This is a genomic window from Streptomyces sp. NBC_01549 (assembly GCF_026339955.1).
GTDB lineage: Bacteria > Actinomycetota > Actinomycetes > Streptomycetales > Streptomycetaceae > Streptomyces.
Genome location: NZ_JAPEPW010000001.1, coordinates 461,373 through 519,043, shown reverse-complemented (window position 1 = coordinate 519,043; position 57,671 = coordinate 461,373). Strand labels below are relative to the sequence as shown.

The window sequence follows — 57,671 nt, the reverse complement described above, 5'->3', positions numbered from 1 at the left end:
ACGCACTTCTGGCCGTCGGCGCCCTCCACGAGCGGCAACGCGCCCACCCCGCCAACTCCGACGACGAGTTGGCCATGGTGCCCGTCAGCCCGCGCGAACTCCTCGCGCTATTGCGGGTCTTCGCCCTGCCAAGGCCCCGCCAGGACACCGATCCGGCACACGCCCTGCGCTGGTCGAACTGGCGTCGCCGACACCAGCATCGCGCGACGGCCTGCCACCGCCGCTGGAACAACGTCACAGCAGTGGCCATCGCATGACAGGAACCTCACGAGTCACGAACTACAGCTGCCGTGACTGAACCACAGGTCGTTCCCGTTGTCCCGGACGCCGGCGAGGCGGTCGGACTCGATCAGCGTGCCGTCCAGGATCACGTGTGTCATGCCCTCGCGTCGGCAGCGAGCGAGGACTTCGTGCAGGTCGGGGGCCTGGTCGGAGAGGACGTCGATGCCTTCGTGCAGGTAGCGGTAGCCGGTGGCCTGGGAGACGCCCGCGTCGCGGGCCAGGCAGTGCACGCAGCCGCGCTCGCGGAACCAGCGCAGTACCAGCACCGCCTGCCGGAACGGCCCGAGCGCGCGAGAGCCCTTCGGTGTACCGATCCGCCGCCGGTGGGCGGACAGCAGCCGGGCGAGGAACTCGACGGCGTGGCGTGGGACGTCGAGCGTGGCAACATAGGTGACCAACGTGAAGCCTCTGGTTCAGCAGACATGATCTTGTGGTGAGACCTGTCCTACCAGGGGCTTCACGGCTGTCCATGGCCGGGGGCACCACGCGGCGAGGTCGGCTCAGAGCGCGATGAGACCCGCGGTCGTCGGCTGGAACCCGCAGGCGTCGAAGTAGAACGACCGCAGATCGTCCTCGAAGTCGACGTGCAGCCATTCGCATCCGCCTTCCCGGGCTTGCCGGGTGGCCTCCGCGATGAGTTCGGCTCCGGCCCCCGAGCGGCGGTAGCTCTCTGCGACCACGGTGTCCAGGACGAACGCGTGAACACCGCCGTCCCACACGACGTTGACAAAGCCGATGAGGTTGCCGTCATGCCGTGCACAGACCCAGCCGAGGCTGTGGCGTTGCACCCGGGTCAGCCAGTCGACTTCCAGGGCCTGATGGTTGAAACCCGCTGCATGCAGCGCATTGACGGCTGCGTTGTCGAAGTCTCCCCGCCACTCATACGTGATCGTCATAGCGCGAGCGTAGACCGCCGCCCTTGCCCGATCCTCCTCTGCAGGCGAGATCGGAGGTGCTCAACGCTGAGAAAACCTCACTGATGCGAATCAGAATTTCACGCCGCCGCGACGCCGACATGTCCACGCGGTCGCGGCGGCTGCCGTTGTACTCGGGCATGGTCATGGTCGTGGCCGCGCTGACAACCGCCTGTTCAACGCAGGGCGGTGGCGGGGAGGACGAAGGGTCATGCGCGATCGCTGCCATGTACGGGGGCCGCACCTATACGCAGGTGGCCAACGTCGACTTCACCGTAGGCAAAGCACTCGGCCCCGCCGAGTTCCCGCCCTGCGATGACACACCGGGCCACAACGACAATGCCGCAGGGCCCGAACCAACCACGGCCTATGCCGTCGACGGCTTGAATCCACGTATCGCCATCGCGATGGGGTACACCTCGGACGAGGTCATGCTCCTCGCCGTCCAACCCGGTGGCAGCCTGCCTCCGGAGGTCAAGACCCTGACACGAGGCTAGCGGCCATGAGGCGATCACCGCAGAACGTGGGCTGCGGTCAAGACAGTGCCTCCGGCGGAGGATCGGCCGACACCGGGGTGGAGAGGGCGCCGCTTCCGACTGCGAGTCCGTAGTGGCGTGCGCGGGGTGCTCCCATCCCGTCCACCATCGACCCAGGCAGAGCCGAGCAGATGCGGCCCCTGGCGTCCAGGTCGTTCGTACAGTAGCGCGCTCCACCTGGACGCCAGGAACCACGCCCGCTCCACGGTGTGTGGGTCGACGGCGGACGGGATGGGAGCTGGGGAGGTCTGGGGTTGCTGAGGGTGGGGAACGTACGGTGTGTCTGGCTGGTCAACCAAGTAGGAGTTGCCCGTGATTCCCACCGTCGACATGGACGTTGACCCTACGTTTCCTACGGACTTGGCCATGGGACTGCCCGACGAGGAGGACGTAGACGAAGAGGGCTATGGCTACTTCCGCGACGTCTGGACCATCGGGGAGGTGAGCCACGAGGAAGCCGTCAAGATGATCGATGAGGAGAAGCGCCTTGTCAGCCTCGTAGATCAGGCAAGCCAGACCCAGGCCGAGTTCGAGGCCATAGCCAAGGCTATTGAGGTGGGGAACTCGACTACCTGCCAGCCGGCTACGCTGCAAAGCACCCAGACAGCGAGCTTGTTCGACTCGTGAGTGAGAATGCCGAGGACGGATCGCCCCTTGACGCTCTCGAACTCGGGGTGGCAGGGCTGTCGTACGCTCTGACGTCGGTCGGGTGCTTCACCTCAGCGAGCTGCCGTAGCCACTACTCCGATCACTCCTGGTCAGACCGTCCAGTGGTCTTCTTCGCTGCTGAGCGCCCCACAGTCCATTGGCTCACTTCCCTGGTTCGCCAAAGTGGGTGCGGCTTCGCGAACGGCAGCGGGCGAGCGGACAGACTGATGATCGTCGAAGCCCCCTCGATTACCAACCTCATGGATCTGGCCAGCCGCATTGTTCAGCGGGTCGAGCGGCAGAGTCCTGTCAAGTCCCCCGTTGGTGTCTGACACCAACACCTGACACCAACAACCCCGTACACGAAGGTCAAGATCCTGTACCCGAGTGGGACGACACCGCCGTGAAGGCCGAGACCGCCGCGATCCTCGCCGAGACGGGAGCAGCCGCGCCCGATCCCGTTGGGGCATTTCCACTGGCATAAAAAAGGCGGTCCAGCCATATGCCGGACCGCAAAATTTCCATAAGAACTCTAGCCAGGTTCTACATAGCTCTGGGTGATCAGTCCAGAGCGTAGTGCGAATCAATCCTATAGGCGTACGATGCGTCTTACTTAAGCTTTAATCAGTCGGAAGAGGGGCATAGAACTTCATAAACTGTACCAGTGACACGCACCACGTCTAGCGAGCATAGGCCGCCAAGATCGTGAATTCGTTCCAACTCGACTAGGGTGCCGCTCAGTACCTTAATGAGAGTGAGCGCCAAAATCACGCCACTCACGGCGGTCCCAATCTTGAACCTTCGACGAATCGAACCACCCCTATTATTCGGGGCTGGCACACTCGCAGGTTCGCTATTCTCTCTTGAGTTTTCATCGCTGTGACTGCAATCGCGACCCAATCCTAGGAGTCGCCTAACAGCTTCTTTCATCTTCATTCTTTTCTCCCTTTTACAGTGTGCGGCGAATACCGCACAGGGAGGCTCACCCGCAGATGAACCCCCTGTGCGGCACTCGCCTTCCGTAGAAGGGAGCGGCGCGAGTTACCCAAGTTACCTAGGGGGGTATTTCGCTGCCTGAAAGGTTAGCGACCTTCGAGCCTCGTGGGAATCACCCGCAGGGGTGATCCCTGATCCTCCGAGAGGTGTAGGGGATGCGTAGAGGATGCTCATACACCGGGCATGGTCGAGGATCTCGCCCTAGGCACCCGCGACCTGTACCAGCAGTCTGCCTGAACCTGGATCCACCGGCTTGATGTCTGTGGACAGTTTCTCGGGGAACGAAGAAGTGCCTTGTGACCTGCGATGATGGGGTTTCTCTAGGACCACATCAGGCACGATCAGCAAGGCACTTCCGAGATGCAATCTTCCCATGCCGCAGCGGCGGTCTCATCCGCGTTCGACGACCCGAACCTAATCGCGTACGGCGGCCTGGAGCCGGTGGTGCGGTTGGCCGAGCGGTGCGGTCTGCCCGCACTGGTCGGGGAGTACATCCGTCTGCCGGCCTCGAAGGACGGCACCGGTGCCTTCCCCACAGCGAAAGTGATGTCGCTGGTGGGCGGCATGGTCGCGGGCGCCGACAGCATCGATGACATGCACCGGCTACGGCACGGCGCGATGGGCCGCCTGTTCTCCGGTGTGCGGGCCCCGTCCACGCTGGGGTCGTTTCTGCGTTCCTTCACGCACGGGCATGTGAAGCAATTGCACGCCGTGGCCCGCCGGTTCCTTCCCGAACTGGCCCGTCACGCCCCGCTGCTGCCCGGCGCGGACCAGGTCGCCTACGTGGACATCGATGACACCATCCGCCGCACCTACGGCTACGCCAAGCAGGGCACCGGTTACGGATACAGCAAGGTCAAGGGCCTGAACGCGCTGCTCGGCATCGTCTCCACACCCCTGGCCGCCCCGGTGATCGCCGCCACGAGGCTGCGCAAGGGACCATCGAACTCCGCGCGCGGGGCGGCAGCGTTCGTCGCCGAGACCATCCGCACCGCCCGCGCCTGCGGCGCGAATGGCCTGCTGGTGATGCGCGCGGACTCGGCGTTCTACGGCGCCGATGTCGTCAACTCCTGCCGGGCGCTGGGCGCGCGGTTCTCCATCACCGTGCGGATGAACGCTTCCGTCAAGGCCGCCATCGCCCGCATCGATGAGGACGCCTGGATGCCGATCAAGTACCCCAAGGCGGTCTGGGACGAGGAGGGCCAGTGCTGGATCTCCGACGCCGAGATAGCCGAGACCGGCTACACCGCCTTCACTTCCAAGCCGAAGAAGCAGCAGGTCACCGCCCGTCTGATCGTGCGCCGCGTCAAACGCCTGAACACTGGCACCGTCCCCGCCGGACAGGGCACGCTGTTTGACACCTGGCGCAACCACGCCGCGTTCACCGACTCCCCGCTCTCCTTGAACGATGCCGAGCGTGATCACCGACGGCACGCTGTCGTCGAGCAGGTGATCGCGGATGTCAAGAACAGCGCCTTCGCCCACGCACCCTCCGGGCATTTCCAGGCCAATGCCGCGTGGCTCGCCCAGGCCGCCCTGGCGCACAACCTGACCCGCGCCGCCGGCGCACTGGCCGGCACGTTCCATGCCAGAGCGACCACCGCCACCATCCGTGACCACCTGATCAACGTGCCCGCCCGCCTGGCCCGCTCCGCCCGCCGCCTCACCCTGCACCTGCCCGAACGCTGGCCCTGGAGCACGGACTTCACCCAGCTCTTCAGCATCGTGCACGCGCCACCAGCCCCCTGACACTCCCCGACCGACCTGCCCGAAAGGGCCCGAGAACTGCGGAAAAGTGGAAAGGCTGGGCAGACCAGCGGCCACCCCACGCCCGAATCCGCAACTCAGCCCCGACACGCCCTGCACGACCCCGAACCGATCACACCACAATCAAGCCGGTGGATCCGGGCTGAAGGGGCCGCAGGACTGCTCCGGATGTAGCCGGCCTGAGCTGGTAGGTGTATTGATCACGAGCGTTGTTGACGCGAACGGGTCTTAATCATGGCGAAGACCTCCGGTGTGGTGGAGCTGTCTAGGAACACACCGCACGGAGGTCTTGAAGGACGTCGGCGCCAACAAGCCGTACGACCTGCACCTGACGCGAGGGGACGAGAAGCTTCACGTGGAGGTGAAGGGCACGACGTCCGACGGTAGACAGATCATCCTGACGCGGCCGAAGCCGAATGGCAGCGCAATTACGCGCCGGACAACGCCCTTGTGATCGTCCACTCCATCGAGCTGGACCGCACCGTCGAACCTGCGACCGCGACCGGTGGAGTCCTCCACTGCACCTCGCCGTGGACTATCGAGGACGAGACCTTGACCGTCATCTTCTACATTCACCATTCACCGAACCGGACTGTGACGCGGCTGGCGAGCGTGCGAATCGCGCGGCATACGGTGGCTTCTTGACGCTGTCGATACAGCAGCGAAGTACAGCAACTACAGCAACCGCCAACACCCCGCACTGGGCCACCACGGCCGAAGTGCGACCGGGACAGCCACAAACGACCGATCTGCATAGAGCTACGGATCAGAAGGTGCCCGTGGCCCATCCGTGCAGTGGGTGTGAGATTTGAACCCGGGATGGCTCGCGCCACGACGGTTCTCAAGATTGCTCAGTGGACCTGTAAAACCGCCAGTAGGTGACGGTTCATTTCACGGACGGCTATGGGTGTTCGCGCTCGATCTTTGAAGCGCTCGAAGCGGGCCGCGGGCGTGGCGGCGGCCGAACTCCTCGAGCTCGGCGTTGGTCCAGCGTCGGGAGGCTGTGGACACGTCAATCAGGTCGCGGGCCGCTCCGCGGTCGGCCAGGGTGCGGACCTTGGTCCCGATTACGTCTTCCTCCGCGAGGGACCGGCCCGAACGGGCTCTGGGCGACCAGCCGCCAGAAGATCTTCTTGAGGATGTCGACCTCGCCTCCTGCCCGGGGGCCGGGTCGGACACGGTGAAGCGGACAGGCAGCGGGGCGGTCTCTAGCCCGCAGGGTTTCGACCGCAGCCCAGTCCCAGAAGGCCGTCTCTTCCTCTGCTTCGATCTGGACCAGCTGCCCGGTGTCGTCCCGGACGCGGACGGGTGTTCGGTGGCCGCCGCGGGCCGCGGGCCTGCGCGGTCCGCCAACCGCCAGCCGACACTGCCCGTCCTGCTCGCCTACGAGTCCGCGGATGACCACGACCGCCGTCGGCTCACCGAGATCTTCCGCGGCGTGAGCCTGCTGGACCACGCCGTGGACACGAAGCGCGCGACCGCTGTCCCCGTACGCGGCGGGCAGGAGGAACGCTGCTTGGTGTGGGTGGTACTGGAAGCCGTGGGCGTACAGCGTCATGCGGGCGTCCACCGGCACGCTCTCGTACGGTGCGCCGAGCGCTCCGTCGCTGTACAGGGTCAGGGTGAGGACCTGGTCGACCTGTGGCGGGGCGGGCCGGTGCGGGGGGTCGGGCTGGTTCGCCGCGTTGGTGAGCACCGTCTGCAGGGCCTGCCCGTAGCGGGGCAGCAGCCTCCGGGCGACTTGTGCCGCCGCCCGCGCGACGTCCTTGGGAACGGCGATGCCATTGGGTTCCTTGACCGCGACGAAGTGGTGGGGCTTGATGCGCGTGCCGTCGGGGGCGAGCGGGTCGACGACGAACTGGTGCGGGTAGAGAGGCCGGTCGGTCACGTACAGCCGCTGGTCGGCCGGCCCGTGGAGCACGGCGTCGTGGGTGAGGACGTACTGGCTAACGATGTACTCGACGTGGCCGGTGCCCCAGAGCTGCTCGGTGCGGGGGAACTGGTCCGCGTACTGCGCGTGGCGCTGATACTCACTGGTCCAGGTGCCGGGCAGGCGGTCGGCAAGGCCGACGGCGAAAGCGGCCAGGTCGGTGCGGGGTGAGGTCATGTGTTCCTGGAGGGAGGCGGTGGTCCGGCCTCAGCGCATGTGCCGCGGCTCTGCCGGCGGGAGGGCGCGCGAGGGAAGGGAGGGCGCACGAGCCGCGGTGGAGGGGAGCCGCGGTGCTGGCACGAGCGGGGTGAGTGCCCGCATCCGGTCCTTGGCCACGTGCAGCACCTCTCCGAGATTGCGGAGCTCGGCGGCGGCGTCGGCGAGGTCGTCGGGCAGGTCGAAGTCGTCGTCCTCCTCTGCCTCCTTGGCCTTCTCCCCAGCTGCTTCGAAGAACTCGCCGAGCCGTTCGAGCAGGCCGTTGATCGGATCCAGGATCTGGTGGAGCAGGGCAGCCACATCCGCGTGCGACTCGGCTCCGTTGAGCCGGTCGGTCAGGGCGAGGATTGCGTCGCCGTAGACGTGGTTGGAAGCGTGGTCTGCTGTGTCGGGGACACCCGGGGCCTGGGGCGGGTGGGGTGTCGACTGGGCTGGGTGCACCGGTGGGCCTTCGTGGGGCACGACGGGATGCGGTAGCAGCCCGAGCTGGGTGAGGCGATGGTCGATCGCCTCCATCAGGGGTTGGGCGCTGCCGCCGTGGCGGGCTTCGGGCCGCTGCGGAGCACCGGGGTTGCCGGAGGGAGCCGAGTCGTAGAGGACCTCCAACAGGGCCTGGTCATCGGGGTGCTCTCCGTATCGGGGGAGGTGCTGCCGTACTGCGGGTAGCCATGACACGCCAGATTGCTCGTGCCGAACCGACGTACGGCCGTGACGCTCATTTGACGCTCCGGGCGCCCGCTGGCCTCATTCGGGACCCGAAAGCCTCTCTGACCTGCTGCTTTACCGCCTGCGTCCAGGGCAACATGTTTCCGATGACTCATCATGTGGAGTGCGTGGCGATTCTGGAGCCGGTGAAGGCGGGCCCCGGACCTGAAGGTCCGGCGCAGCGGCCTCGGTCCGACCCCGTCGTTGTCAGTGGTGACCACTAGTTTGGAGTCACTGGAGAACGGCCGAACCGGCCGACCGGGCCTTTGGGGAGGGGTGTGCTGTGTCCGCTGCGCAGGCACGACAGTCGGGGAACACGACGTATCTGGAGCTGTCTCAGGAGAGCGGCGGTGCCCACAAGTTCTACGAGGTGACCGTCGTGGGGACCACCGTCTCCGTGCGGTACGGACGGATCGGCGTGGACGGGCAGCGCCAGACCTCCGCCTTTCCGACCGTCGAGAAGGCGAACGCGGCGGCGGCGAAGAAGATAGCCGAGAAGGTGCGCAAGGGGTATGCGCCCGCCGTTCAGGGGCAGCGCGCGGCCCGGGCGGTGACGCGCCGTCAGGTGACGTCCGCCCCGTCCACGGCGCGGGCGACGGCTCCGGTGTTGTGGCGGTTCCGTACGGGCGCCTCGGCGTTCGGCATTCATGTGGACGAGGACCGCTGCTGGGTCGGCAACCAGCACGGCAGCGTCTACAACCTGAGCCATGACGGTGAGGTGCTGGCGCACTACTCCCTGCCCGACGGTGTGAAGTGCCTGGTGGCGGACGACTTCTGGATCTACGCGGGCTGTGACGACGGCCGGGTGTACGACCTCTCCTCGAAGGTGCCGTTCGCGGCTTACGAGATAGCGGCCGAGGTGGACATCTTCTGGCTGGACATTCACGCGGGCGTGCTGAACGTCTCCGACCGCAACGGTGGTCTGACGGTCATCGACCATGAGGACGAGCTCCAGTGGTCGCGCAACTCGTCCGGGGACAACGCGTGGATGGTGCGGGCCGACGACCACGCCGTCTACCACGGGCACAGCCGCGGTGTGACGGCCTACGCGGCGGACGGCACCAGCCAGCTCTGGCACACCGCGACCAACGGCAATGTGCTCTTCGGATGGCAGGAGGAGAACGCGGTCTACGCCGGTACGGGGCGCCGGGTCGTCCAGCGGCTCGCCAAGTCCACCGGGCTGATCGAGGCCTCCTACGCGTGCGACGCCGCGGTGTACTCGTGTGCCACGTCCCCCGGTGGGCGATACGTCTTCGCGGGCGACTCCGCCTCCTCCGTCTACTGCTTCACCGCCGACGGCACCCGGCTGTGGAAGCTCGGCACGGGCGGCGGCTCGGCGCTGTCCATGCAGTACCACGACGAACGGCTGTACATCGTCTCGACGGACGGCTCGCTCGCCTGCATCGACGCGAGCGAGGCCGCGATCAACGCCGCCCAGTCGGGTACCGTCCCGGTCGCCGCGGACATCAAACTGGCGGCCGCCCTGCCGACGTACGCACCGCTGACCACCGCCGCCTCCGTCGCCACGGTCAGCGCCGTTCCCGCACCGGGGAGCGGGGTCGTCGTGGAGTGCACTCAGGAAGGAGGCCGAGTGCGTGTGCACGTGGTCTCCGAGGGCTATGAGCCGAGTTGGAACGTCCAGTTCCCGCGTGCGATACGCCAGCCCGGCGCCCGCTATGTGGTGGACGCGCTGCACTCCTCATCAGGTGGTTTCTACCGAGTGCGCGGAGAGATCAGACGTCTGGTGTGACGGGCTGTGCGGTCGTCGCGGTACTCGTCGGCCACGTTGTGCACGGTGTACTGGGTGAGCGAACTGCTGCCGTTGCCGGTGGCCTTGCACACCGTGCTGTCGACGGTCGGACGAGGGCGGCGCAGCGGTACGACCGGCATGTCGAACAGGACGGCCCACTGGGTGGCATGGTGACTGCCGTCGCGGTTCCGGTAGCCGTACCCTAGGTACTTGGTGCCGGCTCCGTTCCAAGTCGACATGATCGTCGACATGATCTATGCCCTCCTACGCCTGAGGACCTTGCCGATCAGATCGATGGCGACACCGGCGGCAGCGTGCGTTGCCCGATGCTCCGGCCGTGATTTTCCGGTCGCACAGCTGGTAGCTGTCGTGCGCCGGCGCGGTGCCGACCTAGCGGGTACTTGCCGGGGCCTTCAGGTGTAGATCCGTGCTGGACAGCGTCATCGGCGTGGCCGAGACGGCGCGCAGGCGGATGCGTACCCCGGCGTGGGGGAGGGGGAACTTGCCGGAGGGTGGCAGGAGCTCGTAGCTGGCCGAGGCGTGCCGGGCGAGTGTGGCGGGGCCGGACTTGATGGACCAGTAGCGGCCCATGCCCTGGCCCGTGGTCAGGGTGAAGTGCGGGGTGAGGGCCGCGTCGCCGAGGTTGGTGACGCGGACGGTGAGCGCGGTCACGGCTTTGGCGGTGGTGGTCCGGCTCTCGCCGACCAGTTGCATCTTCAGGGGCGGTGAGCCCGTCACCGCCAGGGCCGAAGCGACCAGGGCGGGGGTGATCAGCAGCACGCCCGTCGCGATGCGCGCCCGCTGCCGGTGCGGGCCGCGCAGGAAGGCGGGCCGGGGCTGCCACGCCGTGGTGAAGGCCGACGGCGGCGCGGTCACGGCGGCGGCCAGCCAGAGCGGCGTCATCATCAGGTAGTAGCCGTCCTGCGAACGCGTCGCCAGGAAGAACGCGCACCAGGGCAGGACCACCGCGGCCGGCCCCAGCCGCCGCACGAAGAGCACGAAGAGCCCGAGCAGCCCCGCGGCCAGCAGCATGCTCGCGTGCGAGTACCAGGACAGTCGGCCGCTGCCGTCGGTGAAGTACAGCGAGATGCCGACCAGGCCCTGGCCGTGCAGGTTCGCCTTCTGGGTGAGCGGGAGCGCGATCCCGGAGAGCCAGCTGCGCGGCTCGCTCACGATGAAGTACGCGTTGATCAGCAGCCAGGTCAGGGAGGCCACTCCCACGATCCGGCCCACGGCGGCCGCCGCCGCGCGCGCTCCGAGGTCGCCGCGGCGCAGGGCGTAGACCCCGGCCAGCAGGAACGGCGTGAGGAACCACGGCAGCTGCTGGGAGGCGCAGGCCGCGCCCAGGCACGCGGCCCGCGCCCAGTCGCTCCATCCGCCGTAGCCCATCCGGGGCCAGCCCACCACCACCGGGATGAGGAAGGCGCAGGCGACGATCGCCGGATAGCCGAGCCGGGCGTACGCGGGCAGCAGGCCGAGGCCGAGGCAGACCAGCGTGGCCGCGGACCGCCACTGCGTCGGCAGCATCCGCCACATCACGATCGTGGCCACGATCAGGGCGCCCGTGGCGGTCAGGACCGCGGGGGCCGCCCCGTGCCCCACCCACAGCAGCGGTGCGGTGAGCAGCAGGGGCAGCGGCGGATAGCCGTACGTGTAGTCGTAGCCGCCGGTCATCGTCGGGGTGAGGGCGACCCCGTGCTGCCCGAAGAGCCAGGGCCACGGCTGGTCGTAGACCTGGTGCCCGGCGACGAACTCACGGGCTGCCTGTGCGGTGAGGACGGACTCGTCACCGCCGCCGTGGTAGATGGCGAACCCGCACACCGCGAGCGTCACGGCCGTCACCAGGACCACGAGGTCGAGGCGGGCCAGCGAGCGGCTGCGGCGCACGGTCAGCGTGAGGACGCCCGTCACCAGGATCGAGGCGTAGCAGACCGAGATCACCGCCGCGACGGCGAGCCGGTGGCTCGCGGCCGCCGTCCACATCGGGCGTGTACCGATGAAGAGGCTGATGTCGGCGAGCAGGGTCAGGACGCGGTGCCACTGCGCGGGCGTCTCGTCGGGCGACGCCTTCGTGAGGGCCTTCTGGCCGGTGGTCGACGGCCTCATTTCTGCCAAGTACACGGGATTGGACGGTAATTCCCATAGATGAAGGGCGTGATGCCGGACGTGAAGAGTCCGGTATGAGGGCGGTAAGAAGTGTGCTTATGGTCGATGTGAGGGCGTGTCGTGCGGGAGTGTCTCATATATAGGTGTCTCGTGCTTTGACGGGTCATACGAGGGTGTCTCAGGCGTTGGAGAGGGACACCTCGGTGGACTTGATGAGCGCCACGACCGCCGATCCGGCCGCCAGGCCCAGTTCGGTGACCGCGTCCTTGGTGATCGCGGAGGTCAGCTCGGCGCCCGGGACCTCGACCTTGACACGGGCCATGGCCCCGCCCGTGGAGACCTCGGTCACCGTGCCGGGGAACTGGTTGCGGATGCTCACGCCGTCGACCGGGCCGGTGGCCAGGGACACCTCCGTCGACTTGACCAGGGCGCGGACCGTGGAGCCCGTGGTGAGGCCCAGGTCCTCGACCGCCTCCGCGGTGATGGCCGCGGTGAGGTCCTGGCCGCCGTCGAGACGGACCTTGACCGTCGCCATCACCTCGCCAGGGGTGACGGAGGTGACGGTTCCGGGGAGCTGGTTGCGGATGCTCAGGCTCATGGGTACGCCTCAATGTGCGGTCCGGTCCGGTGCGGTGCGAATAGTTGAGTTTCACCAATTATGAGCAACTTGTGGCTCTCATCGGGCTCATCACACCCCGTGTCTCAGTACACGTCCCGCACGTACCGCTTCTCCGCCGCCAGCTGTTTGACGTACGCGGCGGCCTCCGCCTCGCCCAGACCGCCGTGCGCGACGGCGATGTCCCGCAGCGCCCGGTCGACGTCCTTGGCCATCCGCGAGGCGTCCCCGCACACATAGAAGCGGGCGCCGTCCTGGAGCCAGTGCCACAGCTCGGGCCCGTGCTCACGCATCCGGTCCTGGACGTAGACCTTGGCGCGCTGGTCGCGCGAGAACGCCGTGTCGAGCCGGGTGAGCGTGCCGTCGTCGAGCAGCCCGGTCAGCTCGTCCTCGTAGTAGAAGTCGGTGGCGCGGTGCTGCTCGCCGAAGAACAGCCAGTTCGGCGCCCGGTGGCCGAGTGCCCTGCGCTCCTCCAGGAATCCCACGAACGGCGCGACTCCGGTACCGGGGCCCACCATCACCATGGGCGTCGTCGCGTCCGCCGGGGGCCTGAAGTGCGGCGACCGCTGCACGAAGACCGGCACCTCCGCGTCCGGCGCGGCGTCGGCGAGGAAGGGCGAACACACCCCGCCCCGCGCCCGGCCGCCCGGATTCTCGTACCGCACGACGGAGACGGTCAGCGAGACGAGGTACGGGTCGACGAGCGGACTCGACGAGATCGAGTACAGCCGGGGCTGCAACCGCTTGAACACCTCGGTCCACTCCTGCGCCGACGCCCGCACCGGATGCTCGGCCACCACGTCCACGGCCTGCCGCCCCCACGACCAGCGCGCCAGCTCGCCCTTATTGTCCGGACGCAGCAGCTTCCTCAACTCCCGCCCGTCACGCGTCCGTTCACTGACGAAGCGCAACAGGTCCGGAGTGATGCGGGTGATGTCGGCATGCCGAAGCAGGGCCTCACGGAAGGAGGTCTCGCCGACTCCTGTCATATCGACGGCTGTTGAGCCGTCGACCCCGACAATCTCCAGCCATTCGGCAACCAGCTCGGGCGAGTTGACGGGCCGTACGCCCAGCGCGTCCCCCGCCTCGTACGGCAGCGGGCTCTCGCTGTCGCGGGTGTCGAAGGTGAACCGGCGCACCTCCTTGCCGGCGCCGGGCAGGCTGAGCAGCCGGTTGCCGGTGAGCCGGGCGGTGGTGGCGGCCGGCGCGGGCCTGGCGGGCTTGGCGGCCCGGGGCACCTCGGGCGTCGTGGTGGTCTCCGGTGTCCTGGGTGTCTCGGTCCGTCCGCCGAGCGCGGTGAGGATCTGATCCAGCCAGGCACCCGCGGACGGTTCGTAGTCCGGCTCGCAGTCCGTACGGGGAGCCAGGCGTACGGCGCCCAACTCGTCAAGGCGTGCGTCCAGCCGACGTCCGTGCCCGCAGAAGTCGTCGTACGAGGAGTCGCCGAAAGCCAGCACGGCGTAGCGCACGCCGTCCAGCCGCGGGGCCTCCTGCGCGGACAGGGTGTCCCACAGGCCGGACCCGTTGTCGGGCGCGTCGCCGTCCCCGAAGGTGCTGGTGATGAAGAGCAGATCGGCGCTGCGGGCGAGCGCGCCGACGTCCGCCTCGTCCATGCCGACCAGCCGCGCCCGGTGCCCGGTGGCGGCGAGCCGGTCGGCGGTGGCCGTCGCGAACTCCTCCGCGTTCCCGGTCTGCGAGGCCCACAGCACCACCACCTCACGGCCCGCGGACTCCGGCGCCAGGGCCACCGGGGGCGCGGAGCGCGAGTACATCCCGGCGAGCACGCCGTTCACCCACAGGGCGTGCTCGGGGTCGAAGGGGGCGTCCGGGGGCAGGACGGGTACGCCCGGGAGCCCGGAGGGGAGCCCAGCGAGAAAGCCGCTGAGGTACTGCCGCTCGACGGAGGAGAGAACGGGCGGGGGAGCCGGCTCCAGGGCGAAGCCTCCGGATGCCGTGCCGAAGCCCGCGGGCGTCGTGCCGAAGCCTCCGGGCGTCGTTTCGACTCGGTCGGGCATCCTCGATCCGTCCGGTGTCTCCGGAAGAACCCTTCGGGCGGCAACGCGCGCCAGCGACACCGCGCACACCTTGAACTCCGGCTGGAACGACACCGGATCCACCGCGTCACTGGTCACCGCGTTGATGCTCAGGTACTCCCCGAACAGGTCGTTCCAGTGAAACGGCGCGAACACGCACCCCACCCGCACCCGGTCCGTCACCACCGCAGGCAACACGGCACGCCCCCGCCGGGAGGCGACCTCCACCGAGTCCCCCTCCGCCACTCCGAGGGCGGCCGCGTCCTGCGGATGCAGCTCCACGAACGGCCCGGGATTGAGCTTGTTGAGCTTCGCGACCTTCCCCGTCTTGGTCAGCGTGTGCCACTGGTGCTGCAGGCGCCCGGTGTTGAGGACGAACGGAAAGTCGTCGTCGGGCATCTCCGCGGGCGGCAGATGGGGCCGCGCGTGGAAGACGGCCCGCCCGCTCGCGGTGGGAAACGACAGCTCGCCGTCCCCCTCCCCGTCCACATACCGGATCGGATTGCGCGCGGGCCCGTCCTCCCGCGCGACCGGCCACTGCACGGGCCCGCCGCGCAGCCGCTCGTAGGAGGCGCCCCGCAGATCCCACCCGGTCTTCGGATTCCACGCCCCCTTGATCTCCTCGAAGATCTGCTCGGCACTGTCGTACGAGAACCCCTTCTCGTACCCCATGGCGCGGGCGACGGCCGCGATGATCCGCCAGTCCGCCCGTGCCTCCCCGGGCGGGTCGACGACGGGCCGTGCCAGGGTCAGCGTCCGCTCGCTGTTGACCAGGACGCCCTCGGCCTCCGTCCACAGCGCGCCGGGGAGCACGACATCGGCGTACGCGTTGGTCTCGGTCTCGGCGAAGACGTCCTGGGTGACGACGAACTCGGCGGCTTCCAGCCCCTCGATGACGGTCCGGCGATTGGCGACCGAGGCGACAGGGTTGGTGCAGATGATCCAGCAGGCCTTGATGTCCCCCTCGGCCATCTTCCGGAACATCTCGACGGTGCCCTGCCCCACCCCGTCCTTCCGGATGCTCCCGACCGGCAGTCCCCACAGCTCCTCGATGAACGAACGCTCCTCATCCACCAGCACCGACCGCTGCCCGGGCAGCCCGGGCCCCATGTACCCCATCTCGCGCCCGCCCATGGCGTTGGGCTGCCCGGTGAGGGAGAAGGGCCCGCTGCCCGGTCGGCAGATGGCGCCCGTGGCGAGATGCAGATTGACGAGCGCGTTGGTGTTCCAGGTGCCGTGCGTGGACTGGTTGAGCCCCATGGTCCAGCAGCTCGTCCACTCCCCGGCCTCGCCGATCAGCCGCGCCGCCGCCCGGATGTCGTCCTCCGGGATGCCGGTGATCTCGGCGACGGCCGCGGGCGGATAGTCGGCGAGGAACGCGGGCATCGCCTCCCAGCCCTCGGTGTGCCGGGCGATGAAGTCCGGGTCCGTGTACCCGCCTTCGTGCAGCAGGTGCAGCAGTCCGTTGAGCAGCGCGAGATCGGTCCCGGGCCTGATCTGCAGGAACAGATCGGCCTTCGCCGCCGTCGCGGTGCGCCGCGGATCCACGACGATCAGCTTGGCCCCCGCCTTCACACGCTCCATGAGCCGCAGGAAGAGGATCGGATGGCAGTCGGCCATATTGGACCCGATGACGAGGAACACGTCCGCGCGGTCGAGATCGTCGTAGGACCCCGGCGGTCCGTCGGCGCCGAGCGACAGTTTGTAGCCGGTGCCCGCGCTCGCCATGCACAGCCGTGAGTTCGACTCGATCTGGTTCGTCCCCACGAAGCCCTTGGCCAGCTTGTTGGCGAGATACTGCGCCTCGAGGGTCATCTGCCCGGAGACGTAGAAGGCGACGGCGTCCGGGCCGTGCTCGTCGATGATCGCGCGCAGGCGCCGGGCGGTCTCGGCGAGGGCCGCGTCGACGGGGACGGGCCGCGGCTCCTCGCCGCGGTCCTCCCGCACGAGCGCGGTGGTCAGCCGGCCGGGCGCGGCGAGCATGTCGGCCGTGGTCGCGCCCTTGGTGCACAGCCGGCCGGAGTTGGCGGGGTGCTCCTTGTCGCCGGACGCCTTCAGGACCGTACGCCGTCCGTCCGGTCCCCGGCCGATGTCGAGGACCATGCCGCAGCCCACACCGCAGTACGAGCAGACGGTCCGGATCTGCTCCGGGCGGGGGGTCGTGGTCATGCCGAAGACAGTACGAATTGCCCGTTACGCGGATGTCACATGGTCTGATCTTGGAGGGTTACGCCCGCTGCACAACCGGTCGGCGGGCGATGTGAGGGTGTCGCGGACCGTGTCGCTGTTGGGCCGAACGGGTGACCATGCGTAAGAATTGGCCGGTGCAGACAATGAGTGCGAGCCAGGACGGGGTGGGCCAGTGAACAGCCACGACGTCACCGACGAGCAGTGGGAAGGGCTCGCCCAGGTCGTTCCGCTGCGGGGCCGGGACGCCTGGCCCTCGGCGGTGAACCACCGGTCGATACCCGAGGCCGTGACCGAGGCGCGGCGACGCTTCGTGGTGCTGCGGGTCAATGTGTTCGCCGACGCCCGCGACGTCGCGGAGACGCTGATGTCGGGCATCCCGGTCCTGCTCGACCTGACCAGCGCGGAGACCGAGGTCGCCAAGCGGGTGCTGGACTTCAGCACGGGGGTCGTCTTCGGTCTGGCGAGCGGCATGCACCGGGTCGACCGGAACGTGTTCCTGCTGACACCGCGTGGCACCCAGGTGCAAGGGCTGATGAAGGGGGCGGGGGTGCCGGGGATCTGACCGGGGGCGGCCAGGACCGGGCCCCGCGCGCGGGCGCGCGCCGGTCGCCCGATCGTAGGAAGGTCAACAGGGCGTAACGGTTCGCCTGCGGTTCGTCCGGCGGGGGCCCCTTACCGTCCACATATGACCGTGTCATCTCTGGCGGCCCCCGCCCGGGCCGAGGCGTGCCCCGACCGGCCCGGCGCCACCGAGCTCAGGCTCGCCGCCTTCGCCGCACACCGGCGCGCCCGTTTCCCGCTCGGACCGCTCACCCTCTTCGCCGGCCCCAGCGGCAGCGGCAAGACCACTGCCCTGCGGGCGTACGAGGCGCTGGCGCGGCTCGGCGGCGGCGCCTCGCTGGGTGAGGTGTTCCCGGACCCGGTCGCCTGTGTGCCCGAGCGGGCCCTGCCCGACGCCCAGCGACGGCGCGGGTTCCGCATCGGCTGCACGGCCGACGGCCCCGAAGGACCCGTACGGCTCGATGTCGCCGTCCAGGCCGAGCCCGAACTGCGCATCGTCGGCGAGCGGTTGACCGCGGGCGGGCTGACCCTCCTGGAGACCGCGCTACGGGATCCGGGGCGCCGTGTGGTCCAGGCGGCCTGGTACACGGCGGGCTCGTCGGCGGTGACCCGGGGCCCGCTCCCCGACGACCGCCTCGGCACCGCGCTGCTGCCGCTGCGCGTCTCCGGCCGGACGGACGGCGAGCGCCGGGTCCTCGCCGCGGCCGAGCAGATGGTGGTCGCCCTGCGGGCCGTGTACGCCTGCGACCCGAGCCCCCGGCGGATGCGCGCCGCCGCCCCGCTCGGCGCGGGGCGGCTGCTCCGGGGCTGCGACAACCTCGCCGAGGTGCTGTGGCGCACCCGCTCGGAGTGCGGCCACCGCTACGCGCACCTGGTCACGGCGGTGCGGGCCGGCTGCGCGGGCCCCGTCGCGGACGTGCTGGCCGAGCCGCTCGGCGACGGCACCGTCCGCGCGCTCCTCGACCGCGGGGACGGCGTCCGTACGCATCTGGGGCTGCTCGGGGACGGCGAGTTGAGGTATCTGGCGCTGGCCCTGGTGCTGCTCACCGGGCCCGGGGTGCTGGAGGTCGACCCGGCGGGTGAGGTCCCGGCCGCGCTGCAGACGCTGACGGTGCTGGCCGACGGCCTCGACCGGGGGCTGGACGTGCGGCAGGCCGGAGAGTTGGTGCGGCTGGCGGCGCGGATGTGCGAGCGGGGGCACATCCGGCTGGTGGGTGCGGTGAGCGATGCCGTCCGGGTGTGCGAGGTGCCGGGGGTCGCGGTGGTAGACCTGACGCCGTGAGTGAAAGCGAACTGGACGTGGCGAAGTTGCAGCGCAGGCTGGCCGAGTTCGCGGCCGCGCGGAACTGGCAGCAGTACCACACGCCGAAGAACCTGGTCGCCGCGCTGAGCGTGGAGGCGTCCGAACTGGTCGAGATCTTCCAGTGGCTGACGCCCGAGGAGTCGGCGCGTGTCATGGATGACGCGGACACCGCGCACCGTGTCACGGACGAGGTGGCGGACGTGCTGGCGTATCTGCTGCAACTGTGCGAGGTACTCGGCATCGACGCGCTGGCGGCGCTCGACGCGAAGATCGACCGGAACGAGCGGAGGTTTCCGGTGGGGGAGGGGGCATAGCGGGAGGCGGGCGGCCGCGCGGTGGCGTCGTGGAGGTGCTGCGGTGGGGGCGCCGGGGAAGCGACGGGTCCGATTGCTTCGACTGTCACTCTCCGGAGTCGTTGAGTTGTCCACATTCAATTCTGTGTCCACAGATTTCGGTCTTCCTCTGGCTTTTCGTCTCGCGGGCTCTCACTCTGGGTAGTGGACAGGGGAGTTCGGGCGGACGTGCGATGAGCGCGTCGGGACAGACGGGGGCAGCGCATGGACGCGGTGCGGCTCATCGGGGCGAGCAGGCGTGCCCTCTCGGGGAGCGGGGAGACGGTCGAGGTGATCGCGGAGGCGTGGCAGGCGCAGGCTCTGGCCCAGGCCATAGGGAGTCGCTTCGCCGTCTCGGGACCGCCGGAGCTCCGGGGCGAGGCGCTCGGACTGACCGAGCTGGCGGGCCGGGGCTGCGGTGTGCTGAACGCGCCCCCGCTCGACGTGGCCGACCTGCGCGCCGCTCAGCTCACCGAGCTGGGTGATGCGCGGGAGTCCCTGCTGAGCCTCGGGGGTCTTCTCGGTGAGGTCGGTATCGCTCTCGTCGGTATCGCCTGCGCGGCGGACGATCAGGGGACCTACTGGCAGTGCATGGAGGCGATCGACGCGGCGGACGAGTCCCGGGACCGGGTTCTGGAGATGCTGAGACGGTTGGCGGCACGGGATCAGGGGGTGGTGGAGCGGGGGCGGGCGATGGGGTGACGGGGATGCGGGGCGGGTCCCGCCTCAGGGGGCGGGGGACTGCGCGCTCACCCCCCACCCACCCGCAGGCAACCAACACACCCCGGCGCCGGGCGGTCTGGCTCCGCCCGAGTCCAACGATCACCACCGACCGGGGGCACTCCCACGGACCCGCGCTGCATAGAGGTTGACGGATCCCACCCACCGGGGTCCGGGGAACGCGACCTCAGCCGAGCTGCGGCATGACCTCCGCGGCGATCAACTCCAGGTGATCCAGGTCATCGAGGTCCAGCATCTGCAGGTACATGCGCTGCGATCCGACGGCCTGATACTGGGCGATCCTCTCGACGACCTCCGCCGGGGAGCCCGCGAGCCCGTTCGCCTTGAGCTCGTCGACGTCCCGCCCGATGGCGTCCGCGCGCCGCTTCACCTCGCTGTCGTTCCTGCCGACACAGGCGACGAGCGCGTTCGAGTACACAAGGTCGTCCCCCTTGCGCCCGGCCCGCTCGGCCGCCGCCCGCACCCGCTGGAACTGCTGCTCCGTGTCCGCGAGGGAGGCGAAGGGAATGTTGAACTCGTCGGCGTACCGCGCCGTCAGCTCGGGCGTCCGCTTGGCACCGTGCCCGCCGATCAGGACCGGCACCTTCGGCTGCGCGGGCTTGGGAAGCGCGGGGGAGTCCTTGAGCTGGTAGTACTTCCCCTCGTAGGTGAACCGTTCACCGACGGGTGTCTCCCACAGGCCCGTGACGATGGCGAGTTGTTCCTCCAGCCGCCCGAACTTCTCCTTGGGGAACGGAATCCCGTACGCCTCGTGCTCGGCCTCGTACCAGCCGGAGCCCAGACCGAGTTCCACCCGCCCACCCGACATCTGGTCGACCTGCGCGACCTGGATGGCCAGGACGCCGGGGAGGCGGAAGGTACCGGCCGTCATGAGCGTGCCGAGGCGGATCCGGTTCGTCTCGCGGGCGAGACCGGCCAGCGTGATCCAGGCGTCGGTGGGCCCGGGGAGCCCGTCGACGGATCCCATGTGCAGGTAGTGGTCAGAACGGAAGAAGGCTCCGTAGTTGAGGTCTTCGGCGGCCTTGGCGACGCGGAGCAGCGTCTGGTAGGTCGCTCCTTGCTGCGGTTCTGTGAAGACTCGAAGATCCATGCATCCATCATGCACCGGTCACATCAGCCGACCTGGCTGGAACCGCTGCCCCACCCGAAACAGGCCGCTCTCCTGCCGGCACAGGACCTGGCCGCCCTCGCCAGGACCGGGGAGGGAAAATTCCCGGGTCGCCCGGGGGCGTTCGCTATACGTTGGGACGGGCGCGTCGACGACAGGCCGGGAGCAGTGATCCCCCGGCGCGCTTCCCATCGCTGTGGTTCACCGGCGCTCGGCGCGGGTGAGGAAACCACAGCTCAGAAGACGTTTCGAGGCAGACTCACAGTGTTCCTGACGATCAGTACCACCGGTAGCCCAGAGCGCCCCGCCACCGACCTCGGCTTCCTGCTGCACAAGCATCCCGAGAAGGCGCAGGCGTTCTCGACCTCCTACGGCACGGCGCACGTCCTCTACCCCGAGGCGTCCGTCGAGCGGTGCACGGCCGCGCTGTTGCTGGAGGTCGACGCGGTGGCGCTGGTCCGGCGTGGCAAGGGCAAGGGCCGCGGCGGCGCACCCGACGCCGCGCTCGCGCAGTACGTCAACGACCGCCCGTACGCCGCCTCGTCCCTGCTCGCCGTGGCGCTGAGCGCGGTGTTCTCCAGCGCGATGAAGGGCCAGTGTGCGGCGAAGCCGGACCTGCCCGCGCGGTCGCTGCCCCTGCGGATCGAGGTACCCGCGCTTCCCGCCAGGGGCGGCGCCGACCTCGTACGCAAGCTGTTCGAGCCGCTCGGGTGGACGGTGACGGTCGTGGCCGTGGCGCTGGACGCGGAGTTCCCCGAGTGGGGCGACTCCCGCTACGTACGCCTGGAACTGGAGGGAACCGGTCTGACGCTCGCCGAAGCCCTGCGCCACCTCTACGTCCTGCTTCCGGTGCTCGACGACGCCAAGCACTACTGGGTGTCGTCCGACGAGGTCGACAAGCTGCTGCGGGCGGGCGAGGGCTGGCTGCCGGACCACCCCGAGCAGAAGCTGATCGCCGACCGGTATCTCGCGCGCCGCTGGTCGCTGACGCGGGAGGCGATGCAGCGGCTGGAACTCGTCCGGCTTGCCGAGGCCGACGACACCGAGGTCGAGGAGATCGACAACGCGGTCGACGAGGAGGCGGACACGGAGGAGAAGCCGGTTCCGCTCGCCGTCCAGCGTCGGGACGCGATCCTCGCCGCGCTGCACGCGTCCGGCGCGGCCCGCGTCCTCGACCTCGGCTGCGGACAGGGGCAGTTGGTGCAGGCGCTGCTCAAGGACGTACGGTTCACCGAGATCGTCGGCGTCGATGTGTCGATACGCGCGCTGACCGTCGCCTCGCGTCGGCTCAAGCTGGACCGGATGGGCGAGCGGCAGGCCGCGCGCGTGCGGCTCCTGCAGGGCTCGCTCGCGTACACCGACAAGCGTCTCAAGGGGTACGACGCCGCCGTGCTCAGCGAGGTCGTCGAGCACCTCGACCTGCCCCGGCTGCCCGCCCTGGAGTACGCCGTCTTCGGCTCCGCCCGCCCCCGTACGGTCCTGGTGACGACGCCGAACGTCGAGTACAACGTCCGCTGGGAGACCCTCCCGGCCGGACACTCCCGCCACGGCGACCACCGCTTCGAATGGACTCGGGAGGAGTTTCGGACCTGGGCCCACCAGGTGGCCGGGCGGCACGGATACGACGTGGAGTTCACGCCCGTCGGGCCCGACGACCCGGAGGTCGGTCCGCCGACCCAGATGGCCGTCTTCACCCTCGCCGACACCACCGGCACCACTGCTACCACCGCCACCACCGGCACCCCGACCACCACGAAGGAGGAGAAGGCCGCATGACCGGCAACGACAGCACCAAGGGGCGTACCCTGCCCGTCACCGACCTCTCCCTTGTTGTCCTGATCGGCGCGTCCGGCTCCGGCAAGTCCACTTTCGCCCGTCGGCACTTCAAGCCGACCGAGGTCATCTCCAGCGACTTCTGCCGCGGTCTTGTCGCCGACGACGAGAACGACCAGAGCGCCAGCGGCGACGCCTTCGACGTCCTGCACTACATCGCGGGCAAGCGGCTCGCGGCCGGCCGGCGCACCGTCGTGGACGCCACCAACGTCCAGCAGGAGAGCCGCCGTCAGCTGATCGAACTCGCCAGAGAGTACGACGTGCTGCCCATCGCGATCGTGCTGGACGTGCCCGAGGAGGTGTGCGCCGAACGCAACGCCTCCCGTACCGACCGCGCCGACATGCCGCGCCGCGTCATCCAGCGCCACATCCGTGAACTCCGCCGTTCCCTGCGGCACTTGGAGCGCGAGGGATTTCGCAAGGTGCACGTCCTGCGGGGCGTGGCGGAGATCGAGAACGCCGAGGTGAGGACGGAGAAGCGGTTCAACGACCTGACCCACCTCACCGGACCCTTCGACATCATCGGTGACATCCACGGCTGCGCCTCGGAACTGGAGACCCTGCTCGGCAAGCTCGGCTACGCCGACGGCACACACCCCAAGGGCCGTACGGCCGTCTTCGTCGGCGACCTCGTCGACCGCGGCCCGGACACCCCGGGCGTGCTGCGCCGTGTGATGTCCATGGTCGCGTCCGGCGACGCGCTGTGCGTGCCGGGCAACCACGAGAACAAGCTCGGCCGTTACCTCAAGGGCCGTAAGGTCCAGCACTCCCACGGACTGGCCGAGACCATCGAGCAGCTGGACGGCGAGAGCGAGGAATTCAGCGCGCGGGTGCGGGAGTTCGTCGACGGACTGGTCAGTCACTACGTCCTGGACGGTGGGCGGCTCGTCGTCTGCCACGCCGGACTGCCCGAGAAGTACCACGGCCGCACGTCGGGCCGGGTGCGCTCGCACGCGCTGTACGGCGACACGACCGGGGAGACGGACGAGTTCGGCCTGCCGGTGCGCTACCCGTGGGCGGAGGACTACCGGGGCCGGGCGGCCGTTGTCTACGGGCACACCCCGGTCCCCACGGCCACCTGGCTGAACAACACGATCTGCCTCGACACCGGTGCCGTGTTCGGCGGCAAGCTCACCGCGCTGCGCTGGCCGGAGCGCGAGCTCGTCGACGTACCGGCCGAACGGGTCTGGTACGAGCCGGCGAAGCCGCTGGCCTCCGAGGCGCCCGGCGGCCACGAGGGCCGTCCGCTGGACCTCGCCGACGTGCACGGACGGCGGGCCGTCGAGACGCGGTACGGCGGGCGGGTGGCGGTGCGCGAGGAGAACGCGGCGGCGGCCCTCGAGGTCATGAGCCGGTTCGCGGTCGACCCGCGCCTGCTGCCCTACCTCCCGCCGACGATGGCGCCCACGGCCACTTCCCAGGTGGAGGGCTATCTGGAGCACCCGGCCGAGGCCTTCGCCCAGTACAAGGAGGACGGCGTCGCCCGCGTCGTGTGCGAGGAGAAGCACATGGGGTCGCGGGCGGTGGCGCTGGTCTGCCGGGACGCGGGGGTGGCGCGCGAGCGTTTCGGTGTGGCGGAGGGGCCCACGGGAGCGCTGTACACCCGTACCGGCCGGCCCTTCTTCGACGACTCCGCCGTCACCGAGGAGATCCTCGGGCGACTGCGGGAAGCCGTGACGGCGGCCGGTCTGTGGGAGGAACTGGGCACCGACTGGCTGCTGCTCGACGCCGAGCTGATGCCGTGGTCGCTCAAGGCGTCCGGGTTGCTGCGCAGCCAGTACGCGGCGGTCGGCGCCGCTTCCGGAGCCGCGTTCCCGGGGGCGCTGGCGGCGCTCGAAGGCGCCGCGGAGCGTGGGGTCGACGTCGCGGAACTGCTCGGCAGGCAGCGGGAGCGGGCCGCCGACGCGGCGGCGTTCACCGAGGCGTACCGGCGGTACTGCTGGACGACGGACGGGCTGGAGGGGGTGCGGCTCGCTCCCTTCCAGATACTCGCCGTGCAGGGCCGGGGCCTGGCCGCGGTGCCGCACGACGAGCAGCTCGCGCTCATCGACCGGCTGGTCGAGCACGACGGGAGCGGGCTGCTGCAGACGACTCGGCGGTTGTTCGTGGACACCGGGGACGCGGAGTCCGTGCGGGGCGGGGTGGACTGGTGGCTGGAGATGACCGGTCGTGGGGGCGAGGGCATGGTCGTCAAGCCGGTCGGGGCGGTGGTGCGGAGCGGGCAGGGGCGGCTGGTCCAGCCCGGCATCAAGTGCCGGGGCCGTGAGTATCTGCGGATCATCTACGGCCCGGAGTACACGCGCCCTGAAAACCTCGCCCGGCTGCGGGGGCGTTTCCTGAACCACAAGCGGTCGCTCGCGCTTCGGGAGTACGCGCTGGGGCTGGAGGCGTTGGACCGGTTGGCGGAGGGGGAGCCGCTGTGGCGGGTGCATGAGGCGGTGTTCGGGGTGCTGGCCTTGGAGTCCGAACCGGTGGACCCACGTCTGTAGCGTTCTTCGCCCCCGCCGCCCTTACCCGTCCCATCCCGAACCTGGGGGCTCCGCCCCCAGACCCCCCGGGGTGCGTTCATCGGCTGCGGGTGGTGGGGGCTGGTCGCGCAGTTCCCCGCGCCCCTAAAAGCCTGGGGTCGTCCGGCGTTTGAGGACGCGGCCGTTCAGCCCACCAGGCGCAACCTCACCCCCGCCACCCCCACCCGTACCGTCTGGCCCCACACCAGCTCCACCGCGTCCCCCTCCATCCCGTCCCCGAACGCGATGAGGCGGTCGGACTCGACCGTGAGGGAGAGGCGGGCGGAGGCGGTGAGGGAGCCGGCCACGAGGGAGGTACCGGTGGCCGGTGACGGCCAGGCCTCGCGGACGAACCAGAGGAGGCGTTCCTCGGCGGGCCCGGGCAGCGGGAGCTCCGCGCCCCGCTCCTGCCACACCGAGCGGAGCCACCCGCTGGCGCCCGTCCCGGTGCCGACCAGGACCCCGGAGGAGGCCTGGGACTCGACGGCACCCCCGTACTCGTCGAGCCCCAGCCGATAGCGGGCCGTCTGATGGCCCGCGGTTCCGAGATAGATCTCGTTGAGCGCGACGAGCCGTTGCGTGTCGTCCGCGACGGCCTCGACCATGGTCAGCTCGTCGGTCCGGCCCCCGTGCGCCGAGGCGAGCAGCGCGCCCGCGTCGCGCGGCCGGTGCCGCACGAGCACGCCCGGGTTCCGTCCGGGGTCGGTGTCGATCCCCACCACCGGCTGTCCCGTCAGGTACTTGGCCACGTTCGCCACCAGCCCGTCCTGCCCGACCACGACCACCACGTCCTCCGGGGCGAAGAGGAAGCGGTCCAGGTCGCCGCGCTCGACGCGCGCTTGACGCCACGTCAGCGGAACCGCCGACACCACCTCCGCCAGCGCCTCCCGCGCCCGCCGGTGCCGCTGCGCCACCTCCTCGATGTCCCGCCCCCGGGAGGAGAGGAAGAACGCCGCCTGCCCGTGCGTGCCGTGCCGGGCCACCAACTCCTCGTACTCCGTGGTGCGGTGGACGAGGACGACACGGGGCGCGAGACTCACTGCTCCGGCCCCCCGGAGGCCCCGTTGCCCAGCCGCGCGAGCAGGCCCGTCAGGACGTCCGGCGACACCGTGACGCTGTCGATGCGCGGCAGGTTCTCCGCGAGCCGCGTGCCCGTCAGGGCGTGCAGCGTGGCGACGTCCACGTCTTCGTGGACCCGCAGCCAGGCGGCCTGCGCCGCGGCCCGCGCCTCGCCGACCTCCCGTGCGGCGGCGGCCTCGGCCTTGGCGAGCTGTACCGTCCGGGTGCTCTCCGCCTCCGCGAGCCGCACGGTCCGCGCCGCCTCCGCCCCGGCCCGCACCGCGTCCGCCGCCGCGTGCTCCTCCGCCTCGCGCCGCGCGTTGGTGCCGCGCTGGTCGACCAACTGCTCCTCGCGCCGGGCGAGTTCGATCTGGCTGGCGAGCTCGTTCTCGGCGATCGCCCGCTCCCGCTCGACGGCGACGGCCCGGCGTTCGTACGTCGCCTTGTCCGCCTCCTGCTGGATCTGCTCGCGGGCGGGAGTGCGCAGGGCCCGCTCCACCTCGGGTTCCGGGCGCAGCGCGACGACCCGTACGGCCACCACCTCGATGCCCGTCGCGGGCAGCCGGGGTTCGGCGGCGAGCCCGCCCGCGATCCGCTCCCGTACCGACGCGACGCCGTCCACCAGGGCCGCCGCCAGCGACGTACGGGCCAGCACGTCCAGCGCGTGCTGCTGGGCCGTCTCGGTCAGCAGCGAACCCAGCTGTTCGAGGGGCGCGCCGCGCCAGGCTCCGGTGTCGGGGTCGATGGAGAAGTCGAGCCGCGCGGCCGCGATGCCCGGATCGACGATCCGGTAGGTGACGGTCGCCTGCACCGCGACGTCCTGGAAGTCGGACGTACGGGCATGGAAGGTCATCGCCAGCTCACGGTCGTCGACCGGGACTTCGGAGAGCGCGGCGGTCAGGGAGCGGTACCAGAAGCTGAGGCCGGGGCCGTCGTGCACCAGCCGGCCCGACCGGTGGTGGCGGACATGGGCGGTCGGCGCACCGCGCAGATGGCGCCAGCCGAGACGCCGGGTGATGTCGGCCATGGGTACCCCCTTGCCGCCGGGCGATCCCGGCGACCGCTGTGATGCGCTTTTGTCGTCGTAGTGACGATAATGAAGAGGCGCCCTTATCGTCAAGGGGACGAAATCAACTCGCCGGTCTCCCGTCGATCCGCGGGTGAACAGGCGTCCGGATGGTCAGGATGGAGGCATGGGATTCCACGTCGACTCCGAGGCCGGGCGGCTGCGCCGCGTCATCCTGCACAGACCCGACCTCGAGCTCAAGAGGCTCACCCCCAGCAACAAGGACGCCCTGCTCTTCGATGACGTGCTGTGGGTGCGCCGGGCCCGGGCGGAGCACGACGGATTCGCGGACGTGCTGCGTGATCGCGGGGTCACCGTCCATCTCTTCGGGGACCTGCTCGCCGAGGCCCTGGAGATCCCGGCGGCCAGATCGCTCGTCCTGGACCGCGTCTTCGACGAGAAGGAGTACGGTCCGCTCGCCACCGACCACCTCCGGGCCGCCTTCGAGACCCTGCCGGCCCCGGAACTGGCCGCCACGCTGATCGGCGGGATGACCAAACGGGAGTTCCTGGACGTACACCCGGAGCCGACCTCCGTGCGCTTCCATGTCATGGACCTCGACGACTTCCTCCTCGGCCCGCTCCCCAATCACCTCTTCACCCGGGACACCTCCGCGTGGATCTATGACGGGGTCTCCATCAACGCCATGCGCTGGCCCGCGCGGCAGCGGGAGACCGTTCACTTCGAGGCGATCTACCGGCACCATCCGCTCTTCCGTGACGAGGGCTTCAACCTCTGGTCGGAGGGGCAGGCGGACTATCCGTCCACCATCGAGGGCGGTGACGTGCTCGTCATCGGCAACGGCGCGGTGCTCATCGGCATGAGCGAGCGGACGACGCCGCAGGCCGTCGAGATGCTCGCGCACAAGCTGTTCGCCGCCGGGTCGGCCCGTACGATCGTGGCGCTCGACATGCCCAAGCGGCGGGCCCTCATGCACCTCGACACCGTGATGACGATGGTCGACGGCGACACCTTCACCCAGTACGCGGGGCTCGGCATGCTCCGCTCGTACACGATCGAACCGGGCTCGGGGGACAAGGAGCTGAAGGTCACCGACCATCCGCCGGAGCACATGCACCGGGCGATCGCGGCGGCGCTGGGGTTGAGCGAGATCCGGGTGCTGACCGCTACGCAGGACGTGCACGCGGCGGAGCGGGAGCAGTGGGACGACGGGTGCAACGTCCTCGCGGTGGAGCCCGGGGTCGTCGTCGCCTATGAGCGCAACGTGACCACCAATACGCATCTGCGGAAGCAGGGTATCGAGGTGATCGAGATTCCGGGGAGTGAGCTGGGGAGGGGGCGGGGTGGGCCTCGGTGTATGAGCTGTCCGGTGGAAAGGGCGGCGGTGGGGGTGTGATCTCGGGTGCGGGTGGGTGGGGGCTGATCGCGCCCACGCGGCGGAGCCGCACGATGTGACGGCCCCGCGCCCCTGAAGGCGCGCTGTCCCCGAGGTCCACAAAGAGGTCCCGTATAGAAATGTGGAGCATCGTATAGACTTCCACTCGCCCCTTTGTTCGTCCCCGTTCTCGCATCCCTGGAGCGCCCCCATGGCGACAGTCCCGACCGCCCTCTCCGGACGCCACTTCCTCAAGGAGCTGGACTTCACCGGGGAGGAGTTCCGCGGTCTGATCGAGCTGGCCGCCGAGCTCAAGGCGGCCAAGAAGGCCGGGACCGAGACGCAGTACCTGCGGGGCAGGAACATCGCGCTGATCTTCGAGAAGACCTCCACCCGCACGCGCTGCGCGTTCGAGGTCGCAGCCGCGGACCAGGGCGCCTCGACGACGTACCTGGACCCGTCCGGTTCGCAGATAGGTCACAAGGAGTCCGTGAAGGACACCGCGCGCGTCCTCGGCCGGATGTTCGACGCGATCGAGTACCGGGGCGACAGTCAGACCTCCGTCGAGGAGCTGGCCGCGTACGCCGGAGTGCCCGTCTACAACGGTCTGACCGACGATTGGCACCCCACCCAGATGCTCGCCGACGTGCTCACCATGACCGAGCACTGCGACAAGCCGCTCGGTGAGATCGCCTTCGCCTACCTGGGTGACGCCCGTTTCAACATGGGCAACTCCTACCTGGTCACCGGCGCGCTCCTCGGCATGGACGTCCGGATCGTCGCCCCGAAGGCCTACTGGCCGGCCGACGAGATCGTCGCCCAGGCCCGCAAGCTCGCCGAGAACAGCGGCGGGCGCGTCACCCTCACCGAGCACCTCGGCGAGGGCGTCCACGGCGCCGACTTCGTCGCCACCGACGTCTGGGTCTCGATGGGCGAGCCCAAGGAGGTGTGGGACGAGCGCATCGGCGCGCTGTCCCCGTACGCCGTGACCATGGACGTGCTGCGCGCCACCGGCAACCCGGACGTGAAGTTCCTGCACTGCCTGCCGGCCTTCCACGACCTGGGCACCAAGGTCGGCCGTGAGATCCACGAGACCCACGGCCGCGACTCGCTGGAGGTCACCGACGAGGTGTTCGAGTCGGCGCAGTCGGTCGTCTTCGACGAGGCCGAGAACCGGCTGCACACCATCAAGGCGATCATGGTCGCCACCCTGGGCCGAGCGGGAATCCCCCAGGTCCTGGCCTGACGGACGCCCGCGCAGGCCTTATCCTGACCGGCGGTCCGGAGCCACCCCTTCCGCGACCGCCGCGCGACCGACCCAGTCGCACCCCGCACCACCGGAAATGAGCACCACCCGCATGTCCGCTCCACGCGTCAAGTCCCCCCAGCTGCTGATGGCCGAATCAGGCGCCGACCACGAAGGCCATGGCCTCAAGCGCACCATGGGCCTCTTCCAACTCGTCTGCTTCGGCGTGGGCGCCATCGTCGGCACCGGAATCTTCGTCGGCCTCTCCGACTCGGTCGCGCAGGCCGGACCCGCCGTGGTCGTGTCGTTCATCCTCGCGGCGATCACCTGCGTCTTCACCGCGTTCTCCTTCGCCGAACTCGGCGGTGCGATCCCCGTCTCCGGATCCTCGTACTCCTTCGCCTACGCGGGGCTGGGCGAGGGCACGGCCTTCCTCGTCGGCTGGTGTCTGCTCCTGGAGTACGGCGTCTCCGTGTCGGCCGTGGCGGTCGGCTGGAGCCAGTACGTCAACGAACTGCTGCACAGCCTCATGGGTGTGCGGCTGCCCGCGGCGCTCTCGGCCGGTCCGTCCGACGGCGGGATCGTCAACCTCCCCGCGGTCATCGTGATCGCGCTGGCCTCGGTCCTGCTGATCCGCGGGGTGCGCGAGAGCGCCCGGGCGACCGCGGCCATGGCCGTGCTGAAGCTCGTCGTGCTCGTCGCGTTCTGCGCGATCGGGTTCAGTGCCTTCAAGCACGGCAACCTCACGCCGTTCTCCCCGGCCGGGCTCGGCGGCATCGGCACGGGCACCACGGCCGCCTTCTTCTCGTACATCGGCTTCGACGCGATCACCACCGCCGGCGAGGAGGCCAAGAATCCCCGCCGTGACATCCCGATCGCCATCCTGGTCTGCCTCGGTCTGGTCACCCTGCTGTACTGCGCGGTGGCCCTCGCGGCGATCGGCGCCGTCGGTGGCGACGCGGTCGGCGGGCGGCCCGCCGCGCTGTCGTATGTCGTCAACGTGGTCACCGGGTCCACGGTCGGCGCCGGGGTCGTCGCGTTCGGGGCGGTCGTCGCCATCGCCTCGGTGGTGCTCGCGGTGATGTACGGACAGACCCGCATCCTCATGTCCATGTCCCGCGACGGGCTCGTGCCGCGCGTCTTCGAGAAGATCTCGCCGAAGACCTCGACACCGGTCGCGGGAACCCTGATCGTCGCCATCGTCTTCGCCGTCCCGGCGGCCTTCGCCCCGCTCGACGCCGTCGTCAACCTGACGACGATCGGCACGCTCGCCACCATGGCCGCCGTCAATGTCGCGGTGATCGCGCTGCGGCGCCGGGAGCCGGGTCTCGCCAGGACGTTCCGGGTGCCGCTCTACCCCGTGGTACCGCTGCTCGGCGTCGGCTTCTGCCTGTATCTGATGTACGAGACGGGCTGGACGACCTGGATCCAGTTCGGGTGCTTCCTGGCGGCCGGATTCCTCGTGTACGTGCGCTACGGGCGCCGCAATTCGCGCCTGGCCCGATCGGCCACGGCGACGGCGGCTACACCGGACGCCGCTGAGCGGGCACCACAGGCAGTCTGAACCAGACCGCCTTGCCGGAGCCGGTGGGGCGGTGGCCGCAGGAGGAGCTGAGGGTGCGGATCAGGAGGAGGCCGCGCCCGTGCTCCTGCCAGGGGTCGGGCTCGCCGGGCGGCTCCGGGACCGTGAGGTTGCCGGGCGGCTTTGGGTCCGGATCGTGCACCTCGACCTGACAGCCGGTCGGCATCACCTCCACGACCAGCTCTATGGGGCCGTCTCCCGCGGTGTGCTCCACGGCGTTGGCGACCAGTTCCGCGGTGAGCAGTTCCGCGGTGTCGCTGTCGGCCGCGTGCTTCACCTCGGCCAGCGCGGTGCGGACCAGGGCGCGGGCGACCGGCACGGCCGCGGCGGTGTGCGGCAGCGCGATGCGCCAGGAGGCGGGGGTGTCGTGCAAGGTGGGTCCGTTCATGGAGCAGGCTGTCCTGCTTTCAGCTCTAGGAATGGTACGGCGCGACCGGACAGAGACATCCGGCGGGCGCTTTCCAGGACATTCGGTGGGCGCCCTCCCAGGACGTTCGGCTCGGCATGAGGCCCCGTACCCAGCTCAACCCCCCGCCTCCCGCGAGGTGCTCCCACCGCTACGGGGCTATCGAGAACCCGTGACTCGGTGACGGGACACGGTCACTTCACGACCGAGTTATTGCGCGGTCGTGACGACAGTCACAGACTGGTGATAACTTCATGGAGTAGCGACGACCGCTGTCCGGCGCCCCATGGCGCGGACCGCCGCCCCCGTCCGAGGAGGCCGCCCGTCATGAGTCCCTTCACCGGCTCCGCCGCCCGCACCCCCGACTGGCAGCACCTGAGGTGCGAGGTCGCCGACGGGGTCGCCACGGTCACCCTGGCCCGCCCCGAGAAACTCAACGCCCTCACCTTCGGCGCCTACGCCGACCTGCGTGACCTGCTCGCCGAGCTCTCCCGCGAGCGGTCGGTACGGGCTCTGGTGCTGGCGGGGGAGGGGCGCGGTTTCTGCTCCGGCGGCGACGTCGACGAGATCATCGGCGCGACCCTGTCCATGGACACCGCCCAGCTCCTGGACTTCAACCGGATGACCGGGCAGGTCGTGCGGGCCGTACGGGAGTGCCCGTTCCCGGTGATCGCGGCGGTGCACGGGATCGCGGCGGGCGCCGGAGCCGTCCTCGCCCTGGCCGCCGACTTCCGGGTGGCCGACCCGAGCGCCCGGTTCGCCTTCCTCTTCACCCGCGTCGGACTGTCCGGCGGCGACATGGGCGCCGCCTATCTGCTGCCCCGCGTCGTGGGGCTCGGTCACGCGACCCGGCTGCTGATGCTCGGCGAACCGGTGCGCGCGCCCGAGGCCGAGCGGATCGGCCTGATCAGCGAGCTGACCGACGAGGGCGGTGTCGACGCGGCTGCCCAGTCCCTGGCCCGCCGCCTGGCCGAGGGCCCGGCCCTCGCGTATGCCCAGACCAAGGCCCTGCTCACCGCCGAACTGGACATGCCCCTCGCCGCCTCCGTCGAACTCGACGCCTCGACCCAGGCCCTCCTGATGACCGGCGAGGACTACGCCGAGTTCCACGCGGCCTTCACGGAGAAGCGCGCGCCGAAGTGGCGGGGGCGATAGCCGTGCCGACGCGGCCGTGCGCGTCCGCGCGCGTCGCCGTCATCGGCGGCGGTCCCGGCGGGCTCTACGCCGCCGCGCTCCTCAAGCGCCTCGACCCGGACCGCGAGGTCACCGTTTGGGAGCGCAACGCCCCCGACGACACCTTCGGCTTCGGTGTCGTGCTCTCCGACGAGACGCTGGGCGGGATCGAGCACGCCGATCCGGTCGTGTACGCGGCGCTCCAGGACGAGTTCGTGCGCTGGGACGACATCGACATCGTGCACCGGGGCGTGCGCCACACCTCCGGGGGCCACGGCTTCGCGGCGCTCGGCCGACGCCGGCTCCTGGAGATCCTGCACGAGCGCTGCCGCTCGCTCGGCATAGAGCTGCGCTTCCGGGCCGAGGCCCCGCCGGTCGCCGAGCTGATGACGGCGTACGACCTGGTCGTCGCCGCGGACGGGGTGCACAGCCCGACCCGGGCGGCGTACGCGGAGGTGTTCGGACCGTCGGTCGAGGAGCACCGGTGCCGTTACATCTGGCTCGCCGCCGACTTCGCCTTCGACTCCTTCCGCTTCGAGATCGCCGAGACCGAGCACGGCGTGATGCAGCTGCACGGCTACCCCTTCGCGGCCGACGCCTCCACCGTCATCGTCGAGATGCGCGAAGAGGTGTGGCGGGCGGCCGGTTTCGCGGACCTCGACGAACAGGAGTCCGTCGAGCTCTGCGGCAAGATCTTCACGGACGCACTCGGCGGGCGGCAGCTGCGGTCCAACAAGTCGACGTGGACCACCTTCCGTACGGTGGTCAACGACCGCTGGTCCCACGGCAATCTGGTCCTCCTCGGCGACGCCGCGCACACCGCCCACTTCTCCATCGGCTCCGGCACCAAGCTCGCCGTCGAGGACGCGCTCGCGCTGGCCGCCTGTCTGGAGGAGCGGCCCACCCTCGCCGAGGCCCTCGCCGCCTACGAGGAGGAGCGGCGCCCGGTCGTCGCGTCCACCCAGCGGGCGGCGCGGGCCAGCCTGGAGTGGTTCGAGAACCTGGGGCTGTATCTCCACCAGCCCGCCCGCCAGTTCGCCTTCAACCTCCTCACCCGCAGCCGCCGCGTCACGCACGACAACCTGCGGCTGCGTGACGCGCACTTCACGGCGGCGGTCGAGCGCGAGTTCGGCTGCCCGCCCGGCACACCCCCGATGTTCACCCCGTTCCGGCTGCGCGGTCTGACCCTGCGCAACCGGGTCGTGGTCTCACCGATGGACATGTACTCGGCCGTGGACGGCGTCCCCGGTGACTTCCACCTGGTCCACCTGGGCGCACGGGCGCTCGGCGGCGCGGGCCTGGTGATGACCGAGATGGTGTGCGTGAGCGCCGAGGGCCGCATCACACCCGGCTGCGCGGGCCTCTACTCACACAGGCAGGCCGAGTCCTGGCGGCGGATCATCGGCTTCGTGCACGCCCAGGCACCCGGCGCCGCGATCGGCGTCCAGCTCGGCCACTCCGGCCGCAAGGGCTCCACGAAGCTGATGTGGGAGGGCATCGACGAGCCCCTGGAGGAGGGCAACTGGCCACTCGTGGCCGCCTCCCCGATCCCGTACGGACCGCGCAGCCAGACACCCCGCCAGCTGTACCGCGCCCAACTCACGGACATCCGTGAGCAGTTCGTGGCAGCCGCCTTGCGTGCCGCCCGCTGCGGCTTCGACCTCCTCGAACTGCACTGCGCCCACGGCTACCTGCTCTCCGGCTTCCTCTCGCCGCTCACCAACCGGCGCACCGACGCCTACGGCGGCTCGCTGGAACGCAGGCTGCGCTTCCCGCTGGAGGTCTTCGACGCCGTGCGGAGCGTGTGGCCGGAGGAGCGGCCCATGACCGTCCGTATCTCCGCGACCGACTGGGCCGAGGGCGGCAACACCGGGGACGAGGGCGTGGCGATCGCCCGGGCCTTCGCGGCGCACGGCGCCGACGCGGTCGATGTGTCGACGGGGCAGGTGGTCGCCGACGAACAGCCCGAGTACGGCCGCTCGTACCAGACCCCGTTCGCCGACCGGATCCGCCACGAGACCGGCCTCAACGTGATCGCCGTCGGCGCGATCTCCTCCTGGGACGACGTCAACTCCCTGATCCTGGCCGGGCGCGCGGACCTGTGCGCCCTCGCCCGGCCGCATCTCTACGACCCGCACTGGACGCTGCACGCGGCGGCCGAGCAGGGGTACGAGGGTCCGGGCGTCGCCTGGCCGAGGCCCTACCGTGCGGGCAGCCGCCGCCCGCAGACCGGACGCGTCGACGCCCCCAAGCCTCGCCTGTCACTGGGGACTTGAGGGCGGGCGGAGGGCGTTCCTGAGCGTCCTGGCGGTCGGGGCGTCCTAGGCGTCCGGGGCGGAGAGGTCGGCCATGCCCGCCGTCAGGGTCGAGCCGTCCGCCGGGTCGACGATGGGCTCCGCGGTCGATGTAGTCCTGTACGGAGGCGATGTGCAGTCGCAGTCCGTGCTTCTCGACCGTCTGGTCGCGGTATGCGAGGACTTCGGGGAAGTTGTGTCCGGTGTCGACGTGCAGCAGGGTGAAGGGGATCGCGGCGGGGGCGAAGGCCTTCAGGGCGAGGTGCAGCATGACGATGGAGTCCTTGCCGCCGGAGAAGAGGATCACCGGCCGTTCGAACTCGCCCGCGACCTCACGGAAGATGTGGACGGCCTCGGACTCCAACGCGTCCAAGTGCGACAGCGTGAAGGCCTGTTCGACGGTCGCGGAGGTCATACGAGCCCCCTCGCGGCGAGCACCGCGTGCACCGAGTCCGCGGACTCCTCCGGGGTCTGCAGATGCGTCTCCAGCGTGAGCGCCGGGTCGAGCGGCGGCTCGTAGGGGTCGTCGACGCCGGTGAGCCCGGTGAGCCGGCCCGCGGCCTGCCGGGCGTACAGCCCCTTCACATCGCGCTCGCTGCACACCTCGACCGGGGTGGCGACATGCACCTCGATGTACGGCGTCTCGCTCGCCTCGTGCCGCTCCCGTACGGCATCGCGGCTGTCGGCGTACGGCGCGATGACGGGCACCACGGCGAGGACGCCGTTGCGCGCGAGCACCTCGGCGACCAGGCCGATGCGCTGCACGTTGGTGTTGCGGTCCTCGCGCGAGAAGCCGAGACCCGCGGAGAGGAACCGGCGGACCTCGTCGCCGTCGAGGACCTCCACCCGGTGCCCCTCCGCCTTCAGACGGGTCCCCAGTATCCGGGCGATGGTCGTCTTGCCCGCGCTCGGCAGGCCCGTGAGCCAGACGGTGGCTCCCTGAGCCCTTGCCGTAGTGGTCATACGTGCGGTCCTCTTCCTGTCCTGGCGTGCGGCTCACGACGCTAGGTAAGAAACATGAGAAGAGGGACGGAAGAGGCTGAGGGTTCCCTAAGCGCCTCATGGTGTGTCTGAGGTCACACGGCGGCGGGTTCGGTGAAGCTCGCCCCCGTGTCCCGCAGCCGCTCGTGCAGCGCCCGGAACACGGCGGCCGAGCGGGCGCCCGGCCAGTCCTCGGGCAGCAGCGCGGCGGGCAGTCCCGGGTCGGCGTACGGGAGGTGGCGCCAGGTGTCCAGGGCGAGCAGATAGTCGCGGTACGCCTCCTCGGGCGGGGTGTCCGCGCGCCGCCGCCAGTCGTGCAGCACGGTCGCGTGCTGGTCGAGGAAGGCCTCGTGCTGTTTGGCGATCGCCGCCAGGTCCCACCAGCGCGCGACCGCGTCCGCCGTCGCCGCGAAACCCAGGTGCTCCCCGCGAAACAGCTCCACATAAGGGTCGAGCCGCAGCCGCGCCAGGGTGTGCCGGGTCTCCTCGTAGAGCCGCGCGGGGGCGAGCCACACGCCGGGGGCCGCCGTCCCGAAGCCGAGACCGGCGAGGCGTGAGCGCAGTACGTGCCGCTTCTGCCGCTCGGACTCCGGCACGGAGAAGACGGCGAGCACCCAGCCCTCGTCCTCGGGAGGCGCCGTCGCGTACACCCGCCGGTCGCCGTCCTCCAGCAGTTGGCGGGCGTCCGGCGACAGCGCGTAACCGGCGCCACCCGCCGCCGTACGGGCCGGTTCGAGCAGTCCGCGGCGCTTGAGCCGGGACACCGACGACCGTACGGAGGGCGCGTCGACGCCGACCGCGGCGAGGAGCCGGATCAACTCGGCCACCGGCACGGGACCGGGCATGAAACGGCCGTACGCGCCGTAGAACGTGACGATGAGAGACCGGGGGGCGTGCTGCTCTGACACGTTGATCACTCTAGTGCGCGAAGATCACTTAGGGCCGCCGCCGGTGGACAACTCGCCCTCCGGCGCGGCCGACGACGGGGTGTCCCCGCCCGACGGCGGGGCATCGGCACGCAGCCGGAAGCGCTGCAGCTTTCCCGTCGCCGTGCGGGGCAGCGCGTCCAGGAAGACGAACTCGCGGGGGCACTTGTACGGCGCCAGCTCGGACTTGAGGAAGGCGCGCAGTGCCTCGGCGTCCTTGTGTGCCCCCTCCCTGAGGACCGCGTACGCGACCGCCACCTGCCCGCGTGCGTCGTCGGGCCGCCCCACGACGGCCGTCTCGACCACGTCCGGGTGGCGCAGCAGGGCGTCCTCGACCTCGGGCCCGGCGATGTTGTACCCCGCCGAGACGATCATGTCGTCGGCGCGGGCGACATAGCGGAAGTAGCCGTCGGGGTCGCGCACATAGGTGTCGCCGGTGATGTTCCAGCCACCGCGCACGTACTCCCGCTGCCGGGGGTCGGCGAGATAGCGGCAGCCGACCGGGCCGCGCACCGCGAGCAGCCCGGGCTCGCCGTCCGGCACCGGCGCCCCCTCGGCGTCGACCACGCGCGCCTGCCACCCCGGTACCGGGACGCCCGTCGTCCCGGGGCGGATGTGCTCGTCCGCGGCGGAGATGAAGATGTGCAGCAGCTCGGTGGCGCCGATGCCGTTGATGATGCGCAGCCCGGTGCGGGTGTGCCAGGCCCGCCAGGTCGCGGCGGGCAGGTTCTCGCCCGCGGACACACAGCGCCGCAGCGAGGTCGTGTCGTACCCGTCCAGCTCCGCCAGCATGGCCCGGTAGGCGGTCGGGGCGGTGAACAGCACCGAGACGCGGTGCTCGGTGATCGCGGGCAACAACTGCGTGGGGCCCGCCTGTTCGAGCAGCAGGGAGCAGGCGCCGGCGCGCATCGGGAAGACGACGAGGCCGCCGAGCCCGAACGTGAAGCCCAGCGGGGGACTGCCGGTGAAGACGTCGTCCTCGTGCGGCCGCAGCACATGCTTCGAGAAGGTGTCCGCTATGGCCAGCACATCGCGGTGGAAGTGCACACAGCCCTTGGGACGGCCGGTGGTGCCGGAGGTGAACGCGATCAGCGCGACGTCGTCGGCGGCCGTGTCGACCGCGGTGAACGGCTCGTCCAGAGCGCCCGTGATGCGCAGCAGCAGGTCGTCGGGCGCGTCCCCGCCGTACGTCGTGATCCGCAGCCCCGGGATCTCCGCCTTCGCCAGATCGTCGACCGAGCGTACGTCGCACAGCGCGTGCGTGACGTGGGCGATCTTGCACATGGTGGTCAGCTCGTGCGGGCGCTGCTGCGCGAGCACGGTGACGGCGACCGCGCCCGCCTTCAGGACCGCCAGCCAGCACGCGGCGAGCCAGGGCGTGGTGGGCCCGCGCAGCAGCACCCGGTTGCCGGGCACGACGCCCAGCTCGGCGGTCAGGACGTGCGCGATCCGGTCCGTCCGGGCGAGCAGCTGCCCGTACGTCCACAGGTCGCCGGACGGCGTGCGGAAGGCGGGGCGGTGCGGACGCTTGTCCCCGAGGAGTTCGGCGGCGCAGTTCAGCCGATCGGGGTAGCGCAGCTCGGGCAGGTCGAAGGGGAGTCCGGGCCAGTGCTCGGGGGGCGGGAGATGGTCGCGGGCGAAGGTGTCGACGTGGGCCGAGGTCGTCGGCTCCAGGGTGTCGCCGTCCATGGAGGTTCGCCCCCTTGTCGTGGTGGGCTCGCGTCTCGCACAAGGAGCGTATCGTATTGGTGACGACAGTCAATGTCTCGCGATAGCCTGGGGTCCCGCAGTCCGACGGCGGAGAGGGAACCGGCAATGACCGCATTCTCACTCGATCCGGCACAGACCGCCTGGTGTGCCGAGCTGCGCGCGCTGGCCGCGGAGCGGTTGCGCCCGCTGGCGGAGAAGGGCGAGCCGGGCCGCGTCAACCGTCCCCTCGTAGCCGAGTTGGGCCGGCTGGGGCTGCTCGCCCGCCTGTTCACCTCGGGCGCGCTCGATCTGTGCCTGATGCGGGAGTCTTTGGCGCACGGTTGCACCGAGGCCGAGACGGCGCTCGCCCTGCAGGGCCTCGGCGCGCATCCGGTGCACGCGTACGGCGACCGGGCGCAGCGCGAGCGCTGGCTGCCCCGGGTCTCGGACGGCAGCGCGGTGGCCGCGTTCGCGCTCAGCGAGCCGGGCGCGGGCTCGGACGCGGCGGCGCTGGCGCTCCGCGCGGACCGGGACGCCCCCCGGGCGGCCGGTTCCTCACCGTCGGACCCCGGAGCCTCGCCCGACACCGGGTCCCGGACTCCGCCCGTCGCCGAGGCGCCGGACTCGCCCGACACCGGGTCCCGGACTCCGCCCGTCGCCGAGGCGCCGGACTCGCCCGTCGCCGAACGCGACGGCTCCGCTCGCTGGCGGCTCAGCGGGGAGAAGTGCTGGATCTCCAACGCCCCCGAGGCCGACTTCTACACCGTCTTCGCACGGACCACCCCGGGCGCCGGAGCCCGGGGCGTCACCGCCTTCCTGGTGCCCGCCGACCGGCCGGGCCTCACCGGCACCCCGCTCGACATGCTCTCCCCGCACCCCATCGGCGCCCTCGCCTTCGACGCCGTACCGGTGACGGCGGACGACGTGCTCGGCGAGCCCGACCGCGGTTTTAGGGTCGCGATGCACACCCTCAACCTCTTCCGCCCGAGCGTGGGCGCCTTCGCGGTCGGTATGGCGGGGGCGGCCCTCGCGGCGACGCTCACCCACACGGCCGGGCGGGAGGCGTTCGGCGGCAGGCTGAAGGACCTGCAGACGGTGGCCCACCAGGTCGCCGAGATGGCGCTGCGTACGGAGGCGGCCCGTCTGATGGTCTACGCGGCGGCGGCGGCGTACGACGAAGGGGCCCCGGACGTGCCCCGGCGCGCGGCGATGGCGAAGCTGCTGGCGACCGAGACGGCCCAGTACGTGGTCGACGCCGCGGTCCAACTGCACGGCGCCCGAGCCCTGTGCCGTGGTCATCTCCTCGAACACCTCTACCGGGAGGTCCGCGCGCCCCGTATCTACGAGGGCGCGAGCGAGGTCCAGCGGGCGGTCATCGCCAAGGAGCTGTACGCGTCGGTGGAGGCCCTGTGAGCGCCGCGAGCCTGGAGGTCGTGTGAGCACCGAGCGCGTCAACCCGCCCGAGCTCTCCCCGCCCACCGGCTTCTCGCACGCCGTCGTCGCCACCGGCACCCGCGTCGTGTTCCTGGCGGGCCAGACCGCGCTGGACACGGACGGGAAGGTGGTCGGCGCGACCCTCCCGGAGCAGTTCGAGAAGGCGCTGGCCAATCTGCTGACCGCGCTGCGGGCCGCGGGGGGAACCCCGGCCGACCTCGCGCGGGTCACGGTCTACGCCACGGACGTCGCCGACTATCGCGCCCGGGCCCCCGAACTCGGCCGCGTCTGGCGGCGGTTGGCGGGCCGCGACTATCCCGCGATGGCCGTGGTCGGGGCCGCCCGTCTCTGGGACGAACGGGCCCTGGTCGAACTGGACGGCTTCGCGGTGCTGCCGTAGGGAACGACGGTCAGGCGGCGACGGCCAGCCGCTCGGCGAACACCCGGTGCGGAGCGACCACGCTGCCGTCGGGGAGCAGTTCACCGCTGTCGTCGAAGACGATCGCGCCGTTGCACAGCAGGCTCCAGCCCTGCTCGGGGTGGGCCGACACGGTGTGCGGAGCGTGGGAGTCCGCGGACGGGCACAGAGCTTGGTGGGAACACATGGCGCACCTCCACGTCGGATGCGATGAGTGTCGACGGCGCTGTCGCCGTCTCGCATAGGTAAGACCATGCTCCCGTGGCGAACTCATCGGAACCGCCGGTCGAGAAGCGTGACAACACGCGGACAACTCTCGAACGTTCCCATGACGCGGGGACCGGATCCGCCACTGTCGGGACCGGCCACGGACCGGACTCGCCACCAAAGGGGTGACGATCACTGCCTTGGGCCCGCGCGCCCGGTACCTGTGGAGCCCCCCATGTTCCAGGAGGTACCTCATGTCCTTGCGCCAGGTCATCGGCGCGGCCACCGGCGCCGCGTTCCTGCTGCTGGCCGCCCCGTCCGCCGTCGCCGTGTCCGTCGGCGCCCTGTCGGCGCCGTCCGAGACGGTGACCGTCGACTCGACCGGTCACCTCGCGGCCGACGGAACCGTCACTCTCTCCGGCACCTACCGCTGTCTGAGCGGTACGGGGCCGGTGCTCGTCTCCTCGTCGGTCTCGCAGGACGACCCCCGGATCCGTTACGGCATCGGCGGCACCGCGGCGGTCTGCGACGGTGCGGAACACCGCTGGACCAACTCGGAGAAGCGCACATCCGACACCCTCGCACCGGGCGCCGCCCATGTGGAGGCCACCCTGATGGAACTGAGCCCCGCCCTGGGCGGTCTGCCGCTGCCGCTGTTCCACGCGGTGCAGCAGCAGGACATCACCCTCATGGAGGGCTGAACCGCCTCCGTGAAGGACGGAGGCGGCACACGGCCGAGAAGGACATGGCGGGGCCGCCGGACGACGCGCGGACGTCCCCTCCGGCGGGCCCGCCACCATTCCGGTGTCTCAGATGTCCGGGGAATCCTTCTTCAGCCACATGGAATGGTGTTCCCTCGCCCACTCGGGCGTGACGAACCCGGTGCGCATCCCGAGCCGTGCTTCCGGGTCTTGGTACGCCTTCCGCATGTGACCGATGAGGACGAAGCTGATTCCCCAGGCCAGGCAGTCGTGCACGAAGATCGCACTGGTGCGGGAGATCACCGGCAGCAGGCCGGTGAACCACATCAGCAGCCCGGTGAACAGCATCAGCACCACGGCCCCGGCGATCCAGCCCGCGTACAGCTTCTGGCCCGCGTTGAACTTGCCGGCCGGGCGGGCGGACGGTGAGGTCAGGCGCCTGCGAACCGCGTGCAGCCATTGGCGGTCGTAAGACGCGAAGCGGTTCAGCTTCCGCAGGTCCGCCCGGAACGCGGGAGAGAAGAGGCCGAGAGAAAAGGGCAGCGGCAGCAGGATGCCCGACCACTCGTGAACGGTGACCATCAGATGGCGCCGGCCGACCAGTTGGGCGAGCGGTCCCAGATACAGGCAGGCCGCGGTCGCCACGCACAGCAGCATCAGACAGCCGGTGGCACGGTGGACCAGCCGCTCGGCCCGGGTGAACCGGCGGATCTTTTCCGAGCGGTCAGACGGCGGAGCCATTGCCGTGCCTGTCCTCTCCGTCGAGCCAGCCGTCGATGTCATAGCCGCGCTCCTCCCAGTAGCCGGGAATGACCTTGTCGGTGACCGAGATGCCGGACAGCCACTTGGCCGATTTGTAGAAGTACATCGGGGCCGCGTACAGCCGGACGGGTCCACCGTGCTCGTGCGTGATCGGCTTGTCCTGCATGTTCAGGGCCACCATGACGTCGGAGCGGCGTGCCTGCTCCAGCGTGAGGTTCTCGCTGTAGGCGCCGTCGAAGCAGGTGAAACGTACGGCCTTGCCTTCGCCGCGCACCCCGGCGGCGTCGAGGATGTCCGCGAGCCGCACGCCCTCGAATGGCGTGTTCTCCACGCGCCAGCCGTCGGTGCACAGCACGTCGTGGACGACGCGGGTCTGCCGCATCGCGCGCAGCTCGGGCAGGGTGTAGGTCTTCGGCCGGTCGACCAGGCCGTCGACGCGCAGCTCGTAGTTGGTGTCGTCCTTGCGCGGCACCGAGCCGACGACGCTGTAGTAGCGGAAGCCGCCCGGGTTGGGCAGCAGTCCGGTGAGGCCGGTCGAGTCCACCTGTGAGGCGGCGCCGAGAAAGCCCTCCCAACCTCGCTGCAAGTAGGGCGCGGTGGCGAGTCCGGCGGCCCCCGCCGCGAGCGTGGCCAGCATGGCCCGCCGCCCTATGGGCGCTCCCTCCACCGGGTCTTTCCGCCGGTCGCTCATGTCCGTTCCCGTCCTGTCGTGGTGAAGAGTGCGCGGGCCCGCTCGGCGATGCCGTTCACGGTCGCGTGCGTGTTGCCTGCCTGGCACGATGGCCGACACGATCAAGCGTCACCTGTTGAGGTGGTGACGGTTGGGGTCACGATACTGGCACCGATGAGAGTCACCCGTCAAGAAGGTGATGTATTTCCGGAGTCTGAGGGGTGGTCGGCACCCTCCGGAGTCTCTCCCTGTGGACAGCGCTTCGGTCCTGCGGTACCGGCGGCTTACGGTGGCTCTTCTGCTGACCGACGACGCAGGCTCTCCGGCTGGAAGGTGACACACGGTGACGACCGTCGCATATCAGGGCGAACCCGGCTCCAATTCGGCGACGGCCACCCAGATCCTGTACCGGGGAAGCTCTGAGCTGCCCTGCACGAGCTTCGACCAGGCTCTGGACGCCGTGACGCTCGGCACCGCCGACCTGGCGGTGATCCCGGTGGACAACTCCGCGGCCGGACGGGTCGCGGACGTCCACCACCTGCTCCCGGAGTCGGGCCTGTTCGTCATCGCGGAGTATTTCCTCGCCATCCGCTTCGACCTCATGGGGGTCCCCGGAGCGTCGCCGGCCGAAGTGGAGTGCGTGCGCAGTCATGTGCACGCACTGAGCCAGTGCCGGAAGGTGCTGCGCGAGGGCGGCTGGCGCACGCTCGTCACGGACGACACGGCGGGGGCCGCCCGCGAGGTGGCGGAGCTCGGCGACCCCCGGCACGCGGCACTCGCCCCGCCCGCCGCGGCGCTGCGCTACGGCCTGGAGGTGCTGCGGGCGGGCGTCGAGGACGACCCGGACAACACCACGCGGTTCGTCGTCCTCTCCCGTGAGGCCTCCGTCCCGCCGGTCACCGACGAGCCGACGATGACGAGTCTGTTCTTCGCCGTACGGAACATCCCCAGCGCCCTCTACAAGGCACTCGGCGGCTTCGCGAGCAGCGCCGTGAACCTCACCAAGATCGAGAGCTACCAGATGGGCGCCGGTCTGAACGCGAGCTGCTTCTACGTCGAGATCGAGGGCCACCCCGACGAACCCCGCGTCGCGCTCGCCCTGCAGGAACTGCGCTTCTTCTCCTCCGAGGTGCGCGTCCTCGGCGTCTACCCGGCACACCCCCACCGTCTGCGGGAACGCGTCGGGTGAACACCGCCCCCGACGCGTGACCCGCGCTGCGGCGCGTGACGAAGGAGACCCGGTCTCCTTCGGGGGCGGTCAGCTCTTCGAGACGTGCTGGCGTGCCCGGTAGGCGGCTGCCTTGACCCGGTTCCCGCAGGTCCTCATCGCGCACCACTCGCGTCGGTGGCCGCGGGAGCGGTCGAGGTAGACCTGGGTGCACTCGGGACGACTGCACTCGCGCAGCAGCGCTTCCTCGTCACCCCCGAGGATCTCGACCGCCTCGCGCGCCAGGGACGCGAGTCCCTGGGAGGCGGAACCGGTACGGCTCGTGCCGTCGGGGCCGAGCTGGAGCTGCACGGCCAGGCCCGCGGCCTGCCGGTTCACCACCTCGACCGCCGCGGCGGGGAACTGTTCGCCCGTGAGGCGCGCCGCGATCAGTGCGTAGATCGACTCGCGGAGTTCCAGGGCGACTTCGAGGTCGGCCTCGTCGGCGCCAGGTGCCGTGTCGAGCATCTCGGACTCGACGAACCAGGCGTCGAGGAGCTCGGGCGAGGCGAGCTTCTCCATCGGCACCGCATTGCGTCGCGCGCGCAGGGTGCCGACGAAGTCGAGGGGAAGTGTCCCGCAGGGAAAAGCATGATTCACGTCACCATATTGACCGGTGACCTCCGAATGCGCAACGTCCTCCGCGCGACGATTCATCACCCGCTTGGCGGGTTACCCGGGCTCGCCGAGTAAGACCGTAACCGTCTTGACTGGTGACGCGGTTTGTGTGAATGTCATCGGGAACACGGACCGCAACGCCACGGCGAACGGTTGTTCGAGCGACTTCCCCCTGCGATATGCAGGCCGACGCATCAAGGGCACGGAGGGTTTCACATGATCAACAGGCGCACCTTCAGCAAGGCCATCGGTCTGGGCACGGGCGCGGCCGCCGTCTCACTGGCCGGTCTGCAGGGTGTTCCGACCGCCTCCGCCGCTCCGCAGAGGGGCGCCGGGGCGCCGACTCCGGTCGTGCCGACGGTCACTCCCGGCACGCATACCGGCTTCAGCTCGCTGAAGCAGGTCAAGGCGGGCGTGCTGAACGTCGGTTACGCCGAGCTCGGCCCGGCCCACGGTCCTGTGGTGATCTGCTTGCACGGCTGGCCCTACGACATCCACAGCTACGTGGACGTCGCCCCGCTGCTCGCGGCGCAGGGCTATCGCGTGATCGTCCCCTACCTCCGCGGTCACGGCACGACGCGATTCCTGTCCTCCCGGACGGTCCGCAACGCCCAGCAGTCGGCGGTCGCCCTCGACATCATCGCCCTCATGGACGCTCTCAAGATCCACAAGGCCGTCCTCGCCGGCTTCGACTGGGGCTCGCGCACCGCCGACATCATCGCCGCCCTCTGGCCCGAGCGCGTCAAGGCCCTGGTGTCCGTGAGCGGATACCTGATCACCAACCTCGAGGCGCAGAAGCAGCCGCTGCCCCCGAAGGCCGAGCACACCTGGTGGTACCAGTACTACTTCTCCACCGAGCGAGGCCGCCTCGCCATGGAGAACAAGACGGACCGGCACGACCTGTGCCGGCTCGTCTGGGACACCGTCTCCCCGACCTGGAACTTCGACGACGCCACCTTCGAGCGCACGGCCACGGCCTTCGAGAACCCCGACTACGCCGCCATCGTCATCCACAACTACCGCTGGCGCCTCAGCCTCGCCGACGGTGAACGCCGCTACGACCGCTACGAGAACCAGCTTGCCGCACGACCGGTCATCGAGGTGCCCACCATCACCCTCGACCCCGAGGTCGACCCCTTCACGGCCCCGGGCGACGGATCCTCGTACCGGGACAGGTTCACCGGCAAGTACGTGCACCGGACCCTGAAGGGCATCGGCCACAACCTGCCGCAGGAGGCGCCCACGGCGTTCGCCCAGGCGGTCGTCGACGCGGACCACCTCTGACGGGAGTCGAGGAGGAGGCCGGCCGCCTGTCAGGGCCGGCGGGTCGACGGTCTGCTTGTGGATTCCGCGTCCTGGTCCTGGTCCTGCGCGGTCGTGGCGGACCAGCCGGCGAGCAGCTTCAAACCGTCCTCGGCGGGGGTGTTGGGGGGCGCGCTGTAGACGACCACGCTCAGGCCGCTTTCGTCCGGCAGGCTCATGGTCTTCCTGGTCGAGCTCGAGGTCGCCGACGAGCGGATGGTTGAGGCGTTTGGTGCTCTCGCGGAAGACATGCACGTCGTGGGATCCCCACATCACGCACGAGCAGAGCGAGACGGTGACGGCGCAGCGCCCGGCGGATGTCGTGCGAGGGCTGTACGACGCGCTGGGCAGGGGCGACGTGCCGGGTGTCCTGGCCAGGCTCGCCTCCGAGGTGATCGTCGACGAGCCGAACCAACTTCCCTACGGGGGCGTGCACCAGGGCCGCGAGGCGTTCGTGCGGTCGGTCCTGGGCGCGATGATGGGCTACGCCGACGTCGCCAGCACCGCTGCCGAGGTGTTCGAGGGCCCGGCCGGCGTCATCGGCACACTCACCGGAGCGCTCACCGCCCACACCACCGGCGAGGAGTTTCCGCTGACCATGGTCGAGATCCACCAGGTCGAGGACGGCACCGTACGCAAGATCGACGTCTACACCAAGAACCCCCACGAGCTCGCCGAGTTCTACACCCGTGCCGAGGCGGGCACCCGCTGATCACGACACCTGGCGGCCACACGGCTGAAGACCCGGTGGGTGACCTGCTGCATCAACGCGGCCGGCTGCCGCGCCGCGGCGGCCAGAGACAGCCCCGGTCGCTCACCCGGATGGGGACGTCCGCCCCGGTGTCACACCAAGGAATGACCCTGTCGTCGGGGTCGCCCTCGCGCGCGGTCTCAGATGTCCCGGAACGTATCGATCTGCGCCCCGATGGAGTTGAGCCGTTCGGCCAGGTCCTCGTAGCCGCGGTTGATGACGTACACATTGCGCAGCACGGACGTGCCGTCCGCCGCCATCATCGCCAGCAGCACGACCACGGCGGGCCGCAGCGCGGGCGGGCACATCATCTCGGCGGCGCGCCAGCGTGTCGGGCCCTCGACCAGTACCCGGTGCGGATCGAGGAGTTGCAGCCGGCCGCCGAGGCGGTTCAGGTCGGTCAGGTAGATGGCCCGGTTGTCGTAGACCCAGTCGTGGATGAGGGTCTTGCCCTGCGCGGAGGCCGCGATGGCCGCGAAGAAGGGCACGTTGTCGATGTTCAGGCCCGGGAACGGCATCGGGTGGACCTTGTCGATCGGCGCCTCCAGCTTGGAGGGCCGCACGGTCAGGTCCACCAGTCGCGTACGGCCGTTGTCGGCGAAGTACTCCGGCGTGCGGTCGTGGTCGAGACCCATCTCCTCCAGTACCGCGAGCTCGATCTCCAGGAACTCGATCGGCACTCGGCGCACCGTCAGCTCCGACTCGGTGACCACCGCGGCGGCCAGCAGGCTCATCGCCTCGACCGGGTCCTCGGAGGGGGAGTAGTCCACGTCCACGTCGATGTTCGGCACACCGTGCACGGTGAGCGTGGTCGTGCCGATGCCCTCCACACGTACACCGAGCGCCTCCAGGAAGAAGCACAGGTCCTGGACCATGTAGTTGGAGGAGGCGTTGCGGATGACGGTCACGCCGTCGTGGCGGGCGGCGGCGAGCAGCGCGTTCTCGGTGACGGTGTCCCCGCGCTCGGTCAGCACGATGGGCCGGCCGGGGGAGACGGACCGGTCGATCTGGGCGTGGTAGAGCCCCTCGGTCGCGGCGATGTCGAGCCCGAACCGCCGCAGCGCGATCATGTGCGGTTCGATGGTCCTGGTACCGAGGTCACAACCGCCCGCGTACGGCAGCTTGAAGGTGTCCATACGGTGCAGCAGCGGGCCGAGGAACATGATGATGGACCGCGTCCGGCGGGCGGCCTCGGCGTCGATCGCCTCCATGTCCAGCTCGCTCGGGGGCACGATCTCGAGGTCGACCCCGTCGTTGATCCAGCGGGTGCGGACACCGATCGAACCGAGTACCTCCAGAAGGCGGTAGACCTCTTCGATCCGGGCCACCCGGCGCAGCACCGTGCGCCCCTTGTTCAGGAGTGTCGCGCACAGCAGTGCGACACACGCGTTCTTACTGGTCTTGACATCGATCGAGCCGGACAGACGACGTCCGCCGACCACGCGCAGATGCATCGGACCCGCGTAGCCCAGCGAGACGATTTCGCTGTCCAGGGCTTCACCGATTCGAGCGATCATCTCAAGGCTGATGTTTTGATTGCCGCGCTCGATGCGATTGACGGCGCTCTGACTTGTGCCGAGTGCCTCCGCGAGCTGCGACTGAGTCCAGCCCCGGTGCTGCCGGGCGTCACGGATGAGCTTGCCGATGCGTACGAGGTAGTCGTCTGCCATGGCGCGACCGTATATCTGATGTGAGATAAAGAGAAACGGAGCGCATCCGTCCGAGTAGTGGGCTTCAGCACACCCCGCACACAGGGGAGTTCGAGCCCGGCGCCACCGCGGCACGGCGACTTCGGTCAGCGCTCCCGCCGACGCGTCGTGCGCCGCCAGCCGAACGGGCCCGGCAGATCCATCGAGGTCGTACGCCGGCCGGTGCTGCTGCGGGTGTGGTGCGGGCCGTGGTGGCCGCCCGTGGTGATCGACCACGAGCGCCGGTTGATGTTCAGCCGCACCCCGGGAAGGATGCGGAAACTCTTGCGGCACGTGAGAGGCATGAGTGCTCCCCCTTACGGCAGTTCACGGCTGTTTGTGTCGGTTTACTACGCCGACTGTGGCGCGTCCCGTTCCCAGTACCCCGAAGTGGGCGATGGTTGCCTGGGCGGATTCAACCGGTCGTCGCAACACCTCGAGAATCCGGAGGTGCGCGATGGGACGAGGTAAGCAGCAGAAGGTGCCGGAGGCGCCTGCGGATGCGCGACGCCAGTGGGCCGCCGATCGGGCGATGCGACCGCCGATGCGTTCACCGGGTCGGCCGGAGCCGTCTCGTGCGGTGCAGCGGGACTTCTGGCGGCGGATCGCGTCGGGAGTGACGACGGCAGAGGCCGCGGCGGCTGTTGGCGTTTCATGGCCGGTCGGATCCCGGTGGTTCCGTCACGCTGGCGGCATGCCGCCCATCAGCCTGGACGAGCCCACCGGCCGCTACCTGTCGTTCGCCGAGCGCGAGGAGATCGCGCTGCTGCGCGCCCAGGAGATCGGCGTGCGCGAGATCGCCCGCAGGATCGGCCGCGACGCGGGCACGATCTCACGCGAGCTGCGCCGCAACGCGGCGACCCGCCGCGGCAAGCCGGTCTACCGGGCTCTGGTCGCGCAGTGGAAGGCGCAGCAGGCCACGAAGCGCCCGAAGACTGCGAAGCTCGCAGGCAACGACAGGTTGCGTGAGTACGTGCAGGATCGGCTCGCCGGCAGTGTCCGTCGTCCCGACGGCACGATCGTCACCGGTCCCAAGACGCCCGCGTGGAAGGGGCTGAACAAGCCGCATCGGCAGGACAGACGATGGGCGACGGCATGGAGCCCGGAGCAGATCTCCCACCGTCTCCATGCCGACTTCCCCGATGATGAGTCCATGCGCATCAGCCACGAAGCCATCTACCAGGCGCTGTTCATCGAGGGCCGTGGCGCGCTCAAGCGGGAGCTGGTCACATGTCTGCGTACCGGCCGGGCGCTGCGGACTCCCCGTGCACGGTCACAGAACAAGCCGCAGGGGCATGTCACCGCGGACGTCGTCCTCAGCGAACGCCCCGCCGAGGCTGGGGACCGCGCGGTCCCCGGCCACTGGGAAGGCGATTGTGCGACACGAAGTTGCACGAATTTGAGTGGACTGACCGATTGGAGAGGCAGTTGATGAAGCTGTAGGTGCAGTCACGGGTCCGTGTCCGTATGACCCGTCCCCACCCTTGACGTGCGATGCCGGTAACGGCGTGGTGCGAAGCTCAGGGGAAAGCCCAAGGACTTCCGTTCCATCCGGGAGTTACCGGCAAGGGGAAGACCGGACGGGTGAAGTACATGAACTCCCGATGATGCCTCGTGATCCCAAGCCCTGCCGATGGAATGTGTGAGTGGGGTGTATGGCTAGCCGTTGAGAAGCGGCAGGCGCTGGCCGGTAGAGGTCACTCCGGCCAGGTAGACACCGTCGCCTCGGGGTAAAGGGAGCACCCACCCCGGTCGTATCTCATTCGTGTGGAACGTGGAAACCCCGTTGGGGTCCGGGCCTTTTTTTGGCTTGGTCAGCCGACCGTAAGGAAGGCTCAACTCCCCAGCGGGAACAGGACGGCCCAAGAAGCCAATGCCGGAAGCCGAAAGGAATCGGGAACCCGGGGCGGACGATCGGACTCTCCGCCGGTCGCCCCGCACAACCGTCCGGATACGGGTGAACTGCCCGGACCCGAAAGGGTGCTGACGTGGGCCGGGTGAGCCTGTGGAGAATCACTGAACGACGACGACGGAACCGAGGGGCAAGTTGGACACAATGCAGATAGCGGACGAACCGGCCTCGGCCCTTCCGACTGCTTCTGTGCCGGTGAACGGACCCGAGGGCGAAGACTTGGACTGGGCGTCGATTGACTGGCGGCGGGTCGAGGAGGACGTACGGCGTCTGCGGCAGAGAATCTTCACGGCATCGCAGGCAGGGGACCTGAAGAAGGTCCGCAATTTGCAGAAGCTGATGCTCCGGTCCCGCTCGAACACGCTCCTGAGCGTGCGACGGGTCACGGAGATCAATGCTGGACGCGCGACGGCGGGAGTCGACGGAAAAGTCGTGTTGCTTTCCCAGTCCAAGGCCGCATTGGTCAAATGGGTCCAGCATCGCGCCCGACCGTGGATTCCCAAGCCCGTCAAGCGGGTGTTTATCCCCAAACCGGGGACCATGAAGAAGCGCGGACTCGGAATTCCCGTGATTGTTGACCGGTGTCTGCAAACTGTGGCATTGGGAGCATTGGAGCCCGAGTGGGAAGCGCGGTTCGAGCCGAAGTCGTACGGCTTTCGGCCCGGCCGCGGCTGTCACGACGCGATCGGGGCCATCTACTCCACGCTCAACGGGAAGAACCCGCAGCGTGCGTGGGTACTCGACGCAGACCTGACGGCGGCGTTCGACCGCATCGACCATGATCGGCTCATGGCCGCTCTCGGCACCTTCCCCGCCCGGGGACTGGTCCGTCAGTGGCTGAAGGCCGGGGTTGTGAATCGCGGTCGGTTCGCCCCGACCGAGGAGGGAACTCCGCAGGGTGGGGTGATCAGCCCGTTGCTCTTCAACGTGGCCCTGCACGGGATGGAGGAAGCCGCAGGGGTCCGCTATTACACCACCGGCAGAGATGTCGGGAGTGCACAGAGCGGCAGCCCCGTGCTGGTGCGGTACGCAGATGATTTTGTCGCGATGTGCACCAGTCGTGAACAGGCCGAACAGGTCAAGGAACGGCTGGCTGCATGGCTGACGCCCAGGGGACTCGCCTTCCACGAGGACAAGACACGAATCGTCCACGCGGAGAGCGGGTTCGACTTCCTGGGGTTCAACGTCCGCCGCTATCACGGCAAACTGCTGATCAAGCCGAGCAGAGCGGCTCAGAGACGGATCCGGGAACGGCTCAGCACCGAAATGGTGGCCCTGCGAGGGGCCAACGCCGGTGCGGTACTCAAGAAGATCAACCCGATCGTGCGGGGTTGGTCAGCCTATTACCGGACGGTGGTGTCCAGCGAGATCTTCACGGCGCTGGACAATCACATGTGGAAGCTCGCCTACAAGTGGGCCAAACACAGCCATCCGAACAAGCCGAAGCACTGGATATCCGACAAGTACTTCGGCCGGTTCAACAAGTCCAGGAACGACCGGTGGGTGTTCGGTGACCGCGACAGCGGCGCCTACCTGCTCAAGTTCTCCTGGACGAAGATAGTCCGGCACCAGTTAGTCAAGGGGAAGGCGTCCCCGGACGACCCTGCTCTGGAATCCTATTGGGCTCAGCGTCGCCGCAAAGGAACCCCTTTACCAGTCGATGCTATGACCGTGCGTCTACTACAGGCACAGCACGGCCGTTGCTCGATCTGCGGAGGGCTCCTGCTGCACGCCGACCACCCGCCGCAAAGCCCAGGAGAATGGGAAGCGTGGCGGGTTGTCATCCGGAAGGCGATCTCCAAGCAATACATCGCCTTCCGGAACTGGAGCACGCCGGACGGTCAACGACTCCGTCTCCTCCACACCCATTGTCAACGGCGGAATGGAGCCGCTGCGATGACGAGACCAGCACTTTTGCCTGCCAGCGAGCCTCCGGGACTTGCTTGAGCCGTGTGCGGTGAATAGCTGCTTGCACGGTTCTGAGGGGGCGGGGACGCAGTAATGCGTCCCCGCTACCCGACTGATCATCGGAACGGGCCGATCCGCAATCGGCACGCTCGTCGAGCGCAGCAGCCGCTCCACGCTCCTCGTGCACCTGCCTCGGCTCGAGGGCTGGGGCGAGATTCCGCCCGTGAAGAAACGGCACCTCACTCGGGGGCTATGGCGCGATCGCGATGAACGCGGCGCTCACGACATCAATGACGCGGCTGCCCGAGCAGCTACGCAAGACCCTCACCTGGGACCGTGGGAAGGAACTCTCCGGCCATGCCCAGTTCGCTCTCGACACCGGGACGAAGGTGTTCTTCGCCGATCCGCACTCGCCCTGGCAACGACCGACGAACGAGAACACGAACGGGCTGCTGCGTCAGTACTTCCCGAAGGGCACCGATCTCTCCCGGTGGTCGTCCACGGACCTCGAAGCCGTCGCCATGGCGATCAACAACCGGCCCCGCAAGATCCTCGGTTGGCGGACGCCGACCGAGGTCTTCGAAGAGCAGCTACGCTCGCTGCAACAGCCCGGTGTTGCAACGACCAATTGAACTCGCCCTGTGAACCCCCGGCGAGTTCAGCCTCGTTCGGCCGTCCCGCGCTCCATGAGCGTCTGGGTGCCGATGACCCCGAGGAGGGCGACCTGTTCGGCGTCCCGCGTTCCCGGCTCGGCCGTGTAGACCATGATGCGCAGGTCGCTGCCCGCGACGCTGAGCACGTCGCAGTCGAGCGTCAGGGGACCCAGCACCGGATGGTCGACCGTCTTGCGTGAGGATTCGTGGTGACCCACGGCCGCGGAGTCCCACAGCTCGGCGAACAGGTCGCTGTTCGCGCGCAACTCCTCGACCAGGCGCCGCAGCCGTTGGTCCGCCGGGTACCGGTGCGCGGTCGCACGCAGGTCGGCGACCATCGTGGCCTCGAACTCGCGCCGGGCCTCGGGGGTGTAGCGGACGTGGGTGCCCGGGCCCACGAGGTTGCGCCACACCCCGTTGCGCTCGTTGCCGCGCCACCCGGACGGGTCACCCATCAGGGCCGCGTACAGCGGGTTGGCCAGTAGCAGGTTCCACGCCGCGTCGAAGACCGCGACGGGCGTTGCGGTCAGCCGGTCCAGCATCCGGTGCACGCCGGGGGTGATGTGGGCGGGCACCGTGCCGCGTCCGGGCGGGGCCAGCCCGGCGAGATGGAAGAGGTGTTCGCGCTCGGCGCCGGACAGCCGCAACGCCCGGCCGAGAGCCTCGACGATCTGCTCCGACGGGTTGCTCGCCCGGCCCTGTTCGAGACGGGTGACATAGTCGACCGAGATCCCGGCCAGCAGCGCCAGCTCCTCGCGGCGCAGCCCGGCCGCGCGCCGGTGTCCGCCGACGGGGAGCCCGGCCGCCTCGGGGGAGACCCGGTCCCGCCAACGCCGAACCGTCCGCCCGAACTCCGTACTCGCCATGCCACCACTGTGCACCGGTTCGCCCGCCCGTGCCTGGTACTGGTGGTGCCAGGAAGACGCACTGTCCCGCCCGGGCTCGCGAAGCCGGCGAACTTGCTCTGGTGGGAACTGCTGATCGTGGCGATCGCGTCAGACGGTCATGACGACCTCCCGGAGCTTGCTGCGAACCGCGAACCCTGACGACCTCGACGCGATCACCGACCTGCACACTCGGGCGCGCACCGCGTACTACCGGGCAGGCGGATGGTCGGAGGCGGAGCTCACCTCTCCCGAGGCGCGTTCTCGTAGGCGGGAGGCGTGGATGGGCGCTGTCCAGGACGACGTCCGGACGGTGCTGTGCGCCGAGCGGGACGGCGAGATGGTGGGCATCCTGGCGATGGGCCCTCCGCTGGATGCTGACGTGGACGCCGCGGTCGTCGGCCAGCTGTACCAGATTCACGTCGATCCGAGTCGTTGGGGGCAGGGGATCGGCGGCCGGCTGCACGTGGCATTCGTGCAATTCCTTCGCGACGCGTCACTGGTCACGGGGGTGCTCGAAGCGTGGGAGCGCAACAACCGAGCCCAGGCCTTCTACGCCCGGCACGGCTGGAGGCCCGATGGGCACCATCGACCCGGTCCGGGCGGCGCGAACTACGTCAGGCTGCGTCTCGAGCGCACCGGATCACCGCAGGTCTGAGCCCGACCGGCCCCGAATCGCACCTCGGCCCCATGAGCAAGCGCCGGCGCGGTAGCGCGCGACCGCAGGGAGGGCGCGGGAGCGGTGCCTCGGGAAGACTGGGTCTGCCCCAGGTCCACCGAGACGGCACCACAGCATGCCGGGCATGACCGGTGGGCGCCCATGTACTAGAGTTATCTCGACATCGAGATATCTGCCGAGGCGCACCGCAGTCGCACGCCGTCATCGGGTCCGGCGGTAAGGGTTACCTAACTTATCCTTACCTTAGCGGATCGGCCAAGACGTCGTGGCGGCAGGATGCGGTGGGAACGCGCACATCAATGAAGGAGACTGTCGTGTCGGCGAACAGCTTCGACGCCCGCAGCACGCTGCAGGTGGGCGACGAGTCGTACGAGATCTTCCGGCTGGACAAGGTGGAAGGCTCGGCTCGCCTTCCGTACAGCCTGAAGGTGCTGCTGGAGAACCTGCTCCGTACCGAGGACGGCGCGAACATCACCGCCGACCACATCCGGTCCATCGGCAACTGGGACTCCCAGGCGCAGCCCAGCCAGGAGATCCAGTTCACGCCCGCCCGCGTGATCATGCAGGACTTCACCGGCGTGCCCTGTGTCGTCGACCTCGCCACCATGCGCGAGGCCGTCAAGGAGCTCGGCGGCGACCCGGCGAAGATCAACCCGCTGGCCCCGGCCGAGCTGGTCATCGACCACTCCGTCATCGCCGACAAGTTCGGCACGAACGACGCGTTCGCGCAGAACGTCGAGCTGGAGTACGGCCGCAACAAGGAGCGCTACCAGTTCCTGCGCTGGGGCCAGACCGCCTTCGACGAGTTCAAGGTCGTCCCGCCGGGCACCGGCATCGTCCACCAGGTGAACATCGAGCACCTGGCGCGCACGGTCATGGTCCGTAACGGTCAGGCGTACCCCGACACCCTCGTCGGCACCGACTCGCACACCACCATGGTCAACGGCCTCGGTGTGCTCGGCTGGGGCGTCGGCGGCATCGAGGCCGAGGCCGCGATGCTCGGCCAGCCGGTCTCCATGCTCATCCCGCGCGTCGTCGGCTTCAAGCTGACCGGTGAGCTCACCCCCGGCACCACCGCCACCGACCTCGTGCTCACGATCACCGAGATGCTCCGCAAGCACGGTGTCGTCGGCAAGTTCGTCGAGTTCTACGGTGAGGGCGTCGCCGCCACCTCCCTCGCGAACCGCGCCACCATCGGCAACATGTCGCCGGAGTTCGGCTCGACCGCCGCGATCTTCCCGATCGACGCAGAAACGATCAAGTACCTCAAGCTGACCGGCCGCAGCGAGCAGCAGCTCGCGCTCGTCGAGGCGTACGCCAAGGCGCAGGGCCTCTGGCTCGACCCGGCCGCCGAGCCCGACTTCTCCGAGAAGCTGGAGCTCGACCTCTCCACGGTCGTCCCCTCGATCGCCGGCCCGAAGCGCCCGCAGGACCGCATCGTCCTCGCGAACGCCGCGCAGCAGTTCGCGCGGGACGTGCGCAACTACGTGGAGGAGGACGACGAGGCGGGCAAGGAGTCCTTCCCGGCCTCCGACTCCCCGGCCACCACCAACGGCGTACCGACCCGTCTGACCACGGTCACCGCCCCCGACGGCTCGACGTACGAGATCGACCACGGTGCGGTGACGGTCGCGGCCATCACCTCCTGCACCAACACCTCGAACCCGTACGTCATGGTCGCCGCCGCGCTCGTCGCGAAGAAGGCCGTGGAGAAGGGCCTGACTCGCAAGCCGTGGGTCAAGACCACGCTCGCCCCGGGCTCCAAGGTCGTCACCGACTACTTCGACAAGGCGGGCCTGACCCCGTACCTCGACAAGGTCGGCTTCAACCTCGTCGGCTACGGCTGCACCACCTGCATCGGCAACTCCGGCCCGCTGCCGGAGGAGGTCTCCAAGGCGGTCAACGAGCACGACCTCGCCGTCACCTCGGTCCTCTCCGGCAACCGGAACTTCGAGGGCCGTATCAACCCCGACGTCAAGATGAACTACCTGGCCTCCCCGCCGCTGGTCGTCGCGTACGCCCTCGCGGGTTCCATGAAGGTGGACATCACCAAGGACGCGCTGGGCACCGACCAGGACGGCAAGCCGGTCTACCTGGCGGACATCTGGCCCTCCGAGGCCGAGGTCAACGACGTCGTGGCGAACGCCATCGGCGAGGACATGTTCAACAAGTCCTACAAGGACGTCTTCGCGGGCGACGCCCAGTGGCAGGCGCTGCCGATCCCGACCGGCAACACCTTCGAGTGGGACCCGCAGTCCACCTACGTCCGCAAGCCCCCGTACTTCGAGGGCATGGCGCACGAGCCGTCCCCGGTCACCGACATCGCCGGTGCCCGTGTGCTCGCCAAGCTGGGCGACTCGGTCACCACCGACCACATCTCCCCGGCCGGTGCCATCAAGGCCGACACCCCGGCCGGCAAGTACCTCACCGAGCACGGTGTGGAGCGTCGTGACTTCAACTCCTACGGCTCGCGCCGAGGCAACCACGAGGTCATGATCCGCGGCACGTTCGCCAACATCCGCCTGCGCAACCAGATCGCGCCGGGCACGGAGGGCGGCTACACCCGCGACTTCACCGTCGAGGGCGCGCCCGTCGCGTTCATCTACGACGCCTCGCGCAACTACATCGAGCAGGGCACCCCGCTGGTCATCCTGGCCGGCAAGGAGTACGGCTCCGGCTCGTCCCGCGACTGGGCCGCCAAGGGCACCGCGCTCCTCGGCGTCAAGGCCGTCATCGCCGAGTCGTACGAGCGCATCCACCGCTCGAACCTCATCGGCATGGGCGTCCTGCCGCTCCAGTTCCCGGAGGGCGCCACCGCCGAGACCCTCGGCCTCACCGGCGAGGAGACCTTCTCCTTCACCGGCGTCGAGGAGCTCAACAACGGCACCACCCCGCGCACGGTGAAGGTCACCACCGACACCGGCGTCGAGTTCGACGCGGTCGTCCGCATCGACACCCCCGGCGAGGCGGACTACTACCGCAACGGCGGCATCATGCAGTACGTGCTGCGCAACCTGATCCGCAAGTAGGGATCCGGTACGGCGG

At 69.6% G+C, this 57,671-nt stretch carries 48 protein-coding genes and 5 pseudogenes (1 of these 53 only partly in view); 29 read left to right on the top strand and 24 right to left on the bottom strand.

The features are described from left to right. Positions 1–257 carry the final stretch of an IS701 family transposase gene (locus OG819_RS02155; protein WP_266647750.1) on the top strand. Its footprint begins 1,111 nt before the window's first position, so only the last 257 of its 1,368 coding nucleotides appear in the window; its start codon lies beyond the left edge, outside the window; the stop codon is at positions 255–257. A 36-nt stretch (positions 258–293) separates the two neighbouring features. On the opposite strand, the pseudogene OG819_RS02150 reads toward OG819_RS02155, so the two are convergent. Further along, positions 294–680: pseudogene (locus OG819_RS02150) on the bottom strand (leucine zipper domain-containing protein); the annotation flags it as partial. Positions 681–782: 102 nt separating this feature from the next. Then, positions 783–1,178 (bottom strand): GNAT family N-acetyltransferase, encoded by a 396-nt coding sequence (locus OG819_RS02145; protein ID WP_266647748.1) that lies wholly within the window; start codon positions 1,176–1,178, stop codon positions 783–785. Positions 1,179–1,234: 56 nt separating this feature from the next. Here OG819_RS02145 and OG819_RS02140 point away from each other — a divergent pair, with 56 nt between their 5' ends. The 4 genes from OG819_RS02140 to OG819_RS59050 all read left to right on the top strand — a co-directional run bounded on the left by OG819_RS02140 (position 1,235) and on the right by OG819_RS59050 (position 5,597). After that, on the top strand, positions 1,235–1,693 hold the full coding sequence (locus OG819_RS02140; protein WP_266647746.1) for a DUF6281 family protein: 459 nt from the start codon (positions 1,235–1,237) through the stop codon (positions 1,691–1,693). A gap of 351 nt (positions 1,694–2,044) precedes the next feature. Next, positions 2,045–2,359 (top strand): hypothetical protein, encoded by a 315-nt coding sequence (locus OG819_RS02135; protein WP_266647744.1) that lies wholly within the window; start codon positions 2,045–2,047, stop codon positions 2,357–2,359. Positions 2,360–3,736: 1,377 nt separating this feature from the next. Further along, entirely contained in the window at positions 3,737–5,125 is a 1,389-nt protein-coding gene (locus tag OG819_RS02130; RefSeq protein WP_266647742.1) for an IS1380 family transposase, read from the top strand. Positions 5,126–5,393: 268 nt separating this feature from the next. Continuing rightward, entirely contained in the window at positions 5,394–5,597 is a 204-nt protein-coding gene (locus tag OG819_RS59050) for a DUF3883 domain-containing protein (RefSeq protein WP_353963234.1), read from the top strand. A gap of 488 nt (positions 5,598–6,085) precedes the next feature. Here OG819_RS59050 and OG819_RS58520 read toward each other — a convergent pair. Continuing rightward, a pseudogene (locus OG819_RS58520) lies at positions 6,086–6,355 on the bottom strand (nucleotidyl transferase AbiEii/AbiGii toxin family protein); the annotation flags it as partial. Positions 6,356–6,458: 103 nt separating this feature from the next. Here OG819_RS58520 and OG819_RS58515 point away from each other — a divergent pair. Continuing rightward, entirely contained in the window at positions 6,459–7,244 is a 786-nt protein-coding gene (locus OG819_RS58515; RefSeq protein WP_323139322.1) for a hypothetical protein, read from the top strand. A gap of 36 nt (positions 7,245–7,280) precedes the next feature. Here the strand turns inward: OG819_RS58515 and OG819_RS02120 are convergent, their stop codons facing one another. Beyond that, complete coding sequence (locus tag OG819_RS02120; RefSeq protein WP_266647738.1) at positions 7,281–7,964, bottom strand: hypothetical protein; 684 nt, start codon at positions 7,962–7,964, stop codon at positions 7,281–7,283. A 313-nt stretch (positions 7,965–8,277) separates the two neighbouring features. Between OG819_RS02120 and OG819_RS02115 the strand changes: the two genes are divergently transcribed. Further along, complete coding sequence (locus tag OG819_RS02115) at positions 8,278–9,744, top strand: WGR domain-containing protein (RefSeq protein WP_266629726.1); 1,467 nt, start codon at positions 8,278–8,280, stop codon at positions 9,742–9,744. Here the strand turns inward: OG819_RS02115 and OG819_RS02110 are convergent. The 4 genes from OG819_RS02110 to OG819_RS02095 form a co-directional block, all read right to left on the bottom strand. Further along, a complete protein-coding gene (locus OG819_RS02110; RefSeq protein ID WP_266647736.1) occupies positions 9,708–9,995 on the bottom strand; it encodes a hypothetical protein in 288 nt (95 codons plus the stop codon). The two genes, OG819_RS02115 and OG819_RS02110, sit on opposite strands and share 37 nt — an antisense overlap. Before the next feature lie 139 nt (positions 9,996–10,134). Continuing rightward, entirely contained in the window at positions 10,135–11,850 is a 1,716-nt protein-coding gene (locus OG819_RS02105) for a hypothetical protein (RefSeq protein WP_266634757.1), read from the bottom strand. 178 nt (positions 11,851–12,028) lie between these two features. Then, positions 12,029–12,448, bottom strand: coding sequence for a molybdopterin-binding protein (locus OG819_RS02100; protein ID WP_266430028.1), 420 nt, complete (start codon positions 12,446–12,448; stop codon positions 12,029–12,031). 104 nt (positions 12,449–12,552) lie between these two features. After that, positions 12,553–16,668: a bifunctional nitrate reductase/sulfite reductase flavoprotein subunit alpha gene (locus tag OG819_RS02095; protein ID WP_266647735.1), complete on the bottom strand. Its 4,116-nt coding sequence runs from the start codon at positions 16,666–16,668 to the stop codon at positions 12,553–12,555. Positions 16,669–16,861: 193 nt separating this feature from the next. Here OG819_RS02095 and OG819_RS02090 point away from each other — a divergent pair, with 193 nt between their 5' ends. From OG819_RS02090 to OG819_RS02075, 4 genes are all read left to right on the top strand, one after another. Further along, entirely contained in the window at positions 16,862–17,251 is a 390-nt protein-coding gene (locus OG819_RS02090) for a cell division protein SepF (RefSeq protein WP_266629732.1), read from the top strand. Positions 17,252–17,374: 123 nt separating this feature from the next. Then, entirely contained in the window at positions 17,375–18,532 is a 1,158-nt protein-coding gene (locus OG819_RS02085; protein WP_266629734.1) for an ATP-binding protein, read from the top strand. Beyond that, positions 18,529–18,867 (top strand): nucleotide pyrophosphohydrolase, encoded by a 339-nt coding sequence (locus tag OG819_RS02080; RefSeq protein WP_075030563.1) that lies wholly within the window; start codon positions 18,529–18,531, stop codon positions 18,865–18,867. The genes OG819_RS02085 and OG819_RS02080 overlap by 4 nt, the downstream gene beginning before the upstream one ends. Positions 18,868–19,110: 243 nt before the next feature. Next, the gene (locus OG819_RS02075) at positions 19,111–19,587 is read left to right on the top strand and encodes a DUF6099 family protein (protein WP_266430013.1); all 477 of its coding nucleotides are present in this window, start codon (positions 19,111–19,113) and stop codon (positions 19,585–19,587) included. Between the two features lie 205 nt (positions 19,588–19,792). On the opposite strand, the gene OG819_RS02070 is transcribed toward OG819_RS02075, so the two are convergent. Beyond that, on the bottom strand, positions 19,793–20,716 hold the full coding sequence (locus OG819_RS02070) for an LLM class F420-dependent oxidoreductase (RefSeq protein ID WP_266629738.1): 924 nt from the start codon (positions 20,714–20,716) through the stop codon (positions 19,793–19,795). A 282-nt stretch (positions 20,717–20,998) separates the two neighbouring features. Here OG819_RS02070 and OG819_RS02065 point away from each other — a divergent pair, with 282 nt between their 5' ends. Both OG819_RS02065 and OG819_RS02060 read left to right on the top strand, forming a co-directional pair. Then, positions 20,999–22,510, top strand: coding sequence for a 3' terminal RNA ribose 2'-O-methyltransferase Hen1 (locus tag OG819_RS02065; protein WP_266647734.1), 1,512 nt, complete (start codon positions 20,999–21,001; stop codon positions 22,508–22,510). Continuing rightward, positions 22,507–25,056, top strand: coding sequence for a polynucleotide kinase-phosphatase (locus OG819_RS02060; protein ID WP_266647733.1), 2,550 nt, complete (start codon positions 22,507–22,509; stop codon positions 25,054–25,056). Before OG819_RS02065 ends, OG819_RS02060 begins: the two co-directional genes overlap by 4 nt. A 164-nt stretch (positions 25,057–25,220) precedes the next feature. Here OG819_RS02060 and OG819_RS02055 read toward each other — a convergent pair whose 3' ends face one another. Next, positions 25,221–26,114, bottom strand: coding sequence for a hypothetical protein (locus OG819_RS02055; protein ID WP_266430002.1), 894 nt, complete (start codon positions 26,112–26,114; stop codon positions 25,221–25,223). Next, positions 26,111–27,160 carry an SPFH domain-containing protein gene (locus OG819_RS02050; RefSeq protein ID WP_266629744.1) on the bottom strand — a complete coding sequence of 350 codons (1,050 nt, stop codon included), beginning with the start codon at positions 27,158–27,160 and terminating at the stop codon, positions 26,111–26,113. Before OG819_RS02050 ends, OG819_RS02055 begins: the two co-directional genes overlap by 4 nt. A gap of 166 nt (positions 27,161–27,326) precedes the next feature. Here OG819_RS02050 and OG819_RS02045 point away from each other — a divergent pair, with 166 nt between their 5' ends. From OG819_RS02045 to OG819_RS02035, 3 genes are all read left to right on the top strand, one after another. Beyond that, a complete protein-coding gene (locus OG819_RS02045) occupies positions 27,327–28,556 on the top strand; it encodes an arginine deiminase (protein WP_266629746.1) in 1,230 nt (409 codons plus the stop codon). A gap of 190 nt (positions 28,557–28,746) precedes the next feature. Continuing rightward, entirely contained in the window at positions 28,747–29,781 is a 1,035-nt protein-coding gene (argF, locus tag OG819_RS02040; RefSeq protein WP_266629748.1) for an ornithine carbamoyltransferase, read from the top strand. A 112-nt stretch (positions 29,782–29,893) separates the two neighbouring features. Further along, positions 29,894–31,345 (top strand): amino acid permease, encoded by a 1,452-nt coding sequence (locus OG819_RS02035; protein WP_266647732.1) that lies wholly within the window; start codon positions 29,894–29,896, stop codon positions 31,343–31,345. Here the strand turns inward: OG819_RS02035 and OG819_RS02030 are convergent. Continuing rightward, on the bottom strand, positions 31,305–31,751 hold the full coding sequence (locus OG819_RS02030) for an ATP-binding protein (RefSeq protein WP_266647730.1): 447 nt from the start codon (positions 31,749–31,751) through the stop codon (positions 31,305–31,307). The two genes, OG819_RS02035 and OG819_RS02030, sit on opposite strands and share 41 nt — an antisense overlap. A 345-nt stretch (positions 31,752–32,096) precedes the next feature. On the opposite strand from OG819_RS02030, the gene OG819_RS02025 reads away from it, so the two are divergent. Both OG819_RS02025 and OG819_RS02020 read left to right on the top strand, forming a co-directional pair. Then, entirely contained in the window at positions 32,097–32,924 is an 828-nt protein-coding gene (locus OG819_RS02025) for an enoyl-CoA hydratase family protein (RefSeq protein WP_266629754.1), read from the top strand. Between the two features lie 2 nt (positions 32,925–32,926). Beyond that, positions 32,927–35,218: a bifunctional salicylyl-CoA 5-hydroxylase/oxidoreductase gene (locus OG819_RS02020; RefSeq protein WP_266647728.1), complete on the top strand. Its 2,292-nt coding sequence runs from the start codon at positions 32,927–32,929 to the stop codon at positions 35,216–35,218. A gap of 118 nt (positions 35,219–35,336) precedes the next feature. Here OG819_RS02020 and OG819_RS02015 read toward each other — a convergent pair. The 4 genes and pseudogenes from OG819_RS02015 to OG819_RS02000 form a co-directional block, all read right to left on the bottom strand. Then, positions 35,337–35,651 (bottom strand): annotated as a pseudogene (locus tag OG819_RS02015) (phosphoadenosine phosphosulfate reductase family protein); the annotation flags it as partial. After that, a complete protein-coding gene (gene cysC, locus OG819_RS02010) occupies positions 35,648–36,199 on the bottom strand; it encodes an adenylyl-sulfate kinase (RefSeq protein ID WP_266647725.1) in 552 nt (183 codons plus the stop codon). The gene cysC and the pseudogene OG819_RS02015, both read right to left, overlap by 4 nt. Before the next feature lie 113 nt (positions 36,200–36,312). Further along, positions 36,313–37,134 carry a PaaX family transcriptional regulator C-terminal domain-containing protein gene (locus OG819_RS02005; protein WP_266647723.1) on the bottom strand — a complete coding sequence of 274 codons (822 nt, stop codon included), beginning with the start codon at positions 37,132–37,134 and terminating at the stop codon, positions 36,313–36,315. 15 nt (positions 37,135–37,149) lie between these two features. Further along, positions 37,150–38,832, bottom strand: a complete 1,683-nt coding sequence (locus tag OG819_RS02000) for an AMP-binding protein (protein WP_323139321.1) — start codon at positions 38,830–38,832, stop codon at positions 37,150–37,152. A 126-nt stretch (positions 38,833–38,958) separates the two neighbouring features. Here OG819_RS02000 and OG819_RS01995 point away from each other — a divergent pair, with 126 nt between their 5' ends. Together OG819_RS01995 and OG819_RS01990 are read left to right on the top strand one after the other, a co-directional pair. Beyond that, positions 38,959–40,245, top strand: a complete 1,287-nt coding sequence (locus tag OG819_RS01995) for an acyl-CoA dehydrogenase (protein WP_266647721.1) — start codon at positions 38,959–38,961, stop codon at positions 40,243–40,245. A gap of 22 nt (positions 40,246–40,267) precedes the next feature. Then, positions 40,268–40,666 (top strand): RidA family protein, encoded by a 399-nt coding sequence (locus OG819_RS01990; RefSeq protein ID WP_266629764.1) that lies wholly within the window; start codon positions 40,268–40,270, stop codon positions 40,664–40,666. A 10-nt stretch (positions 40,667–40,676) separates the two neighbouring features. On the opposite strand, the gene OG819_RS01985 is transcribed toward OG819_RS01990, so the two are convergent. Continuing rightward, complete coding sequence (locus OG819_RS01985) at positions 40,677–40,871, bottom strand: DUF5999 family protein (RefSeq protein WP_266629766.1); 195 nt, start codon at positions 40,869–40,871, stop codon at positions 40,677–40,679. 274 nt (positions 40,872–41,145) lie between these two features. Between OG819_RS01985 and OG819_RS01980 the strand changes: the two genes are divergently transcribed. Then, positions 41,146–41,592: a DUF6299 family protein gene (locus OG819_RS01980; RefSeq protein WP_266629768.1), complete on the top strand. Its 447-nt coding sequence runs from the start codon at positions 41,146–41,148 to the stop codon at positions 41,590–41,592. 108 nt (positions 41,593–41,700) lie between these two features. On the opposite strand, the gene OG819_RS01975 is transcribed toward OG819_RS01980, so the two are convergent. Together OG819_RS01975 and OG819_RS01970 are read right to left on the bottom strand one after the other, a co-directional pair. Next, positions 41,701–42,375 carry a cytochrome b/b6 domain-containing protein gene (locus OG819_RS01975; protein WP_266647720.1) on the bottom strand — a complete coding sequence of 225 codons (675 nt, stop codon included), beginning with the start codon at positions 42,373–42,375 and terminating at the stop codon, positions 41,701–41,703. Next, positions 42,317–42,991, bottom strand: a complete 675-nt coding sequence (locus tag OG819_RS01970) for a molybdopterin-dependent oxidoreductase (protein WP_266634761.1) — start codon at positions 42,989–42,991, stop codon at positions 42,317–42,319. The genes OG819_RS01975 and OG819_RS01970 overlap by 59 nt, the downstream gene beginning before the upstream one ends. 376 nt (positions 42,992–43,367) lie before the next feature. Between OG819_RS01970 and OG819_RS01965 the strand changes: the two genes are divergently transcribed. Then, complete coding sequence (locus tag OG819_RS01965) at positions 43,368–44,213, top strand: prephenate dehydratase (protein WP_266629772.1); 846 nt, start codon at positions 43,368–43,370, stop codon at positions 44,211–44,213. 69 nt (positions 44,214–44,282) lie between these two features. On the opposite strand, the gene OG819_RS01960 is transcribed toward OG819_RS01965, so the two are convergent. After that, positions 44,283–44,831, bottom strand: a complete 549-nt coding sequence (locus OG819_RS01960) for an ABATE domain-containing protein (RefSeq protein WP_266629774.1) — start codon at positions 44,829–44,831, stop codon at positions 44,283–44,285. 234 nt (positions 44,832–45,065) lie between these two features. On the opposite strand from OG819_RS01960, the gene OG819_RS01955 reads away from it, so the two are divergent. After that, positions 45,066–46,133: an alpha/beta fold hydrolase gene (locus OG819_RS01955; protein WP_266629776.1), complete on the top strand. Its 1,068-nt coding sequence runs from the start codon at positions 45,066–45,068 to the stop codon at positions 46,131–46,133. A 29-nt stretch (positions 46,134–46,162) separates the two neighbouring features. Here the strand turns inward: OG819_RS01955 and OG819_RS01950 are convergent, their stop codons facing one another. Next, the gene (locus OG819_RS01950) at positions 46,163–46,330 is read right to left on the bottom strand and encodes a hypothetical protein (protein WP_266629778.1); all 168 of its coding nucleotides are present in this window, start codon (positions 46,328–46,330) and stop codon (positions 46,163–46,165) included. A gap of 53 nt (positions 46,331–46,383) precedes the next feature. On the opposite strand from OG819_RS01950, the gene OG819_RS01945 reads away from it, so the two are divergent. Continuing rightward, positions 46,384–46,863 (top strand): nuclear transport factor 2 family protein, encoded by a 480-nt coding sequence (locus OG819_RS01945; protein WP_266652538.1) that lies wholly within the window; start codon positions 46,384–46,386, stop codon positions 46,861–46,863. 179 nt (positions 46,864–47,042) lie between these two features. On the opposite strand, the gene OG819_RS01940 is transcribed toward OG819_RS01945, so the two are convergent. After that, positions 47,043–48,572, bottom strand: a complete 1,530-nt coding sequence (locus OG819_RS01940) for a UDP-N-acetylglucosamine 1-carboxyvinyltransferase (RefSeq protein WP_266586667.1) — start codon at positions 48,570–48,572, stop codon at positions 47,043–47,045. A 125-nt stretch (positions 48,573–48,697) separates the two neighbouring features. Further along, positions 48,698–48,895, bottom strand: coding sequence for a DUF4236 domain-containing protein (locus OG819_RS01935; protein ID WP_266647718.1), 198 nt, complete (start codon positions 48,893–48,895; stop codon positions 48,698–48,700). Between the two features lie 389 nt (positions 48,896–49,284). Between OG819_RS01935 and OG819_RS01930 the strand changes: the two are divergent. From OG819_RS01930 to OG819_RS01920, 3 genes and pseudogenes are all read left to right on the top strand, one after another. Next, positions 49,285–49,965, top strand: a pseudogene (locus tag OG819_RS01930) (transposase); the annotation flags it as partial. Between the two features lie 681 nt (positions 49,966–50,646). Next, a complete protein-coding gene (gene ltrA, locus OG819_RS01925; protein WP_266647716.1) occupies positions 50,647–52,449 on the top strand; it encodes a group II intron reverse transcriptase/maturase in 1,803 nt (600 codons plus the stop codon). A gap of 73 nt (positions 52,450–52,522) precedes the next feature. Beyond that, positions 52,523–53,042, top strand: a pseudogene (locus OG819_RS01920) (IS30 family transposase); the annotation flags it as partial. Between the two features lie 26 nt (positions 53,043–53,068). Here OG819_RS01920 and OG819_RS01915 read toward each other — a convergent pair. Further along, a complete protein-coding gene (locus OG819_RS01915; protein WP_266629784.1) occupies positions 53,069–53,929 on the bottom strand; it encodes a helix-turn-helix transcriptional regulator in 861 nt (286 codons plus the stop codon). A gap of 157 nt (positions 53,930–54,086) precedes the next feature. On the opposite strand from OG819_RS01915, the gene OG819_RS01910 reads away from it, so the two are divergent. Continuing rightward, entirely contained in the window at positions 54,087–54,605 is a 519-nt protein-coding gene (locus OG819_RS01910) for a GNAT family N-acetyltransferase (RefSeq protein ID WP_266647714.1), read from the top strand. A 335-nt stretch (positions 54,606–54,940) separates the two neighbouring features. Further along, complete coding sequence (gene acnA, locus OG819_RS01905) at positions 54,941–57,655, top strand: aconitate hydratase AcnA (RefSeq protein WP_323139320.1); 2,715 nt, start codon at positions 54,941–54,943, stop codon at positions 57,653–57,655. Positions 57,656–57,671 lie beyond the last annotated feature (16 nt).

Coding starts and splice junctions, on each gene's coding strand:
- OG819_RS02145 (WP_266647748.1), bottom strand. CDS start 1,178: ATGACGATCACGTATGAGTGGCGGGGAGACTTCGACAACGCAGCCGTC.
- OG819_RS02130 (WP_266647742.1), top strand. CDS start 3,737: ATGCAATCTTCCCATGCCGCAGCGGCGGTCTCATCCGCGTTCGACGAC.
- OG819_RS02110 (WP_266647736.1), bottom strand. CDS start 9,995: ATGTCGACGATCATGTCGACTTGGAACGGAGCCGGCACCAAGTACCTA.
- OG819_RS02105 (WP_266634757.1), bottom strand. CDS start 11,850: ATGAGGCCGTCGACCACCGGCCAGAAGGCCCTCACGAAGGCGTCGCCC.
- OG819_RS02100 (WP_266430028.1), bottom strand. CDS start 12,448: ATGAGCCTGAGCATCCGCAACCAGCTCCCCGGAACCGTCACCTCCGTC.
- OG819_RS02095 (WP_266647735.1), bottom strand. CDS start 16,668: ATGACCACGACCCCCCGCCCGGAGCAGATCCGGACCGTCTGCTCGTAC.
- OG819_RS02085 (WP_266629734.1), top strand. CDS start 17,375: ATGACCGTGTCATCTCTGGCGGCCCCCGCCCGGGCCGAGGCGTGCCCC.
- OG819_RS02075 (WP_266430013.1), top strand. CDS start 19,111: ATGGACGCGGTGCGGCTCATCGGGGCGAGCAGGCGTGCCCTCTCGGGG.
- OG819_RS02070 (WP_266629738.1), bottom strand. CDS start 20,716: ATGGATCTTCGAGTCTTCACAGAACCGCAGCAAGGAGCGACCTACCAG.
- OG819_RS02060 (WP_266647733.1), top strand. CDS start 22,507: ATGACCGGCAACGACAGCACCAAGGGGCGTACCCTGCCCGTCACCGAC.
- OG819_RS02050 (WP_266629744.1), bottom strand. CDS start 27,160: ATGGCCGACATCACCCGGCGTCTCGGCTGGCGCCATCTGCGCGGTGCG.
- OG819_RS02045 (WP_266629746.1), top strand. CDS start 27,327: ATGGGATTCCACGTCGACTCCGAGGCCGGGCGGCTGCGCCGCGTCATC.
- argF (WP_266629748.1), top strand. CDS start 28,747: ATGGCGACAGTCCCGACCGCCCTCTCCGGACGCCACTTCCTCAAGGAG.
- OG819_RS02035 (WP_266647732.1), top strand. CDS start 29,894: ATGTCCGCTCCACGCGTCAAGTCCCCCCAGCTGCTGATGGCCGAATCA.
- OG819_RS02030 (WP_266647730.1), bottom strand. CDS start 31,751: ATGAACGGACCCACCTTGCACGACACCCCCGCCTCCTGGCGCATCGCG.
- OG819_RS02025 (WP_266629754.1), top strand. CDS start 32,097: ATGAGTCCCTTCACCGGCTCCGCCGCCCGCACCCCCGACTGGCAGCAC.
- cysC (WP_266647725.1), bottom strand. CDS start 36,199: ATGACCACTACGGCAAGGGCTCAGGGAGCCACCGTCTGGCTCACGGGC.
- OG819_RS02000 (WP_323139321.1), bottom strand. CDS start 38,832: ATGGACGGCGACACCCTGGAGCCGACGACCTCGGCCCACGTCGACACC.
- OG819_RS01995 (WP_266647721.1), top strand. CDS start 38,959: ATGACCGCATTCTCACTCGATCCGGCACAGACCGCCTGGTGTGCCGAG.
- OG819_RS01985 (WP_266629766.1), bottom strand. CDS start 40,871: ATGTGTTCCCACCAAGCTCTGTGCCCGTCCGCGGACTCCCACGCTCCG.
- OG819_RS01980 (WP_266629768.1), top strand. CDS start 41,146: ATGTCCTTGCGCCAGGTCATCGGCGCGGCCACCGGCGCCGCGTTCCTG.
- OG819_RS01975 (WP_266647720.1), bottom strand. CDS start 42,375: ATGACATCGACGGCTGGCTCGACGGAGAGGACAGGCACGGCAATGGCT.
- OG819_RS01970 (WP_266634761.1), bottom strand. CDS start 42,991: ATGCTGGCCACGCTCGCGGCGGGGGCCGCCGGACTCGCCACCGCGCCC.
- OG819_RS01955 (WP_266629776.1), top strand. CDS start 45,066: ATGATCAACAGGCGCACCTTCAGCAAGGCCATCGGTCTGGGCACGGGC.
- OG819_RS01950 (WP_266629778.1), bottom strand. CDS start 46,330: ATGAGCCTGCCGGACGAAAGCGGCCTGAGCGTGGTCGTCTACAGCGCG.
- OG819_RS01940 (WP_266586667.1), bottom strand. CDS start 48,572: ATGGCAGACGACTACCTCGTACGCATCGGCAAGCTCATCCGTGACGCC.
- OG819_RS01935 (WP_266647718.1), bottom strand. CDS start 48,895: ATGCCTCTCACGTGCCGCAAGAGTTTCCGCATCCTTCCCGGGGTGCGG.
- ltrA (WP_266647716.1), top strand. CDS start 50,647: ATGCAGATAGCGGACGAACCGGCCTCGGCCCTTCCGACTGCTTCTGTG.
- OG819_RS01915 (WP_266629784.1), bottom strand. CDS start 53,929: ATGGCGAGTACGGAGTTCGGGCGGACGGTTCGGCGTTGGCGGGACCGG.